42 protein-coding genes and 1 pseudogene (1 of these 43 only partly in view) are annotated in these 42,578 nt (G+C 63.4%); 17 read left to right on the top strand and 26 right to left on the bottom strand.

Going from position 1 to position 42,578, the window contains the following annotated elements; all coding sequences use genetic code 11:
* Positions 1 to 328 (bottom strand): annotated as a pseudogene (locus EOB49_RS07315) (anthranilate synthase component I); the annotation flags it as partial.
* 314 nt (positions 329 to 642) lie between these two features.
* On the opposite strand from EOB49_RS07315, the gene EOB49_RS07310 reads away from it, so the two are divergent.
* On the top strand, positions 643 to 1,413 hold the full coding sequence (locus tag EOB49_RS07310) for an isocitrate lyase/phosphoenolpyruvate mutase family protein (RefSeq protein ID WP_127380603.1): 771 nt from the start codon (positions 643 to 645) through the stop codon (positions 1,411 to 1,413).
* A 6-nt stretch (positions 1,414 to 1,419) separates the two neighbouring features.
* Here EOB49_RS07310 and EOB49_RS07305 read toward each other — a convergent pair whose 3' ends face one another.
* The 4 genes from EOB49_RS07305 to EOB49_RS07290 form a co-directional block, all read right to left on the bottom strand.
* Positions 1,420 to 2,475 (bottom strand): succinylglutamate desuccinylase/aspartoacylase family protein, encoded by a 1,056-nt coding sequence (locus EOB49_RS07305; RefSeq protein ID WP_127380602.1) that lies wholly within the window; start codon positions 2,473 to 2,475, stop codon positions 1,420 to 1,422.
* A gap of 87 nt (positions 2,476 to 2,562) precedes the next feature.
* The gene (locus EOB49_RS07300; RefSeq protein ID WP_127380601.1) at positions 2,563 to 3,735 is read right to left on the bottom strand and encodes an MFS transporter; all 1,173 of its coding nucleotides are present in this window, start codon (positions 3,733 to 3,735) and stop codon (positions 2,563 to 2,565) included.
* 125 nt (positions 3,736 to 3,860) lie between these two features.
* A complete protein-coding gene (locus tag EOB49_RS07295; protein ID WP_127380600.1) occupies positions 3,861 to 5,237 on the bottom strand; it encodes an FAD-containing oxidoreductase in 1,377 nt (458 codons plus the stop codon).
* A complete protein-coding gene (locus EOB49_RS07290) occupies positions 5,234 to 5,695 on the bottom strand; it encodes a membrane protein (protein ID WP_023809876.1) in 462 nt (153 codons plus the stop codon). Before EOB49_RS07290 ends, EOB49_RS07295 begins: the two co-directional genes overlap by 4 nt.
* Positions 5,696 to 5,836: 141 nt before the next feature.
* Here EOB49_RS07290 and EOB49_RS07285 point away from each other — a divergent pair, with 141 nt between their 5' ends.
* Positions 5,837 to 6,394, top strand: coding sequence for a sugar O-acetyltransferase (locus tag EOB49_RS07285; protein ID WP_127380599.1), 558 nt, complete (start codon positions 5,837 to 5,839; stop codon positions 6,392 to 6,394).
* Between the two features lie 5 nt (positions 6,395 to 6,399).
* On the opposite strand, the gene EOB49_RS07280 is transcribed toward EOB49_RS07285, so the two are convergent.
* Entirely contained in the window at positions 6,400 to 7,389 is a 990-nt protein-coding gene (locus EOB49_RS07280) for a helix-turn-helix domain-containing protein (protein ID WP_127380598.1), read from the bottom strand.
* Between the two features lie 127 nt (positions 7,390 to 7,516).
* Here EOB49_RS07280 and EOB49_RS07275 point away from each other — a divergent pair, with 127 nt between their 5' ends.
* Complete coding sequence (locus EOB49_RS07275; protein ID WP_127380597.1) at positions 7,517 to 8,161, top strand: cysteine hydrolase family protein; 645 nt, start codon at positions 7,517 to 7,519, stop codon at positions 8,159 to 8,161.
* A 66-nt stretch (positions 8,162 to 8,227) separates the two neighbouring features.
* On the opposite strand, the gene EOB49_RS07270 is transcribed toward EOB49_RS07275, so the two are convergent.
* The 8 genes from EOB49_RS07270 to EOB49_RS07235 all read right to left on the bottom strand — a co-directional run bounded on the left by EOB49_RS07270 (position 8,228) and on the right by EOB49_RS07235 (position 18,619).
* Positions 8,228 to 9,907, bottom strand: coding sequence for a formate--tetrahydrofolate ligase (locus tag EOB49_RS07270; RefSeq protein ID WP_127321325.1), 1,680 nt, complete (start codon positions 9,905 to 9,907; stop codon positions 8,228 to 8,230).
* 313 nt (positions 9,908 to 10,220) lie between these two features.
* On the bottom strand, positions 10,221 to 11,345 hold the full coding sequence (locus EOB49_RS07265) for a DUF2333 family protein (protein WP_127380596.1): 1,125 nt from the start codon (positions 11,343 to 11,345) through the stop codon (positions 10,221 to 10,223).
* Positions 11,346 to 11,451: 106 nt separating this feature from the next.
* Positions 11,452 to 12,756: a DUF6638 family protein gene (locus EOB49_RS07260; protein ID WP_127380595.1), complete on the bottom strand. Its 1,305-nt coding sequence runs from the start codon at positions 12,754 to 12,756 to the stop codon at positions 11,452 to 11,454.
* Positions 12,757 to 12,765: 9 nt separating this feature from the next.
* Positions 12,766 to 14,676 carry an ATP-binding protein gene (locus tag EOB49_RS07255; protein ID WP_127380594.1) on the bottom strand — a complete coding sequence of 637 codons (1,911 nt, stop codon included), beginning with the start codon at positions 14,674 to 14,676 and terminating at the stop codon, positions 12,766 to 12,768.
* Positions 14,677 to 14,700: 24 nt separating this feature from the next.
* A complete protein-coding gene (locus tag EOB49_RS07250; protein WP_127326769.1) occupies positions 14,701 to 15,846 on the bottom strand; it encodes a hypothetical protein in 1,146 nt (381 codons plus the stop codon).
* Between the two features lie 31 nt (positions 15,847 to 15,877).
* On the bottom strand, positions 15,878 to 16,966 hold the full coding sequence (locus tag EOB49_RS07245) for a hypothetical protein (protein WP_127266549.1): 1,089 nt from the start codon (positions 16,964 to 16,966) through the stop codon (positions 15,878 to 15,880).
* 311 nt (positions 16,967 to 17,277) lie between these two features.
* Positions 17,278 to 17,667: a cytochrome c family protein gene (locus EOB49_RS07240; protein WP_127320774.1), complete on the bottom strand. Its 390-nt coding sequence runs from the start codon at positions 17,665 to 17,667 to the stop codon at positions 17,278 to 17,280.
* Between the two features lie 94 nt (positions 17,668 to 17,761).
* Positions 17,762 to 18,619, bottom strand: coding sequence for a LysR substrate-binding domain-containing protein (locus EOB49_RS07235; RefSeq protein WP_127266551.1), 858 nt, complete (start codon positions 18,617 to 18,619; stop codon positions 17,762 to 17,764).
* Positions 18,620 to 18,721: 102 nt separating this feature from the next.
* Here EOB49_RS07235 and EOB49_RS07230 point away from each other — a divergent pair, with 102 nt between their 5' ends.
* Complete coding sequence (locus tag EOB49_RS07230; protein WP_127380593.1) at positions 18,722 to 19,618, top strand: DMT family transporter; 897 nt, start codon at positions 18,722 to 18,724, stop codon at positions 19,616 to 19,618.
* Positions 19,619 to 19,684: 66 nt separating this feature from the next.
* On the opposite strand, the gene EOB49_RS07225 is transcribed toward EOB49_RS07230, so the two are convergent.
* A complete protein-coding gene (locus EOB49_RS07225) occupies positions 19,685 to 20,296 on the bottom strand; it encodes a thymidine kinase (protein WP_127380592.1) in 612 nt (203 codons plus the stop codon).
* A 257-nt stretch (positions 20,297 to 20,553) separates the two neighbouring features.
* Between EOB49_RS07225 and EOB49_RS07220 the strand changes: the two genes are divergently transcribed.
* The 3 genes from EOB49_RS07220 (at position 20,554) to choV (ending at position 23,645) form a co-directional block, all read left to right on the top strand.
* Complete coding sequence (locus EOB49_RS07220; protein WP_127380591.1) at positions 20,554 to 21,489, top strand: choline ABC transporter substrate-binding protein; 936 nt, start codon at positions 20,554 to 20,556, stop codon at positions 21,487 to 21,489.
* A gap of 123 nt (positions 21,490 to 21,612) precedes the next feature.
* A complete protein-coding gene (gene choW / locus EOB49_RS07215) occupies positions 21,613 to 22,467 on the top strand; it encodes a choline ABC transporter permease subunit (protein WP_127380590.1) in 855 nt (284 codons plus the stop codon).
* Positions 22,464 to 23,645: a choline ABC transporter ATP-binding protein gene (gene choV / locus EOB49_RS07210; protein WP_024504539.1), complete on the top strand. Its 1,182-nt coding sequence runs from the start codon at positions 22,464 to 22,466 to the stop codon at positions 23,643 to 23,645. Before choW ends, choV begins: the two co-directional genes overlap by 4 nt.
* A 52-nt stretch (positions 23,646 to 23,697) precedes the next feature.
* Here choV and EOB49_RS07205 read toward each other — a convergent pair whose 3' ends face one another.
* Together EOB49_RS07205 and EOB49_RS07200 are read right to left on the bottom strand one after the other, a co-directional pair.
* Complete coding sequence (locus tag EOB49_RS07205) at positions 23,698 to 25,104, bottom strand: ATP-binding protein (protein WP_127380589.1); 1,407 nt, start codon at positions 25,102 to 25,104, stop codon at positions 23,698 to 23,700.
* A complete protein-coding gene (locus tag EOB49_RS07200) occupies positions 25,101 to 25,817 on the bottom strand; it encodes a response regulator transcription factor (protein WP_127380588.1) in 717 nt (238 codons plus the stop codon). Before EOB49_RS07200 ends, EOB49_RS07205 begins: the two co-directional genes overlap by 4 nt.
* A 252-nt stretch (positions 25,818 to 26,069) precedes the next feature.
* On the opposite strand from EOB49_RS07200, the gene EOB49_RS07195 reads away from it, so the two are divergent.
* The 4 genes from EOB49_RS07195 to clpS all read left to right on the top strand — a co-directional run bounded on the left by EOB49_RS07195 (position 26,070) and on the right by clpS (position 27,731).
* Positions 26,070 to 26,372 (top strand): hypothetical protein, encoded by a 303-nt coding sequence (locus EOB49_RS07195; protein ID WP_127266560.1) that lies wholly within the window; start codon positions 26,070 to 26,072, stop codon positions 26,370 to 26,372.
* Positions 26,373 to 26,411: 39 nt separating this feature from the next.
* Positions 26,412 to 26,645 (top strand): hypothetical protein, encoded by a 234-nt coding sequence (locus tag EOB49_RS07190; protein WP_127380587.1) that lies wholly within the window; start codon positions 26,412 to 26,414, stop codon positions 26,643 to 26,645.
* 174 nt (positions 26,646 to 26,819) lie between these two features.
* Positions 26,820 to 27,185, top strand: a complete 366-nt coding sequence (locus tag EOB49_RS07185) for a hypothetical protein (RefSeq protein WP_127266561.1) — start codon at positions 26,820 to 26,822, stop codon at positions 27,183 to 27,185.
* 240 nt (positions 27,186 to 27,425) lie between these two features.
* Positions 27,426 to 27,731: an ATP-dependent Clp protease adapter ClpS gene (gene clpS, locus EOB49_RS07180; RefSeq protein ID WP_023809857.1), complete on the top strand. Its 306-nt coding sequence runs from the start codon at positions 27,426 to 27,428 to the stop codon at positions 27,729 to 27,731.
* Positions 27,732 to 27,733: 2 nt separating this feature from the next.
* Here clpS and EOB49_RS07175 read toward each other — a convergent pair whose 3' ends face one another.
* The 4 genes from EOB49_RS07175 to EOB49_RS07160 form a co-directional block, all read right to left on the bottom strand.
* Positions 27,734 to 29,812: a hypothetical protein gene (locus tag EOB49_RS07175; RefSeq protein WP_127380586.1), complete on the bottom strand. Its 2,079-nt coding sequence runs from the start codon at positions 29,810 to 29,812 to the stop codon at positions 27,734 to 27,736.
* 63 nt (positions 29,813 to 29,875) lie between these two features.
* A complete protein-coding gene (locus tag EOB49_RS07170) occupies positions 29,876 to 32,698 on the bottom strand; it encodes a DUF4159 domain-containing protein (RefSeq protein ID WP_127380585.1) in 2,823 nt (940 codons plus the stop codon).
* Positions 32,695 to 33,714, bottom strand: coding sequence for a DUF58 domain-containing protein (locus EOB49_RS07165; RefSeq protein ID WP_127380584.1), 1,020 nt, complete (start codon positions 33,712 to 33,714; stop codon positions 32,695 to 32,697). Before EOB49_RS07165 ends, EOB49_RS07170 begins: the two co-directional genes overlap by 4 nt.
* Positions 33,714 to 34,718, bottom strand: coding sequence for a MoxR family ATPase (locus EOB49_RS07160; protein WP_127271985.1), 1,005 nt, complete (start codon positions 34,716 to 34,718; stop codon positions 33,714 to 33,716). Before EOB49_RS07160 ends, EOB49_RS07165 begins: the two co-directional genes overlap by 1 nt.
* Before the next feature lie 154 nt (positions 34,719 to 34,872).
* On the opposite strand from EOB49_RS07160, the gene EOB49_RS07155 reads away from it, so the two are divergent.
* Genes EOB49_RS07155 through EOB49_RS07145 form a run of 3 tightly spaced genes read left to right on the top strand, consistent with a single transcriptional unit; the run spans position 34,873 to position 37,396 of the window.
* On the top strand, positions 34,873 to 35,502 hold the full coding sequence (locus EOB49_RS07155) for a DUF1285 domain-containing protein (protein ID WP_127380606.1): 630 nt from the start codon (positions 34,873 to 34,875) through the stop codon (positions 35,500 to 35,502).
* A complete protein-coding gene (locus tag EOB49_RS07150) occupies positions 35,502 to 36,134 on the top strand; it encodes a CoA pyrophosphatase (RefSeq protein WP_127320584.1) in 633 nt (210 codons plus the stop codon). Before EOB49_RS07155 ends, EOB49_RS07150 begins: the two co-directional genes overlap by 1 nt.
* A complete protein-coding gene (locus EOB49_RS07145) occupies positions 36,131 to 37,396 on the top strand; it encodes a CCA tRNA nucleotidyltransferase (protein WP_127380583.1) in 1,266 nt (421 codons plus the stop codon). Before EOB49_RS07150 ends, EOB49_RS07145 begins: the two co-directional genes overlap by 4 nt.
* A 1-nt stretch (position 37,397) precedes the next feature.
* Here the strand turns inward: EOB49_RS07145 and EOB49_RS07140 are convergent, their stop codons facing one another.
* From EOB49_RS07140 to hemF, 3 genes are all read right to left on the bottom strand, one after another.
* Positions 37,398 to 37,583 carry a DUF1059 domain-containing protein gene (locus EOB49_RS07140; protein WP_127269428.1) on the bottom strand — a complete coding sequence of 62 codons (186 nt, stop codon included), beginning with the start codon at positions 37,581 to 37,583 and terminating at the stop codon, positions 37,398 to 37,400.
* A 234-nt stretch (positions 37,584 to 37,817) separates the two neighbouring features.
* On the bottom strand, positions 37,818 to 38,078 hold the full coding sequence (locus EOB49_RS07135) for a DUF1344 domain-containing protein (protein WP_127269427.1): 261 nt from the start codon (positions 38,076 to 38,078) through the stop codon (positions 37,818 to 37,820).
* A gap of 308 nt (positions 38,079 to 38,386) precedes the next feature.
* A complete protein-coding gene (gene hemF, locus EOB49_RS07130; RefSeq protein WP_127380582.1) occupies positions 38,387 to 39,301 on the bottom strand; it encodes an oxygen-dependent coproporphyrinogen oxidase in 915 nt (304 codons plus the stop codon).
* Positions 39,302 to 39,415: 114 nt separating this feature from the next.
* On the opposite strand from hemF, the gene EOB49_RS07125 reads away from it, so the two are divergent.
* A complete protein-coding gene (locus EOB49_RS07125) occupies positions 39,416 to 39,673 on the top strand; it encodes a hypothetical protein (protein WP_127269425.1) in 258 nt (85 codons plus the stop codon).
* On the opposite strand, the gene soxR is transcribed toward EOB49_RS07125, so the two are convergent.
* Positions 39,670 to 40,131, bottom strand: a complete 462-nt coding sequence (gene soxR / locus EOB49_RS07120) for a redox-sensitive transcriptional activator SoxR (RefSeq protein ID WP_127380581.1) — start codon at positions 40,129 to 40,131, stop codon at positions 39,670 to 39,672. The genes EOB49_RS07125 and soxR overlap by 4 nt on opposite strands.
* Before the next feature lie 161 nt (positions 40,132 to 40,292).
* The gene (locus EOB49_RS07115) at positions 40,293 to 40,751 is read right to left on the bottom strand and encodes a tRNA (cytidine(34)-2'-O)-methyltransferase (RefSeq protein WP_127320593.1); all 459 of its coding nucleotides are present in this window, start codon (positions 40,749 to 40,751) and stop codon (positions 40,293 to 40,295) included.
* 442 nt (positions 40,752 to 41,193) lie between these two features.
* On the opposite strand from EOB49_RS07115, the gene EOB49_RS07110 reads away from it, so the two are divergent.
* Together EOB49_RS07110 and EOB49_RS07105 are read left to right on the top strand one after the other, a co-directional pair.
* Positions 41,194 to 41,589, top strand: a complete 396-nt coding sequence (locus EOB49_RS07110; protein ID WP_127326784.1) for a hypothetical protein — start codon at positions 41,194 to 41,196, stop codon at positions 41,587 to 41,589.
* Between the two features lie 29 nt (positions 41,590 to 41,618).
* A protein-coding gene (locus EOB49_RS07105; protein ID WP_127380580.1) for an ABC transporter ATP-binding protein crosses the window boundary here: on the top strand, positions 41,619 to 42,578 show its 5' portion. Its footprint extends 927 nt past the window's final position; the window shows 960 of its 1,887 coding nt (coding positions 1-960); the start codon lies at positions 41,619 to 41,621; the stop codon falls past the right edge of the window.

The raw sequence follows: 42,578 nt of genomic DNA, 5'->3' as shown, positions 1-42,578 counted from the left end.
CGGCGATGGTGACATGCGCCTGGCTGGCGAGTGCCTTGCCGATGACCGGCAACAACACCTCGCCACGGCCGTTCAGCGCTTCGATGCGCATGGCGCGGCCGCGCGCCGAGACGACCAGCGGCGGATCGATGATGGCGGTGTCCCAGCGCGTGTAGCGGCCGGGATATTCATAATTTGAGGAAAATACCGCACCGCGGCGCGAATTCAGGCCATCGACATAGGCGTCAATCGCACCTGCATAGGGCCGATCGTGGCGCGCGCGCGTGATGGTTATGCCACCCGCGGTCACGAAACTTTCCGCGCCGTTTTCCAGAACCTTCATCGTCATTGCCGTCTCCATCAGCTTCTTGGGCAACGGACCCGGGAATGGCTTGGAAAAAACAAATGGCCGCCCGGACTTTCCGTTGCGGCCACCCTCTCTTTTCACGCGCACGTGTTCGAACAGGCCGCTGTCAGCAGGCCCACCACCAAATGGTCTTGATCGAACGCATGTTCATGGCGAAAATCCATAGCCGCGAAAAACCGGATGCGCAACTGATTTGAAAAGCCTGTCCGGTGGCCGCCGCTTCAGCGTCTCATGGCACATCGCCAGGGCGGACAGTGCCGCTTAGACTGTTCCGCAGCAGGAGACGGGAAAACACCATGACCGAGCAGATCGAGCGTGCGCGGACGTTCCATTCCCTCCACGTCAAGGGAAACCCGATCGTTCTCTACAACGTCTGGGATCCGGGTTCGGCCAAGATCGTCGAGAAAGCGGGCGCCAAGGCGATCGCCACCGGAAGCTGGCCGGTGGCTGCCGCGTTCGGCTATGCCGATGGCGAGAAAATCCCGCTGGAGCTGGCGCTCGACAACATCAAGCGCATCGTCACTGCCGTCGACCTGCCGGTGACCATCGACCTCGAGGGCGGCTACGGCGTCGATCCGGAGATTGTGGCTCGCACGGTGACGTTGGCGCTGCGGGCCGGCGCCATTGGCTTCAATTTCGAAGACCAGATTGTCGGTGGCAGCGGCCTGCATGACATTTCTGTCCAGGCAAAGCGCATCGAAGCCGCGGCGGCGGCCGTCAAGGCTTCCGGCATACCGGCGTTCATCAACGCTCGAACCGACATCTTCCTCAAGGCGAAACCGGATGCGCATGACGACGTTCTGCTCGACCAGGCCATCGAGCGCGCACAGGCCTTCGAAAAAGCCGGCGCGCATGGCTTTTTTGCGCCGGGTCTTGGCGATGAGGGCCTGATCGAGACGCTCTGCAAGGCAATTGCGTTGCCGGTCAACATCATTGCGCTGGCGCACGTACCGGCGCGCCAGCGGCTGGCGGAACTGGGTGTCGGCCGCATCAGCCACGGCCCGGTGCCTTACCGGCAGATGGCGGAATGGCTGGAGGCGAAGGCGCGGCAGGCGATTTCCGGATAGCTGGAGTTAGTCCTCCAACGTTCCCGACCTCGCGTCGGCGCTCTTCCTCTCGCCGACCAGTTTCAGAAGATCCTCGCCGGCGCGGATGATGCGGCGCGAGCGGCGGGTCAGGATGATGCCGTCCTGCGGCGCGAACACTTCGGTGCGGCCGTCGGCTTCACCCGGCGCATGGATGATGGTGGCGAGGCGCGCTCCCTTGGCAACACGGTCGCCCGGCTTCACGTCGTAGAGCACGGCACCTGCCCGTGGCGCCGGCATCATGTCGATGTTTTCCAATGGGGCTACGACGCCGGCGAAGGGACCCGGCGCGGGCAGGGTGCTATCGGCGATCACGCCGCGCGCCACCAACAGCCGGTAGAGGCCGTCGGCGTCGGCGGCGGCCAGGGCACCGTCGACATCGAGGATGCCGCGATATTCGACGGTGGTGGCGACGCGGCGGTCGAGCTTGGCTACATCAGCTGGGACATTCTGGTAGGGCATGATCGAGGCGCCCTCGAAGGTGCCGTCGGTGTCCTCGCTCCACAGCACGACCGCGTCGACGCCCATGGCCGCGGCGCAATCGGCCATGGCAGGCCACAGGCTGGTGTGGACGTAGAGATAGGCTAGGCCCTCGTCATCGCAGTGCAGGTCGAGCACGATATCATGGCCGAGCGACAGCTGCACCAGCCGCGTCTTCAGCCGCTGGTCGACGCTGCCAAGGGTGGTGTCGGGCAAGAGCGCTGTGTCGGGCGCGGCGAGCAGTGGAAAGCCGCGGTTGAAATTGGTGCGCGTGCCGAGATTGAAGCGGCCCTGATGCTCGCCGAAATGATATTGCGCCCGGCCGACAGGGTTGGCCCAGGGCACGATGGTGAGGTTGCCCTTGATGCGGCCTTCGGCCTCCGCTTTGGCAAGCATCGGCATCAGCGCGTCGATGGCGACGACGCCCGGCAACTCGCCGGCATGGAGTGCCGCCTGTAGGTATGCCGAAGGAGCAGCCTTGTCGGAACCAGTGAAGCGGAACAGCGGGAATTCGTAGGAAACCCCTTCGCTTTCGCCGGCAATGCGCTCGATCGATTTCTGCATGACTTCCTCCATCAAGGACCAGAAGACATGCGATTTGAAAGCACCGATGTCGATTGGTCCAGCCCGCCGCGCTATGGGCGCAAGAGGCTATTCAGCCGGAAGCGGGATGACCGGCGCGCGCCGGTCCAGCGCCTGCGACAGCACAGCGACGGTGACCGCCAAAAGGGCGAGTGCTGCGCCGACCAGCGGCAGATTGGCATAGGAAACATCGGCGGAAAGGGCCACGCCGCCGATCCAGGCGCCGCTGGCATTGCCGACATTGAAGGCGCCCTGGTTCAGCGTGGCGGCGAGGTTCGGTCCCTCGGAGGCCGCCTCGACGACCCGGATCTGCAGCGGCGGGACAACGACGAAGATCAGCAGACCCCACAGGAAGACGATGCCGACGGCAACGCTTGCGATTGCGCCGAACTGCCTGAAGCCAACGAAAAGCAGGGCCATCAGCAGCAGCGTGCCGATCACTGTCGGCATCAGTTTCCAGTCGGCCAGTCTGCCGCCGATAATGTTGCCGATGGTCATGCCCGCGCCGAACAGCAGCAGAACCCACGTGACTGCCGAGGTCGACAAGCCCGATACCTCGGTGAGGTAGGGTTTGATGTAGGTGAAGACGGTGAACAGGCTTGCGGAGGTCAGCGCCGCGATCAGCATGGCCAGCCAGACCTGCAGCTTGCCCAGCACGCGCAGCTCGCCGCGCAGGCCGCCACCGCTTGGCTGGGCGACATCGGACGGCACCAGCCAGGCGATCGCTGCCACCGAGATCAGGCCGATACCGACCACGGCAACGAAGGTGGAGCGCCAGCCGAACGCTTCGCCAAGTGCGGTTCCGGCGGGAACACCCAGGATGTTGGACAGCGTCAGCCCGGCGAACATCAGCGCGATGGCGCTGGCGCGTTTGTTGCGCGGCACCAGGCTGGCGGCAACGACCGAGCCGATGCCGAAGAAGGCGCCATGGCCGAAAGCGGTGAAAACGCGCGCGGCCATCAGCGTCCAGTAGTTGGGCGAGATGGCGCAAAACAGATTGCCGATGACGAACAGGACGGCCAGCCCGACCAGCACAGGCTTACGCGGCAAATGCGCGGTGGCCATCGCGACGATCGGGGCGCCGAAGACGACACCCAGCGCATATCCGGCAACCAGCAGGCCGGCAGAAGGGATCGACACGCCGAGGTCGGCTGCGACCTCGGGCAGCAGGCCCATGATGACGAATTCGGTGGTGCCGATGCAGAAGGACGCAATGGCAAGCGCAAGGATCGGCAAGGGCATGGGGCGTCCAGACTGAATCGGTTCAAATTGAGACTGCGCGAAGGACGCCACCGTGCGCAAGCTGCATTGCTGCATTGCAGCGATGCAGAAAAGGAAGAGCTTGAAATGGGGTCGCCAACAGGCTGTCAAACCAGCGGCTTCAATTCCTGGGCAATGGTTGGCAGCAGTTCCGAGACATTCGGATGGATGTGGACGGCACGCGCCAGCGTGTCGACGGGCGCCTTGGCGTACATCAGGTCGAGCACGCAATGGATAGCCTCGTCGCCGCCGGGTCCGAGTACCGAGCAGCCGAGGATCTCCCTCGTGTCTGCGTCGACCAGGATCTTCATGAAGCCCTGCGTCTCGCCCTTTTCGATAGCGCGGCCGACGCGGGTCATCGGCCGCTGGCCGACCAGCGCGCGACGGCCGGATTTCTTCACCGCGGCCTCGGTCATGCCGCAGCGGCCGAGCGGTGGGTCGATGTAGAGCGCATAGGCTTCGATGCGATCACTGACCTTGCGCGGATCGTTGTCCAGCAGGTTGGCGGCGACGATCTCGTAGTCGTTGTAGGAGGTGTGGGTGAAGGCTCCCCTGCCGTTGCAGTCGCCCATCGCCCAGATGCCGGGCACGCTGCTGCGCAACTGGTCGTCTACAGAGACGAAGCCGCGCTTGTCGACCTCCACGCCAGCCCTCTCCAGGCCGAGGTCATCGGTGTTGGGCGTCCGCCCCAGAGCCAGCAGCACGTGCGAGCCGACCGCCGGCGGTTTGCCGGCGGAGAAGGTCACGGCAATGTCCTGGCCCTGTCTGGCGAAAGCGATGTCGTCGGCGCCGACATGGACCGTGATGCCCTCGTTTTCGAGGATCGACAGGATGGCGGCGGAGACATCCTCGTCCTCGCGGCCGGTCAAGCGTGGGCTCTTCTCGATGACGGTGACTTCGCTACCGAAGCGGCGGAACATCTGTGCGAATTCGAGCGAGATGTAGCTGCCGCCGACGACGATGAGATGGCGGGGCAGCACGTCGAGATCCATCATCGAGGAATTGGTCAGATAGTCGATGTCGTGGATGCCGGGCAGGTCTGGGACCGAGGCTCGGCCGCCGGTATTGAGGAAGATCTTTTCGGCGGTCAGAAGGTCATCGCCGACGCGCACAGTGTTGGCAGATTCGAAACGCGCATGGCCGCGATAGAGGGTGCATTTGTCCATGCCGGCAATCCAGGTCTCGAGATTGGTGCGGGAGTCGATCGTCACCTTGTCCTTGCGCGCCTTGATCCTGGCATAGTCGACGCCGACGGTGCCACTGAGCGTCACGCCATAGTCGGCGGCGCGGCGCGCAAGATGCGCGGCGTAGGCGCTGGCGACCATGGTCTTGGTCGGCATGCAGCCGGTGTTGACGCAAGTGCCGCCGACCAACTTGCGCTCGATCAGCGCCACGCTCATGCCGGCGGCCGCCAGCCGGCCGGCCAGCGGAGGGCCAGCCTGTCCGGCACCGATGATGATGGCGTCGAAGGTTTTCGTCGTCATGCCACCGCCGCTACGATCAGCAGGCCGCCGATGATCGCCACCGCGTCCTCGATGAAGGCGGCGGGCGGATCCTTGCCGAAGGCGGCTGCGAGGCGGCCGCGAGCTTCAGCGCCGCCCAGCGTGCCGATGACAGCGCCGATGGCGCCGGCAATCAAGCCGCCGATGGTGGCGCCGCCTGTGGCGCCGATCACCGCGCCGGTGAAGGCGCCCATGACGATGCGGGCGCCGAATTGCTGCGGCACTTTACGGCTCGGCGTCGACGGCAACTGGTCGGTGACCAGTTCGACGATGGCCAGGATGGTGAAGATGCCGACAGCCGCCCAGTGGCTCATGAAGCTCGCCCAGGTGCCGGCAACCGGCAGCCAGCCGAGATAAGCGCCCCAGGCAACGGCAGCCGGCGCCGTCATGGCGCGAAGACCGGCAATGACGCCGATCAGAAGTGCGAGAATGTAGAGCATGGTCGATCCCCCTCGATCATCGGGCCAGGACGGCCTTGAGACGCAGGCTACCATAGGTCCAATATTTGACCAGTACTTGCATCGGCGCTTTTCTGTTGGCCGCACTTGTGCTTTTGAAGGACGTGAACTGGAGACAGCGTCATGGCCGAAAGCGAGCGCGTGAAGATGGCGGCCGGCGAATGGTACACCTGCCTCGATAACGAGCTGGAGTCCTTGCGCGTGGTAGCGCGTGACGTGGTGTTCGAGCACAATTGCCTGCCGCCGCGGCAGCTCGGCAATCTCGGGTCGGGCTTGAAAGCTTTGCTCGGCAACGCCGGCGAGGGCGCCCGCATCGAGGCGCCGTTTCACTGCGCCTATGGCTTCAACATCTTTCTCGGCGACGGCGTCTTTCTCAATACCGGCTGCACCATCCTCGACACGGCGAGCGTGCGCATCGGCAAGGCAACGCTGCTCGGCCCGAATGTGCAGATCTACTGCGCCGAGCACCACAGGGAGGCCGCTGGGCGGCAAGCGGGACTGGAGATCGCCAGGCCGGTCGAGATCGGGGCCAATGCGTGGATCGGCGGCTCAGCCGTCATCCTTGGCGGCGTCAGCATCGGTGAAGGTGCCATCGTCGGCGCCGGCGCGGTGGTGACACGCGACGTGGCTGCGAACACCACGGTGGTCGGCAATCCGGCACATCAGGTCAAGCGGGATTGAATGGATCAGTGCGACAGCGCCATTCGCTCGTCCTGACCGGCCCGCCTGGAGAATTCGCGCCGATATTGCGCCGGCGATGTCCTCAGCCTTGCGGCGAAATGCTGGCGCAGCGAGGTGGCGCTGCCGAAGCCGGCTTCGAATGCCACCATGTCCATCGATTTCTCCGTTGCCTCCAGCAGCCGTTGAGCCAGTTCTATCCGTTGGCTGGTCAGCCAATCGCCGAAACTGGTGCCGATCGATTTTTGGAAGCGGCGGGTAAAGGTGCGCCGGGTCAGGCCGGCGGCCTCGGCGACGCTGTCGAGGCTATGCGTCTCGCCAAGCGTAGCGCGAACCAAGTCGAGGGCCTGGGTGAAGCGGTCAGCATCGGCGCTTCTTGCCACCGGATGCTCGATGAATTGCGCCTGGCCGCCCTGCCGATGCGGAGACAGCACGATCTGGCGGGCGAGCCGGAGTGCCGCTTCCGCGCCATAGCGGGCGCGCACGATGTGGAGACAGCAGTCCAGACCGGCGGCGACGCCGGCCGAAGTCACGATGTCGCCATTGTCGACATAGAGCACCGAAGCGTCGACGGCGACGTCGGGATGGATTTTCTGCAACTGTTCGGAATAGGCCCAGTGCGTCGCGGCACGACGGCCCGAAAGCAGCCCGGCCGCGGCAATGGCGAAGGTTCCGAGGCACAGGCCGACGATCAAGGCGCCGCGTTGGTGCGCCCGGCGCAACGCCTCCATCAGCGGCGGCGATGCCGGCTCGCCGAGATGATGCCAGCTTGGAATGATGACGATATCGGCGCCGTCGAGCCCTTCGAGTCCATGCGGCGCGGCAATTGTCAGTCCGGCCTCGGTGTGGATCCGGCCGGGCTTGACCGCGCAGATGCGGAAGTCGAAGCGCGGCAGGCCAAGCGCCGTCCTGTCCTCTGCGAAGACCAGGCACGGTACGGAAAGGTGGAACGGGCTGATGCCGTCGAAGGCGAGTACGGCAATGATCGGGTCGGTCATGGGTGCTTCCGGCAGTTGAATGCGGATTGTCCTAATTCTTTCGAATGATGTCAATCGGGCCACTTTCGGCTGCCGGGGAGTCCGCCTATTTTCGGTCCATCGCATTCAAGCCGGAAAGGAAAACACCATGTCTGACCCAGCCCACGCCACGCCACGCCGGGCGCTGATCGTCGTCGATGTGCAGAACGACTATGATGGCGGCAGTCTTGCCATCCAGCATCCGCCGTTCCGCGACAGCGTCGTCCATGTGGCGCGGGCGATGGATGCAGCGACTGCTGCCGGCATCAAGGTGGTGGTCGTCAAGCAGATGGCGCCCGAGACATCGCCGATCTTCGCCAGGGGCAGCCATGGCGGCGAACTGCATCCCGAAATCGCCAGGCGTGAGCGCGACCATTATGTCGAAAAGAACCTGCCTTCCGCCTTCACCGGCACCGACCTCGAGGACTGGCTGCGCGCCAACGCCATAGATACGATCACGGTGGTGGGCTACATGACGCACAATTGCGACCTGTCGACCATCATCCACGCCGTGCATATGGGCTTTGCCGTCGAGTTCCTGTCGGATGCGACCGGATCGGTGCCTTACGCCAACAGCGCCGGCTACGCCTCGGCCGAGGAGATCCACCGCGTGGTCACGATCATCCTGCAGTCGCGCTTTGCCGCCGTGCTCAAGACCGCCGAATGGGTCGAGTGCCTGAAGACCGGCGCGCTGCCGGAACGCGACACCATCTTCGGCTCCAACCAGCGGGCGCTGTCACGCAGCGCCGCGTAGGGACTATCTGAAAACAGAAAGGGCGCCGCATCGCTGCGGCGCCCTTTCTGTTCGAATAGAAAGATTCTAGAACAGGCCTTCGATCTGGCCCATCTCGTTGAGGAAGATCTTTTCCGAGGACGGCGCCCTCGGTAGGCCGGGCATGGTCATGACCTCGCCGCAGATGATGACGACGAAGCCCGCACCTGCCGAAAGCCTGACCTCGCGCACCGGCACCGTGTGGCCGGTCGGCGCGCCGCGCAGGTTCGGGTCGGTCGAGAACGAGTACTGCGTCTTGGCCATGCACACCGGCAGGTGGCCGTAGCCGGCGTCTTCCCAGGCCTTGAGCTGGTCGCGCACCGACTTGTCGGCGATCGCTTCCGAGCCGCGATAGATGCGCTGGACGATGGTGTTGATCTTCTCGAACAGCGGCATCGCATCGGGATAGAGCGGCGCGAACTGCGAAGCGCCGGATTCGGCCAGTGCCACCACCTTGTTGGCGAGATCCTCGATGCCGGCCGAGCCGTGCGCCCAGTGCTTGCACAGGATCGCCTCTTCGCCCATCGAGGCGACATAGTCCTTCATCGCCTGGATTTCGGCGTCGGTGTCGGAGTAGAAGTGGTTGATCGCAACCACCGCCGGCACGCCGAACTGGCGGATATTCTCGATGTGGCGGCCGAGGTTGGCGCAGCCCTTCTTCACCGCCTCGACGTTCTCCTTGCCGAGGTCTTCCTTCTTGACGCCGCCATTCATCTTCATGGCGCGCACGGTGGCGACAATGACGGCCGCCGCCGGCTTGAGGCCTGCCTTGCGGCACTTGATGTCGAAGAACTTTTCAGCACCCAGGTCGGCGCCGAAGCCGGCTTCGGTGACGACGTAGTCGGCGAGCTTGAGCGCCGTCGTGGTGGCGACGACCGAGTTGCAGCCATGCGCGATGTTGGCGAACGGGCCGCCATGCACGAAGGCCGGGTTGTTCTCCAGCGTCTGCACCAGGTTCGGCTGCATGGCGTCCTTGAGCAACACGGCCATGGCGCCGTCGGCCTTGAGGTCGCGGGCATAGACGGCCGACTTGTCGCGGCGATAGGCGACGATGATGTCGCCGAGGCGCTTTTCCAGGTCCTTCAGATCGGTCGACAGGCACAGGATGGCCATCACTTCCGAGGCGACGGTGATGTCGAAGCCGCCCTCGCGCGGGAAACCGTTCGCGACCCCGCCGAGCGAGCAGATGATCTCGCGCAGCGCCCGGTCGTTCATGTCCATGACGCGGCGCCAGACGACGCGGCGGGTGTCGATGCCGAGCTCATTGCCCCAGTAGATGTGGTTGTCGATCAGTGCGGAAAGCAGATTGTGCGCCGTGGTGATGGCATGGAAGTCGCCGGTGAAGTGAAGGTTCATGTCCTCCATTGGCACGACCTGCGCATAGCCGCCGCCGGCGGCGCCGCCCTTGACGCCGAAATTCGGGCCGAGCGAGGCCTCGCGGATGCAGACGATCGCCTTCTTGCCGATGCGGTTCAGGCCGTCGCCGAGACCGACCGTGGTCGTGGTCTTGCCTTCGCCGGCCGGAGTCGGGTTGATGGCGGTGACGAGGATCAGCTTGCCGTCCTTGTTGCCCTTCACCGATTTGATGAATTCAGCAGATATTTTGGCCTTGTCGTGGCCATAGGGCAGCAGATGTTCGGTCGGGATGCCGATCTTCTGGCCGATCTCCTGGATCTGCTTTTTCCTGGCGCCGCGCGCGATCTCGATGTCGGACTTCACTTCGGCCATGACGGCTTTCCTCTGGATTGGACGGTGGAGGGGACGGGTTTGATCTTACTGGCAAGCAGGTTGGAACCGGGCGCGGGCATGTTCTAACCCTGTCGCAGCCGCGGCGTCAACTTGTATGCAACTATGTTTCCTCTGGAGAAAGTTCCTCTGCGGACCGGCCGACCTGTCGTCGGTTCTTCCCGGCTCCGTTGCCGCGCCGTATAGAAGCCAGAGGACGCGCCGTTCCGCCGTCTCAAAACAGCCGCACAATGCACGGAATGCGACAGAGGCGACGGCGCAAATTCGCCATCGCCTGGTCCCTGATGGAACAGCGCTACTGCGTCAGAACGTTACTGATTTCGACCATGTTGGAGCGCACCCTGAGCACATAGAAGCCCATCGTCGTCAGATGCGTCGGCAACAGCCAGCCATCCTCGCGGCCATTGGCGATGATGAAGGGCTGGATGCGCAGCGCCGAAACGAACTGCGAGTCCATCGTGTCCCACAGGTTCTGCAGATGCTTTTCCTTGATAACGTCCTCGAAGTCGGCCTGGGCTCCCTTCATCAGGCCGTAATAGCCGTAGAGCTGGCCATAGGCGAACCAGTAGCGGTCGTCCGCGCGGAAGTCGAACCAGCCATTGTTGTGGTTCTCGGCGCGTTCCTTGAGGATCGCCGATGTCGAGCCGATGTCGGACGAGATGCGGTCGATATACTGTTTCAGATTGTCGGCGCGGGCGTCGAATGTCGCCTGGCAGGTGGCAAGGCGAGCGTTGAAGGAACGCAGCATGCGCACGGCGTCGCGATAGTAGCTTGGCGTCGGCGTCTTGGGGCCGAACGGGTTCAGGCCGAAATACCAGGTCTCCTCGTCGAACTGAAGATTGCCGCGGGCATTCTGCAGATCGCTGTCGATCTGCGAGGTGGTGCGGACGCGGCCGAGATTGTCGGCGAGTTCGGTCGCGGTGCGCCGCACCGCCTGGTTGATGCCGCGCTGGAAGGAGGCCTTGTTGTCCATCCACGGCGTGTGGTCCCAGTCGATGCCGAACAGGCCCAGCTTGTAGAGGATCATCGACGAGATCCAGGCATTCTGGTTGACGTTGAAGTCGGTCAGGTCAGCGGCGATCTGGGCTATACCGGAGTTGCCGCAGGTCTTGGCGGTGTCGGTGCCAGCGCCGGCGGCGACCTGTTCGCCGGCGGAGACATTGCGCTTCTCGAACGTGTAGGTGTCGGGATAGTTCGGGTTGAAATTGTTCCACCATTGGGTGGCGTAGAAGAAATTGGCGTAGAGGCCGATCAGCACCAGCAGGGCGAGGCCGACCGCCGCCTTGAGGATCCAGCCGCGCTGCGTGTACCAGCGCCCGGCCCACAGGAACGGCCACAGGATCACGCCGATGACGAGGCCGATACCGCGGCCAATCCACTGGAAAATGCGGGTGAAGAAATTCACGATCGGATCGAGCATGGCTGTGTCACCCCCTCAAAGCATGATGCCAAAAAAGTTGCAGACTTTTTGGATAACATCATGCGCCAAAACAAGAAGTTAGAACGATATAACGGCTCATTTCGTTCTAGTCAGTCAGGCCGTAGAGGCGTGTGCGAAACGCCACCTTGTCCTTCAAATATGTGGTTTTGAGAACGTCCACAACATGCGATCGCCAGGCGTCGCTGAAGCCGTCATAGTCCTTGTAGAAGCCGTCCTTGTTGAAGATGTAGCGCGAGACGAAGTCCGACGGTACGAAATCCGAGATCAGCCGGTTGGTCAGCCAGGCGTCGGGGTGGTCTGGCTTGGCGCGGATCACCAGGAAACGCTGCTGCGGGAAGACATCCTCGATCTTCAGGTGGCCGAGCTGGGCGATCTCGCGCTTGGCGGCGTTGAGGAAAGGGAAATTGCCGTCCCTGGTGATCAGGTCGGCATGGCTCTGGATCCAGGTCTGCAGCCAGACCTTGTCGACATTGGTCAAGTTGCGGTTCGGCTCGGCGTCGCGGATCAGCGCGCGCACCACCATCTCGGCCCGGTGCTCGAGATAGCCCGAGGTCTCGACCCAGGAGGCACGCGGCAGCTCGATGCGGCCGGTGGTGGCGAGGAACTTGAACACCTTGTCGGCGTCGTTGATCGAGAGATAGCTGACCTGCCACGGCCGCGAGCGGCGAAAACCGGGGGCGGCCGGATCGCTGATCACCGTCGTCACATCCGGATCGACGAACACGTAGAGCCCGCCGAAATGGCTGGTCCAGTAGGCGTTGTGTCGGAAGATCACCTGGTCGGGTACCAGCGCGTTCTCGCGGATGTCGCCGCAGATCTTGGCGAGCTCGACCATGCGGGTCAGCATGGCGTTGTCGCGCCAGGCATCTGGCTCCTGCTTCAGCCGGTCGACGAGCTTGCCGAGTTCGGCTGCCTTGCCCAGCACATCCTCAGCCGACAGCACCTTGAATTCGACCTGGCTGATCGACAGCAAGTCCTCGATGTCGTTGACCTTGGGAATGGAATCCTCGATCTCGCCGTAGATGACGTCTTTGATCGTCAGCGCATCGATGGCGCGCCGGTTCCTGGACATGAACTCGAACATCAGTTGCGAGGTGTTGGAGAAGGCGGTGTGCACCACCGGCAGGTCGATCTGCGACGGCGTCAGGATGATGAAACGGCGGTTGACCTCATTGGGATCGAGATAGTCATAATCATCGCATTCCTCGGCCACTTCGGGCGAGAAGCCGGTGCGGTCGATCTGGAAGCTCTTCAGTTTCGTCGGCTTCAAGCCGAACGCGGCCAGCGCCTTGTTGTAGCGCTGGATGAGGTGCGGCTCGTCGACCGTCAGCAGCCGGCCATAGATCAGCTCGTTGTCGCGCAGGAGATCGGGTTTCTTGGCGGGGGTCATTGCCTACCTCTAGGCATTCCATAGCCCCTTCTTCTTCATCTCCTCCATCTCGCGCGCGGCTCGCTCGCGCAGGCGGGCGTCGCGCAGCAGCTTTTGCACGGCGGAGTCGTCGGACTTGTCGGAATAGCGGAACTCCGAGTCGGCATAGCGGTTGATCTCCTGCATGACCATGTCCATCGAGAACGGCCCGCGCAGTTCCTCGATCATCGCTTTCTTCTCGTCGTAGCCCTTGTGCATGAAGACCTCCGGCTTCTCGAACCAGTCGTCGGGAAGCTCGATGTCCATGGCGCGCATCTTGATAGCGTCGGTGACGTTCTTGATGGCGCGGCCGGTGAAGCGGGGCTCGGCATCCTTGATCAGGTGCAGATAGGTGCCGATGTCGGCCATCGATTTCGGTGCGCCGTTCTCCTTCATGTAGCGTTCGTACACCTTCACCAGCCCGTCTTCTTGCGGCTTCTCGTGCTCCTCATAGGCTTCGGTCACGGCGCGCTGGATTTCCTGTGCGGCGTAGAGATCGTGGTCGCCGAGCGGGATCTTGTGGTTTTTTCCCGCCAGCAGGACAAAAATGTCGATGTAGTCGTTGCGGCTCTGCGGCCCGTCGACCAGCCAGCGGGCGCCGGCGCGCTGGCGCAGCGCGTCGTCGACATTTTCGGGATAGTTGGAGAACATGCCGAACGAGCAGTTGCCGCGCACCACGGTCGCGGCACCGGCGAAGGCATCCATCAAGACGCCGGTGATTTCCTGCTGGCCGGCCGAGGCGCGGTCGTCTGAGCGGCGCGCCGCCACCTGGTCGATGTCGTCGATGGTGCCGAATCCGATGACGCGCGGGTTCAGCACATTGTTGATGAACTGGCGGCAGTTCTGGCCTGATTTGCCCTGATAGGACGAGATCTGGTCGACGCCGAAATTCTCGTAGGCAAAGGGATAGCCGGCGACCTGGCAATAGCCGTTGACGAGGCCGGCGATCATCTGGATCAGCGTCGTCTTGCCGGTGCCGGGGGCGCCGTCGCCAATGAAGGTGAACAGGAAGCCGCCGAGTTCGACGAACGGATTGAGTTCGCGCTCGAAGTCGTAGGCCATCAGCATCTTGGCGAGCTTGACCGACTGGTATTTGGCGATGTGGTTGCCGACGACCTCTTCCGGCTTCTTGAATGTCATCACCAGCGGTTTTGAACGCTTGCCCGGCGCGACGTCGAAACCATCGAGGGTGAAATCGTCGGCATCGATACGGATATGCGCGTTCTCGAACGGGCCGATGCCGTCGAAGCGGCCCTTGCGGGCCAGAAGCCCGTCGATGGCGACGCGGGCGAAGGCGCGCGCCCTTGTCATCAGGTCGGCGTCGTCGGACGATCCCGAGATCGCCTTGTCGAGGCCTGCCAGGATCGACTTCACCGCATCCTGCGGCGTATCGAACAGGAAGTCCGGTTCGGGACTGTCGTTGGGCGCCTCGCCGTCACTGTCGATCAGCTGGAACAGGTAGGAGGCGAGGCTGAAGGCCGAAATGTAAGCCGAGGCCGACAGAAGCTTCTTGAAGGTGGACGCCTCGTCGCCCTCGAGCGGCGCGCGGGTGTTCTTGGCCTGCAGACTTTCAAGGTCCGAGCCCTCGGCAAAGACGTCCGATATTGCCAGCGCGATCGCCGTGCCGCGCCGGGCGCGAAACAGGAGGGTGTGCTGCGGGATGGTCAGCAGCTGGTCGTCGGGATGAACGGCGCCGACGGTCTTGGCCAGCTCGACCTCGCGCGTGCGGCGCACCGAACCGGCCGAGACGGTCGAAACGAAGCGGCGGTTGGTGCCGGCAAGCGCGGTGCCGGAGGAGCTAGACGGGTCCTCCAGCACGACGACGCGGGTGATGAAGCTCTGCGCGGTGGCGCGGTGCTTCTCGATGGCGGCTTCCGGGATGGTAGTCAGGCCGGTATCCATGAAGGGTGCTCCGTGGTGTGACGGTCAGACGTCTGAGATGACCTGTCCGTTCGACAGAATGTGAACCTTGTAGCCGGCAAAGATCTTCTGCGCCTCGCCGGCGGCGTAGAGCGCCTGATAGGCCTCGTGCGGGATCAGCGCATGGTTTTCGTAGCTCGACACGCCCTGGCGCGCGGCTTCCAGATCGTCGGTGTTGATGAAGAATTCCTGCGTCGTCTTCTCGCTGGAAAACAGCCCCTTGCGGCCGGGTTTCTCGGCCTTGGAATAGACCTCCTGGATGGTCCAGGTCAGCAGCCAGGCATTTTCGGGCTTGCGCACCTTGGCCAGGACTTCGGTCACCGTCGAATTGTTGTCGGTGATGCCAGCCGAATAGAACGGGCCGAGCACGACGCGGCGCAGCTGCTTGGGGTGCAGCGGCTCGAAATCCTTGTCGAGATTGACCGCGATGGTCGCCGGCGACAGCGTGTAGGCGGAGTTCTTCTCGGTGAAATCGTCGAAACGGTGGGCAAGCTCGGGATTGAGCAGGCCATCGACCGGCAGAGGAATGTCGATTGTCTCGTTCAGCTTGCCGTTTCTGTCGACGAGCTGGCGGATCATCGTTTCGGACGAATCCTCCACCGTCACCATGTAGACGAGAGGCAGGTTGGCGCTGCCGTCGAACGTCGCCCAGTGGACGAGATAATAGGGCCGCCCCGTCTTCGGATTGACCGAGACCTTGGCCGTTTGCGCCAGGGTGAACGGGCCGAACGTGTTCTCGTTTTTCACGTCCTCGAGATAAAGCCGCTCGGCTATCGACTTCTGCAGCGCCGCGGGGAATTCCTTGTGGCGCAGGATGAAGTCGGCCATTTCCTCGCGCAACTCGCCGGCGAGCGGAATGTTGGCAAGCCGCGCGTCGGCCTGGCGTCGGTCGTTTTCCAGTTCGAGCAGGTTCTGGAACACCGGAAATCCGCTTTCGGCGCGCGAAATGCGGAATGTGTCCATGAAGCCGAGCCGGTTGCGCCAGCAGGAAAACGACTTGTCGAGCCTGGCGATGTGTTCGGCGACGATCTTGGCGACGATGCCGTGCCGGTAGAGCGGCGAGCGATCGTCGCGCATGAACACTTCAAGGCCGCTGAGCGCGGCCGTGATGGCGGAAAAATACCGTGCCGCCGCTTCGTTTTCGGGGGTCATGCCTGGTCGCTCGCGGGCAGTGCTGTCACCCTTAAGACTGCACGTAGTTAGCCGAATTGTGCTTCTTCAGCACCTCGTCGAAGCGGCGGGCGAAGGCATCGTCGGCCAGCTTCTTGCGGCGCTGGATATCGGCGGTGGCGACCATGTTCTTCTCGTGCATCTCAAGCAGGTCACCGATGTGCTTTTGCGAAGCAGCACCGATACCGGCCATGGTTTCCTCGGCGGTGTTGTCGACCTGGCTGCCCAGCGTGTTGATCTTGTGGGCGACGTCCTGCTGGGCGGCGGTCTTCAGCGAATCTTCCAGCGCCTTGTAGAGCACGATGCGCTGCTCGGTATCGATGGTCAGCTTGTTGATCAGCGTCGATTGCGCGGCGATCTGGTTGTTGAGCGAATCGACGAAGGTCTGGAACATCGAGGTGTAACGCTCGAGCGTCTGGCTCTCGGCCAGCAGTTCCTGCTCCTTGGCCTGCTTTTCGTTGTATTCCGTCGCCAGCTTGGAGCGTTCGCCTTCGAGCTGCGTGCGGTCCTTCTGGCTGGTCGAAGCGGCGATCTTGTTTTCGATGTCGAGCAGCATCGGGTTGAGCTCCTCGATGCGCTTCTGCACGGCTTCGAGGTTGGTCATGGTGGTCTTGCGGCGCTCGATCACCTGCGACAGGCTGGTTTCCGAGGTCTTGTAGCGTTGGTCGAGAACCTCTTTCTGCGCCTTCAATATGCCGACGATGGTGTCGGATTTGACCAGCAGTTCCTGCAGATTGCCGGCCAGCGACATGTTGCGAACGCGGTCGGTGCGCATGCGCTGCTTGCTCTGGCTGGAGAAGATGCCAATGAATTTTTCCCAGCCGGTGTAGTTCTTCATGCTCTCGAACTCGGCGCCGAAGACGTTGGTGGCGTCCTCCAGCCCGATGATCAGGTCGGCAATGTTGCCTTCCATCACCTTCTGCTGCTTCAGCACATCCTCGATGCGGGCGTTCTCGAGGTCGAAATTGGCGTCGCCGATCTTCTTGTCTGATGTGGCAAGCGTATCAAGCATGGTGCCGGATTGCTCGATCTTGGAGCGCATGTCCTGCACGACCTGCTTGGTCTTGGCAATTTCGGCGTCGAAATTCTGCAATGTCGCCATTGGGGCCTCCCGCTTCGGCATGACGTCGCTGGTCGCGAACAGCGGCGAATATATGTGGAGCATCAGGGGATTGAAAGACGTGAAGACAAGGGCGGCGTGAAAACAAAAAAATTCGCCAGGGTCTTGAAAGCCAGTGAAGGCTTGGGCTTAGCGTGATTAGCTTGCCGACCAGCCATAGTTCAGCTGTCATTGAACTTTCATGCGGCAAGGCGAAGGCGCACGGATGCCTTTGTATTGGGCAAACCACCGAAGCAATCGCGGCCGCGATATGCGACGAGAAAGCCGGTTTTACAGAGCTGGCGAACAGCGGATCAGGGCTTGGGATCGGCCTTCAGATAGGCGATGACATTGGCGATGTCGTCGTCCTTGGTCAGGCCGGCAAACGCCATCTTGTTGCCGGGCACTTTCAGCTTGGGTGCCCTGAGATACTCGGCGATATTGGCTTCATCCCAGACCAGGCCGGCGGCGCCGGCACTCTTCATCGCCTCGGAATAGCGGCCAAGATAACTCTCGGCGCTACCGGCGGTGCGGCCAACGACGCCCAACAGATGCGGACCGACCTTGTCGCGGTCGGTGGCTGCTTCATGGCAGGCCATGCACCGGTTGAAGGCCTTCTTGCCCAGGGTCGGGTCGCCGCCGGCATGGGCCACAAGCGAGCTGGCGAGGAGAAGGATGCTGGCGGACGAAGCGGCTCTTAACATGCTGCCCCCGGAGAGTTCTGGCTGGCGGCCTTATAGTACCGAGCCTTTAACAAACGCTGCATCGCGGCGGGATTGCGGAAGACAGGCCCGCGAGTCAGGCCTGTTGTGCCAGATCGCGGCGCAGGAAATCATTCAGCCGCTCGACCGCCTGGGTCGTCGACAGCGGGTTGCGCAGGATGCCGATTTCGAGGTCCGGCAGCACCGGCAGCCCTTCATTGCCGCCGACGATGCGCAGCGATGGCGGTACGCTGCGCATCGCAAGGCCAGCCACCGCGAGCCCGGCCTGGACGACGGCGATCAGGCCAAGCAGAGAGGCGCTTGAATAGGTACAGCGATAGGAGCGGTCGGCATCGCCAAGCGCCTGCAGGACATTCATCCTGGCGGCGCAGCCCGGTTCGAACAAGGCGACCGGAAGCGGGTCGGCCTCCCAGGCGACATGGTTGGGCGAGGCGACCCAGACGAAGCGTTCCAGCCGGATCACCTCAAGCGGCTGCTCCGGCAAGCGGGTGATGATCGCCAGATCCAGCCGCCCCTCCGCCAGCGTCTTCACCAGCGCGGTCGACTGTTCGCAGATCAACTCCACCGTCACCAGGGGATGCTCCGCCGCGAAGCGTGAGAGCACGGGCGGCAGGAGGAAGGCGGCATAATCGTCGGGCACCCCCAAGCGGACGCTGCCTGTCTCCTTGGGCCGGGTGACGCTTGCCCAGGCTTCATCCGACAGTTTCAGCAACCGGCGCGCATAGATCAGGAAATCCTCGCCGATCGCATTGGGAGTGACGGTTCTGGGACCACGCACCAGAAGCTGGTTGCCGACCATCTCCTCCAGCCGCTGCATCTGCATGCTGACCGCCGACTGGCTGCGGCCGACCCGAGGTGCTGCATTGGAAAGGCTGCCGCTCTCGACGACGGCGACGAAGGTTTTCAGCAGGTTGAGATCGAGTGGCGTGGCCATGGTGCTATCAGCATATCGAATAGATCATTCCAAATCTATTCGCTTGTTTGAAGGCCGTGCCGGTGACCAGATGGTTGGGAGTACCGGCTGGACGAAACACCCATGGCAGACGCATCGACAGCCCGCTTTCCGGCCGCCAGCCTCGCTCTGGCAATGGTGATTGCCGGCACGGTCGGCGCCTTCGCCACGGAATCGGGGCTGCATCCCGTTGCCGTCGTCTTCTGGCGATGCGTGTTCGGCGCGATCTTCCTTCTTGTGTGGTGCCTGTTGCGCGGCTACCTGCCGGATCGGACGCTGTTGCCGTCCCGGCTTGCCCTTGCAGCACTTGCCGGCGTGTGCATGGTGCTGAGCTGGACGGCCTTCTTCGCAGGCTTCGCCATGACGTCGATCGCCACGACGACGATTATCTACCATATCCAGCCGTTCTTCGTGGTCCTGATCGGCGTGGTTTTCCTAAGGGAACGCATCTCGCCCGACCAACTGCTGTGGATGCTCGGTGCGTTTCTCGGCGTCGTGCTGGCCAGCGGCCTCGTTTTCGCGCACGGTCATGCCGATGCCAACTGGGTGCCGGGCATTGCGCTGACGCTGGGCGGCGCACTGCTCTATGCCGTTACAACGATCCTAGCCAAAGGCCTGGGCCAGCAGCGCGCCGAAATCACGGTACTCTGCCAAACACTGGCGGGGGTCGTCATGCTCGCCCCGTTCGCCGGCATCGGCCAACATATTGCGCCTGCATCATGGGGCTGGCTGCTCGGCATCGGCGTGCTGCACACTGGCATCGCCTATGTGTTGATGAATTCGGCCTTCCCACGCCTGACGACACCGATGATCGGCGTCATCACCTTCATCTATCCGGTCGTCGCCATCATCGTCGACTGGGCGATCTATGGGCATCCCCTCGGACCGGCGCAGGCGGCCGGCATGGCACTGATTGCGCTGGCAACGCTTGGTGTGCGGCTTGGCTGGCGGTTTCCAAGACGGCGTGTCTCGACCGTGTGAGCCCGAGCAATTCCCGGGAAAGCACATAGCGCTTCCCCTGGAATTGCTCCTAACCAAGAGACAGAGTCAGCCTTTGATAAAGCCGATGAAATCGTCTGGCGTGGCGCGGCCCATCTCTTCCTCCCAGTGGCGGCGGCAGAGCGAGACATAGACATCCTTGCCGATTGCCACCTGCTCGCCCTGGCGCGCCACCTTGCCATCGGGGCCGAGGCGCACGACCATCGTCGCCTTGCGGCCGCATCGGCAGATGGTGCGCACTTCGCGCAAATCGTCGGCGATGGCCAGCAGCGCGCGCGAGCCGGAAAACAGCTTGCCCTGGAAATCGGTGCGCAGGCCGTAGCACATGACCGGGATGTTCAACCGATCGGCGATGCGGGCGAGCTGCCAGACCTGCTCCTCCTCGAGGAACTGCGCCTCGTCGACGAAGACGCAATGCACTGACGTATGCGCGTGATGATCGGCGACGCGGGCGAACAGATCGTCACCATCGCGGAACATCTCGGCTTCCGTCTCCAGGCCGATGCGCGACGAGATCAGGCCGGTGTCGCCGTTGCGGTAGTGGCCGGCGACGAACAGCATCGTGCCCATGCCGCGCTCGCGATAATTGTAAGAGGCCTGCAAGAGCATCGTCGTCTTGCCGGCGTTCATAGTCGCGTAGTGGAAGTAAAGCTTGGCCATGCCGCTCTTTTAAGCCGACTTGCCCTGATACGGGGAGGGGCGGTCGCCCGCATTCCCCTGAAAAAGCCGGCCCGTCTTCGAAAAAACCGTCCGGCATGGCAAAAGCGCCTGATGTGTCGCTGATTGGCCAGCCCGCGCCGTTGATCGCGATTGTCTTAATGCTTGAAACCACACCAAAATGGTGTTTGGCTGACGAAACAAGGCGGGCATAGAACCGTAGCTACGCTTCGCCAAAGAATCACAATGGGAGACTGTCTATGTCGCGTATGAACTCTTTCGTCGCCGGCCTCGGCCTGGCGGCTTTTTTGTCCACCAGCGCTGCCTACGCCGGCGATCCGGCGAGCTGCAAGGCGGTGCGCCTTTCCGATGTCGGCTGGACCGACATCCAGGCGACGACCGGCATCGCCTCCGTGCTGCTGACCGCGCTCGGCTATGAGCCGCAGACGATCCAGCTGTCGGTGCCGGTGACCATGGCGTCGCTGAAGAACAAGGATCTCGACGTGTTCCTCGGCAACTGGATGCCGTCGATGACCAACGACATCAAGGACTATACCGCCGACGGCTCGGTCGAGACGATCAGCACCAACCTGACCGGCGCCGGCTACGGCATCGTCGTGCCGACCTATGTCGCTGACGCCGGCGTGAAATCGCTGACCGATATCGGCAAGTTCAAGGACAAGTTCAACGGCAAGATCTATGGCATCGAGGCCGGCAATGACGGCAATCGCATCATCCTCGACATGATCAAGAACCCGAAAGACAACCTCGAAGGCTTCGAGCTGGTCGAATCCTCGGAGGCCGGGATGCTGACGCAGGCCGAGCAGTCGATGAAGAGCAATGAATGGATCGCCTTCCTCGGCTGGACGCCGCATCCGGTGATGGGTGCCATGAAGATCACCTATCTCGATGGCATGGGCGACAGCGGCTTCGGCGCCGCCACTGTCCATACCAATGTGCGCAAGGGTTACACCACCGAGTGCCCGAATGCCGGCAAGTTCATCGCCAACCTGAAGTTCAATCTCGATATGGAAGGCGAGATAATGGACGCGATCCTCAAGGGCGCTGACGCCAATACGGCTGCGACCGACTGGCTCAAGAAGCATCCGGACGCGGTTGCCCCGTGGATTGCCGGCGTGACCACGTTCGATGGCGGCGACGCCGCTGCAGCCGTGAAGACTGCGCTCGGAAGCTGAGCAGGTCTTGCGTTCGGCGTGACCGATCAAGAAGGGCAGTCACTGTAGAAAGGGCTGCCCTTTTTCATATCCTGTGACAAGATGACCGTCCGGCAAGGACGGCGACTGCCAAAGAGGGGCAAGATGGATCCGATTTCAAAATTCTTTGTCAGTTATAAAATCCCCATAGGCGAATGGGGCAAAGCGTTCTTCACCTTCCTTACCGACAATTTCAACACCTTCTTCCGCGGTCTCTCCGGCGGTTTGAATTTCCTGCTCGACGGAGTGGTCGACTCGCTGCTGCTGGTACCGCCCGTCCTTCTGATCGCGCTGATTGCACTGCTTGCCTATTATCTGCAGCGATCGAGAGGCTTGGCCGTGGCTGTCTTTCTCGGGTTGCTGTTCATCCTCAACCAGAACCTCTGGAAGCAGACGGTAGAGACGCTGGTGCTGGTGGTTGCCGCCGCCGCCGCCTCGATGGCCATCGGTGTGCCACTCGGTATCTGGGCGGCGCACAAGCCGAAGGTCTATCGCGTCATGCTGCCGGTGCTCGATTTGATGCAGACGCTGCCGACCTTCGTCTACCTGATCCCGGTGCTGACGCTGTTCGGCCTCGGCAATGCGCCCGGCCTCATCGTCACCATCATCTTCGTCATCCCGACCGCGGTTCGTCTGACGCATCTCGGCGTTGTCTCGGTGCCGAAGTCGATCGTCGAGGCCGGCGAGGCGTTCGGCGCCACTAAGAGCCAGTTGCTGTGGAAGGTGGAGCTGCCCTCGGCGCTGCCCACCATCATGGCCGGTCTGACGCAATCGATCATGCTGTCGCTGTCGATGGTGGTGTTTGCCGCACTGATCGGCGCCGGCGGCCTCGGCACCGAAATCAACCGGGCGCTGGGTTCGCGCAAGATCGACCTCGGGCTCGAGGCGGGCCTCGCCATCGTCGTTTTGGCCATCGTGCTCGACCGGATGACCCGCATCGCCGTTGGAGGCAAGAAATGACCGTCGCCGTCGATTTCCGGAACGTCGATATCGTCTTCGGCGCCGACCAGGCCGGATCGCTGAAAATGATCGACGCCGGAGCCAGCCGCGCCGAGATCCTCGAAAAGACCGGCAATGTACTGGGTTGCGCCGGCGCCAGCCTGACCGTGAACGAGGGCGAAATCTCCGTGCTGATGGGTCTCTCCGGTTCGGGCAAGTCGACATTGCTGCGGGCGGTCAACCGGCTCAACGTGGTGTCGCGCGGCCAGGTGCTGGTCAAGGATGGCGACAAAACCGTCGACGTCGTCACCTGCGACGAGGCGACCCTGCGGCGCCTGCGCCAGAAACAGGTGGCGATGGTGTTCCAGCAGTTCGGCCTTTTGCCCTGGCGCACGGTGGAGGAGAATGTCGGTCTCGGCCTCGAACTCGCCGGCGTACCGGAAGCCGAGCGCAAGGAGCGCGTGCAACGCCAGCTCAAGCTGGTCAATCTCGACCAGTGGTCGAAGAAATACGCGCATGAGCTGTCGGGCGGCATGCAGCAGCGCGTCGGCCTGGCGCGGGCCTTCGCCACCGAGGCGCCGATCCTGCTGATGGACGAGCCGTTCTCGGCGCTCGACCCGCTGATCCGCACCAAGCTGCAGGACGAATTGTTGCAGCTGCAGGCCGAATTGAAGAAGACCATCATCTTCGTCAGCCACGACCTCGAGGAGGCGCTGAAGATCGGTTCCCACATCACCATCATGGAGGGTGGGCGCATCGTGCAAACCGGCGCGCCGGAGGACATCGTGCTGCGGCCCGCCAACGACTATGTCCGCGACTTCATCGCCAATGTGAACCCGCTGTCGGTGCTGACCGCCTGGAACGTGATGCGCGACCGTCGCGATCTGGAGCACGGCAAGGACGGCTGGGTGTGGCTCGACCGCCGCAAGACAACGCGCTTCAAGATCGATGATCACGGGCTTGTGGCGGCGGCCGAACGCGATGGCAAGCCGGCGGTCTGGGTGTCGTGCGCCGACGTCGAAGGCCAATCCGAAGAAGCCGCGCAAGTGTTCTGGGCCAATCCGGGCACCTCGCTGAAAACCGTGATGCTGGCCATGCACCGTTCGCAGACCGCTCCCGTGGCGCTGTTCGACGATCAGTCGCGCTTCGTCGGCGCCATCGGTATCCGCGATGTGCTGAGCGCGGTGCTGCGGCGGTAGGTTCTTCGGAACCAACGGCGACGAGGCGCGGCGACCAATCGCACCTCTTTTTTTAAGCCGCCAGCGGCAGGCGCAGTTGCGTTAGCAGGCCACCGCCCGGGTTGTTGGACAGGCTGATCTCGCCGCCGGCGGCGCGCGCGATGTTGCGGGCGATGGTCAGGCCGAGGCCCAGACCGCCGGTCTGGCGGTTGCGCGATTGTTCGAGGCGCACGAACGAGCCGAACACGGCGTCGATCTGTGCCTGCGGTATCCCGGGCCCTTCATCGCGGATGGTGAGCAGGATCATGCCTTCCGACCGGCGCAGCGTAAGATGCGCCTTCTTGCCGTAGGTGACCGCGTTCTGCACCAGATTGGTGACACAGCGCTTGAGCGCGACCGGCCGCGCCATGCAGATCAGCCCGCGCGAACGGGTCTCGTCGTCGAACGATACGTCGTCATAGCCGTCGGCGATCGATTCCACGAGCGACCAGAAATCGATGCGTTCGTTCTTTTCCTCGGTCACTTCGAAGGTGGCGAAGTCGATCACCGAGCTGGCGATGCCCTCGACATCGGCGAGGTCGTGCGCCAATGCCTCGCGGACCGCCGATTTGCGCAACAGCTCCAGGCGCAGGCGCATCCTGGTCATCGGCGTGCGCAGATCATGCGCCAGTGCCGCCGCCAGATGTTCGCGGTCTTCGACATATTCGCGCAACCTTGCCTGCATGGCGTTGATCGCCTTGGCGGCGGCTCGCACTTCGCGGCTGCCGCTCTCAGCGATCGGTGGGCTCTTCAGATCCTTGCCGATCCGGTTCACGGCGGTTTCCATCATCCGGTAGGGCGCCGTCAGACGGTGCAGCGACCAGATGGACATGATCACCACCAGCCCTGCGATCAGCGAATAGAGCGGCAGGCTGTCGAAGCTCAGGATCGGGCCGACCGGCGTGATCGGCTCGGTGAAGTTCAGCCATTGGCCGTCGGCGAAGCGCAGCGACGCCGTCAGCTTGTCGCTCTGGGCGAAGTCGGCGGCCAATACCAGAAGGTCGCGTTCGACCTGGCCGATGTCGGGTCCCGGCGCCGTGCCGTCCGCGTCATCGGCCTCGCGCGTCGCCGGATCGCGGCGTACGCGTGCATCGGTGATGCCGAATTTCGACAGCCTGCCGACGAGGATGTCTTCGAGTTCGGCCAGTTCGTCGTCACCGGCGATCGACGAAGTGACCGCCGGTGTGTCCGAAATGGTGAGCGCATAGGTTGAATTGAACAGGCCGCTCGCCGTCGCCTTGCGCTCGTCCGGACTGGCGTCATGCATGAGCTGCACCAGCGAGAAGGCACGGTCGTTGAGCCGGTAGAGGTCGACGACGTCGTTGGCGGCCGCGCGGTCGCGCGATACGATGTAAAGGGTCGCGACCTGGCTGATCAGCAGGCCGGCGATGACGATCAGCAGCACCCAGACAGGCAAGGTCTGCGGCAGGAAACGCCTCATTCGGAGGTCGTCTCGGGCAGGAACTGGTTGCCGCCGCTGCGTACGGTCAGGATCAGCTTGGGCGTCTTCGGGTCGTCCTCCATCTTGCGTCGCAACCGGCTGACCAGGATGTCGATGCTGCGGTCGAAGGAATAGTCGCTGTCGCCGCCGGACAGTTCGATTAGCTGGTCGCGGGTCAGCACGCGCTGCGCGCTCTTGACGAAGGTCTGCAGCAGGTTGAATTCGGCCATGGTCAGTTCGACCCTGACATCGTCGGGTGCGATCAGCCGGCGCCGAGCACAGTCCATCGTCCAGCCGGCGAAGCGGTAGATCTGCTTGGTAGAAGCGCGCTTGGGCTCGGCGGCGCCATTGCGCCTGAGCACGGCGCGGATGCGCGCCAAAAGCTCGCGCGGGTCGAAGGGTTTGGGCACATAGTCGTCGGCGCCCATTTCCAGGCCGACGACGCGGTCGGTCGTCTCGGTGACGGCGGTCAGCATGATGATCGGCGTCGAATACTGGGCCCGCAGGTCGCGGCACAGCTCCAGCCCGCTCTTGCCGGGCAGCATCACGTCAAGGACGATGAGGTCCACCTGGACGCGCCGCAGGATGGTCCCCATCTCGACGCCGTCGGCGGCAACCGAGGTGTGCAGGCCCCGCTTCTGGAAGAATTCCTGCAGCAGGTCGCGGATACCCTTGTCGTCGTCGACGATCAGTATGTGTGCGTCGGATTTCACAGCAGCCCTGTCATTGTTGCCAAGCCCTTCTGTCTTTGATTGCCAAGCCCTTCTGTCACAACCCACACGATAGAATTCAGGCCATATGTTGGCCAGTGGCTATGATGGGCTCACACCGGCTTTCTCAGACACAATCCAGAAACAAAATTCTACAGTTCAGAAAAACTCCTGAAAAATTTCAAGGGCATAACTGGTCTCGTGGCGGTCAGGTCATCGGCTGCGACGCTAGTCTCCGGGTTTACGGATAAACCGATGCCAAGGTTGTCGATCAGTTTGTTGGGTGCGTTGCTGGGCTTCTGCCTGGTCACTGCCGCTGTCGGACAATCGGACGCAAAGGTGACGCTCACAACCCGGAGCGAACGGTGCGCCAATCTCAGCCACCAATTTGATGAAGCCCTCGAAACCCACGCCACGGCAACGCAGGTCACCGCGGCAAAGGCACTTCAGAGAAAGGGCAACCGGTACTGCGCCGCCAAGAAACAGGCGCAGGGCATCCGGATGCTCGCCAATGCTTTGAAGCTGCTTGGAGTGACGCCGAACGACCCGGTTCAGTAACACTCAGAAACTTGACCCGCATAAAAAGGAAACGAAGCCATGAAAAAGTCCATCCTCTCCGCCACCGGTCTCGCCCTCGCTCTGGCTTTCGCGATGCCGGCTCTCGGCAACGCCGCCGCCACCACGACCGCTGCTCCGGCTGCTTCGACGACCACAGCTCCGGCGACTGCCGCTCCGGCCAAGGCTGCTCCGAAGAAGGTCGTCAAGAAGACCGTCAAGAAGCACAAGAAGGCTGCCGAGAAGGCCGTCAAGAAGGACGCCCCGAAGACGTAATCAGGTCCGGCACAAAATGCCGGCCTGTTGGCTAAGGACGCTCCAGCTGGTTTCGGCTGGAGCGTCCTTCTTCCTGTCCGAGCCACTGAAGCCCTGACGAAGTCTGGCACCGGCAGCTTCCGCCTCGACTGACACTTAACCCGTTTGCAACGCCGGCCGTGTAGGACAATCCGCATGAAGAAGCGGCTTTCGTCCATTTTGCGCTCGATGGTGATCGGCGGCCTGGTTGCCACCGGCGTCGCCAGGGTGCTGATCCTGTTCACCGCCAGCCCGGTGCCCGATCCGGCCACCGGACGCACCGAGCCTTCGCTGTTCGCGCCGGCGATTTCCACCAACTGGGACTACATCACGCCGGCACAGACCTGGCTGCTGATCGTGCTGACAGGCGCGACGTTGATCTGCGTCGCCGCGTGGCCGATCACGGTCTGGCTGGAACGCCGGGCGGATGCGGGTGGAAACCGCTTTCACCCCGATATCCGGCCCGCCACGACCGCGCGGCAGATTCCCAGCCGTCGCATGTTCGGCCGCCAGGGCCGTTGAACGGCAACCGACACTTTCCCACATGATTGTGAATGGCCGCGTCGGCGGACACTGGTTTTCGTGCGTCGACCAAAACGGACGACCGCTTTCGCTGGTGCCAGAATGGCGGCAGGGTTGCTACGCCAGAGCAATTCACCGTTTCGTGGAAACGGCGAACCGTTCTGATCCTTTGTCTTGACGCAATTCCGGGCGGAAAACCGTTTTACACTTTTCCTGGAATTGCTCTAACTGTCGGTTCCAATGCCTGAAATCACCACAAAACCGCGCGTCCAGGTCAAGCCGCAGGTCGAACGGCCAAAGCTCTACAAGGTCATCCTCATCAATGACGATTTCACGCCGCGCGAATTCGTCGTGACGGTGCTGAAGGGTGAGTTCAAACTCAGCGAAGACCAGGCGCATCGGGTGATGATCACCGCGCATCGTCGCGGCGTCTGCGTCGTCGCCGTGTTCACCAGGGATGTCGCCGAGACCAAGGCGACGCGCGCCACCGATGCCGGCAAGGCCAAGGGCTATCCGCTGATGTTCACGACGGAGCCGGAAGAGTAGCTCTACCGTCCTTCGCGGTACCACATCGAACCCATTGCCAGAAGCAGCAGGCCGAGGCCGAGGAAGCCGCCGAACAGCGGCACGCGCGAGACGGCCTTGAGCACGCTGTCGTCCGTGGTGCGCAGTCCGATCCAGTCGTTGCCGGACGCGGCACCAGCCGAGCGCACAGGCACGATGGAAGGCAGCGTCACGTCGCTGCCAAGGGCTGTGGACGACGCCAGCCGGCGCACGCTGCCGCCGGTGGCTTCAGCCGGCGCCTTCAGCCGGCTTTCGGTGGAAATGACGTCGGCGAATTCCGGGGCGTTGACCGGCCCGACATGGGCGAGCGCGGTGAGGTCGCCATTGGCGACCTGATAGAGGCCGATCTCGCTGGTCTCGACGCTGCCGAGGAAGACGCCGGGCTCGGATTTCTCGAGCTTGACGGTCAAGGTCTTGCCGGATGGGGTGATGATCTGCGCGGGGCCGGGATCGTCGGCCATCGTCTGGCGGCGGATTTCCAGCACCATGCCGCGGCCGTCGGCGGTCAGCCGCTCTTCCTCGAGCTCAGGCTCCTTCATCAGCCAGTGGGCGATGCGCCGGTAGAGCTGGACATGCGGGCCGCCGCCCTCGAAGCCGCGCGCCCACAGCCAGCCCTGATCGGACAGCAGCATGCCGACGCGGCCTTCGCCCTTACGGTCGAGCAACAGCAGCGGCCGGTTGTCGGCGCCCTTCATCACCACTGCGCCTTCGGGATTCTGCACGCCGATGGTGCGGAACCAGCGGCTCCAGTGCGGCGGCTCGGTGGCAGAGCCATCCAGCCCACGCGTCACCGGGTGGCGCTGGCCGAGTTCGGTGAGGCGCGGATAGAAGGCCTTGTCGACCACCTCGCCGGTCGGCATCGCCGGCAGGGCGGACATCAGCGGCGTACGCGCGATCGAGCTTTCGCCGGCATATTCGGGGCCGGCCGCGATCAGCAGCGCGCCGCCCTTTTCGACATATTCGGAGATGTAGTCGTAATAGAGGATCGGCAGCACGTCGCGGTGCTGGTAGCGGTCGAAAATGATGAGGTCGAAATCCTTGATCTTCTCGACGAACAGTTCGCGGGTCGGGAAGGCGATCAGCGACAATTCGTTGATCGGCGTGCCGTCCTGCTTTTCCGGCGGCCGCAGGATGGTGAAATGGACGAGATCGACCGAGGCGTCGGATTTCAGCAGGTTGCGCCAGGTGCGTTCGCCGGCATGCGGCTCGCCGGAGACGAGCAGCACGCGCAAGTTCTCGCGAATGCCGTCGATGAGCGCGATGGCGCGGTTGTTGGTGTCGGTCAGTTCGCCCGGTTCGCGATCGATGGCGAGTTCGACGATGTTGCGCCCGGCACCCGGAATGGTCACCTGCAGCGGCATCGCCTGGCCAACGGTGGCGTGCTCGACCGCGACCTGTTCGCCATTGACCGAAACGCGCACATCGACCGGGCCGGTCTCGTTTTCGGTCGAGATGACACGGTAGGTCATGTCGAGGGGCTTGCCGACGAGGCCGAAGCGCGGCGCGTTCTCGAAGCGGATGCGGCGGTCCTTTTCGTGGTCGTTGCCGGTGATCAAAGCATGCAGCGGGGCGTTGAAATCGGGCGCACCGGGGGGCGCGTCATGGACCTCGCCATCGGTGATCATGATGGCGCCGCCGATGCGTGACGGCGGCACGTCGCGGAAGGCGCCTTCAAGCGCGCCGAACAGCCGTGTCTCGGTGCGCTCCTCGGCGGCCTCGGATTTGCCGGCTTCGACGACGCGCACGTCGAACTGCTTGAAGCGGCCAAGCCGCTGCTGCAGCCCGGCCAACGCCTCGTCGGTCTGCTTGGTGCGGTCGCCGATATCCTGGCTCTGGCTGCGGTCGACGACGAGGGCGACAACGCTTTTCAGTGGCTCACGCTCCTCGTTGAGGAACACCGGGTTGAACAAAGCGGCGGCGAGCGCCACAAGGGCGATGAAGCGGAAGACCGAACCGCGCTGGCGAAACCACAAGCCGACCAGCGCAAGCAGCGCCAGCGGCACCAGCGCCAAGGCCAGCAGTGGCCAGGAGATCAGCGGTTCGAAGGAGATCGACCAATTCATTCCTTACCCTCCTCTTTTTGGGGAGGGTTTATCCGCGACCGGAGGGCACCAAACAAACTCATTCTACTGCCCCAGCCGTTCGAGCAGTATGGGCACGTGCACCTGGTCGGATTTGTAGTTGCCGGTCAGCATGTACATCATGATGTTGACGCCGGCGCGCAGCGCGTAGATGCGCTGCATCGGGTCTGCCGGCACAGTCGGCAGCAGCGCATCGCCGTTCTCGTCGACCGCCCAGGCGCCAGCGAAATCATTGGCGGTGATCATGATCGGCGAGACGCCATCGCCGGTACGCACCGGCCGGTTCTCGGCGTTGCTGGCGTCGAGCGAGGCCTCGACCCAGAGCGGGCTGCCGGCGAAGCGGCCGGGGAATTCGGGTAGGATGAAGAAGGATTTGGTCAGCACGTGGTCGGACGGTACCGGTTCCAGCGGCGGCACGTTGAGGTTGCCGAGGATGTCGCGCAGCCGCTCCGTCGCCGGGCTGGTCGAATCGGCGCCGATGCCGTTGGCGAATTGGTCGCGGGTGTCGAACAGCACCGTGCCGCCTTGCTGCATATAGGCGTCGACGCGGGCGATCGCTGCCTGGCTGGGCATCGGTGCGGCCGGATCGATCGGCCAGTAGATCAGCGGATAGAACGACAACTCGTCCCTCGAAATGTCGACGCCAGCCGGCTCGCCCGGTTCCAGCGCCGTCTTCTCGACCAGAAAGCGCGTCAGGCCCTCGAGCCCGGCGCGGCTGATCGAATCGTCGCCCGGCACGCCGGTCAGCACATAGGCGATGCGGGTCTTCGAAATCGCCTCGATGGCAATTTCGTCACCCGGCTTGGCGTCGTCGGCGCGGGCAAGGTCGGCATGACCGAACAAGCTACCCAGCGCAATCAGGATGGCGGCGGTGGTTGCCACCGCACCGGCGCGGCGCGGCCGGCGTGAAAACAGGCCGCCCATCCAGAATACCGCCAGCGTGTCGAGTAGCATCAGCACCAGGGCGGCCGCCACCAGCGCGCCCTTCAAATTGCGCGATTCGTCAAAGGCATACTGGATCGAGGTGATGGGAACAGTGATTTGCGGGCGCGCCAGCGGGGCCAGCGTGCTGTCGGCTTCAAGCAAATTATGGGCAAATACACCCGTCTCGGAACCATAGAGACCGGGCGGGTTTTCAAAAGTCACCGGCAGCGCGCCGGCGCCCGGCACCAGCGGCCGTGCATCCGGCGTCGGCGGCACCAGCGAGCCGTCGGCTGCAATCATGCGATAGGGCGCCAGCGATGCCGCGGCGGCTTCGGCATTGGCGATGGCCGCGCCCTGGTTGCGCGACAGCTGCACGATGCGGCGCAGCATCTCGACGAAGCTGCCAGAGATCGGCAGGTTCGACCAGGTTGCCTCAGGGGTGACGTGGAACAGCACCAGCGTGCCCTTGCCTTTCTTCAGTCCGGTGACCAGCGGCGTGCCGTCGGCAAGGGCCGCCCAGGTGCGCTCGACGATATCGGGTGTCGGCTCGGCCAGCACCTGCCTGCTGACGGTGACCTCGGTCGGCGGCGCCAGATCGGCGAACGGGCCGGCCTTAGGGAATTCGGTGACAGGCTGCGGCGACGTCCATGACAGCGCGCCGCCGAGCGAACGCTCGCCGGTGCGCAGGCGGACCGGCAGCAAATCGTCGTCATCGCCCGCCGTGGCCAGCCGCGAACCGGCGAAACGCACCAGCGTGCCGCCATTGTCGACCCAATCGACAAGTCTCTGCCGGACCTGTCCGGGAATGGTGCCGATATCGGCCATGACGATCATCGCGGGCTTCTGGTCGAGAATCTGCGGGATGGCGTCGGCAAGATCGGCGCTGGAGGGTTCGACCAGATCGGCGAAGGGCTGAAGCGCCCGCCTGATGTAGTAGAGCGGCGACAAAAGCGGCTGTGCCTGGTCGGCCTCGGCCTGCGACAATAGACCGACGCGCCGCCGCTTGGAGCTTTCGTCGAGGACGCGGACCGCACCAGCCTGCCGCTCGCCGTCGAGCGCGATGGAAGCGAAGTCGTTGCGCAGCTCGAACGGCACCGCCATGGTGCCGGTGGCGGTGGTTTCGCCAGGCGAAAAGGTCAGCGTCGCATCGGCGATGCGGCGGCCCTTGTCATCGAAGGCGCCGGCGGTGACCTGAGCAGGGGCAGGGTCGCCCGGCGCGCGGATGGCGGTCAGTGCAAAGCCGTCGACCTGGTTGTCGGCGGCGGTCAGGCCGGTCAGCGACAGCCTGTCTGCGGTTGCCCAGACGACACGCGCGGCATTTTTCGACAAAAGCGTGTTGAACGCGGCTTCATCGCCCTTTGCCGCCAGGCCGTCGGCAAGCACGGCGACGCTGGCCCCGGGCAAGGTCTCCAGCACGCCGGCGACGCGGGCATAGATGGCGGGCCGGTCGGTCGGGATCGGCCGCGGCTTGGCGGCGCGCAGCCGGTCAAGCGCGGTGGCGGCATCGAACGGGCCGATCTCGGCATTGGCCTTTTCGGCAGTGAAGGCGATGACGATCGGCACGCCGTTGGAGCCGGCATCGTTGATCAGCCGCTCGGCGGTGGCGACGCGTTTGCCCCAGTCTGCGGCACTTGCCCAGTCATTGTCGATGACCAGGGCAAGGGCGGCTCCCTCGGCCGGCAGCTTTTCGCGCGGGTTGAAGACCGGGTCGGCCAATGCCGCGACGATGAGGGCCGCCATCAAGAGCCTGAGCAGCGTCAGCCACCACGGGCTCTGCTGCGGCGTCTCCTCGCGCTTCAGCACGCGCGCCAGGATCTTCAGCGGCGGGAAGATTTCGGTCTGCGGCTTGGGCGGCGTCAGCCTGAGCAGCCACCAGATCACCGGCAGTGCCAGCAGGCCCCACAGCACCATGGGGGCGCCAAAGGAAAGCGGCAGCCAACTCATGCGCCAGCCTTTCCTGGCCGATCGCCACCGGCGATCGTGCCGGCACGACTGCCAAAGTCGGTCGGCCCTGGCTGATCGCCGCTGGCGATCATGCCTGCATGACCGCCGGCGGTCGGCCTGGCCGAGGGGCCGTCAGCAGTCATCGCCATGTGCAGCCGCACCAGTGCGTCGGAAGCGAGCCGATCGGTGTGGTTGACGGTAAAGCTCCAGCCAAGCCGTTTGCACCAGGCCGTCAGTTCATGGCGGCGGGCGGCGTAGAGCAGGCGATACTCATCACCCAGCATTTCGGCGCGGCCGGCGGTCAGCTTGTCGCCGGTCTCGGGATCGGTGAACTCGGTTCGGCCGGCATAGGGGAAGGTCTCCTCGGCCGGGTCCGCGACCTCGATCAGGTGCGCGCGCACGCCGTGGCGGGCCAGCACGTCGAGCCAGGCCATCGTCTCTTCGACCGGATCGAGGAAGTCGCTGACGATGACGATGTCGCAGAAGCGCCTGATGTCGGACAGGTCGGGTTTTGCCGGCAAATCGCCGGCATGCATCAACTGGGCGGCGATGCGTTCGGCGCCGTTGCGGGCGGTGAACGGGTCGGTGAGGCCCGGCCAGGCGATGCGCTCGCCGCTGCGCGACAACAGTTCGGCCATGGCCAGCGCCAGCACCAGTGCGCGCGATTGCTTGGAAACGCTGGCGCCGGTCGATTTGTAGAGCATCGACGGCGAGGGGTCGGCCCACAGCCAGACCGTATGGGCGGCTTCCCATTCGCGGTCGCGCACATAGGTGTGGTCGTCGCGGGCCGAGCGGCGCCAGTCGATGCGCGAGGAATCTCCCTCGACATAGGGCCGGAACTGCCAGAAATTTTCACCGATGCCGCGCTTGCGGCGGCCATGCCAGCCGGCGATCACGGTGTTGACGATGCGGCGCGCCTCGACCAGCAGGTCTGGCACAAGCGAGGCTCGCAACCGGCCACGGGCGAGCGCGTCGCGCGTCGCTGCCGGAGCCTGGACCTCGCCGATGCGCGGCATCAAATTCCTTTCACGAGTTTCGCCACCACGTCACGCACGCCGGTGCCTTCGGCGCGGGCGGCGAAGGTCAGCGCCATACGATGCTGCAGCACCGGCTCGGCCAGCGCACGGACGTCGTCAACCGAGGGCGCCAGCCGTCCGTCGTAAAGCGCGCGCGCCCTTGTGCACAGCATCAGCGCCTGGCTGGCGCGCGGGCCGGGACCCCAGGCGACGTTCTTGTCGGTCTCGGCATTGCCTTGGCCGGGACGCGCCGAGCGCACCAGCGTCAGGATCGCCTCGACGACGCTTTCAGGCACCGGCATGCGGCGGATCAGCGTCTGGATCTCCTTCAGCCGCACCGGCTGCAGCACGTTTTGCGCTTTCGCGTCCTCGATGCCGGTGGTTTCCAGAAGGATGCGGCGCTCTGCCTCGATCTCGGGATAGAGGATATCCACCTGCATCAGGAAGCGGTCAAGCTGGGCCTCGGGCAACGGATAGGTGCCTTCCTGCTCCAGCGGGTTTTGGGTTGCCAGCACGTGGAAGGGCGCCGGCAGGTCATGGCGGGCGCCGGCAATGGTGACGTGGTATTCCTGCATGGCCTGCAGCAGCGCCGACTGGGTACGCGGCGACGCGCGGTTGATCTCGTCGGCCATCAGCAACTGGGCGAAGATCGGCCCGGAGATGAAGCGGAAGGAGCGTTTGCCGGTTTCGTCCTGCTCCATCACTTCGGAGCCGAGGATATCGGACGGCATCAGGTCCGGCGTGAACTGGATGCGACGCGAATCGAGGCCGAGCACGATGCCAAGTGTTTCGACCAGCTTGGTCTTGGCGAGGCCCGGCACGCCGACCAAAAGCGCATGGCCACCGGCCAGCAGCGCCACCAGAGTACGCTCGACGACGCTTTCCTGTCCGAAGATGACCCGGCCGACCCCGTCGCGGATCCGGGAGATGTCGGCAAGCGCCTTTTCGGCCTCGGCGATCATGTCCTTTTCGCTGATAGGGCTTTCCTTGACCATCACGCTCATGCCGCATCGATCCTTGTGGTTGGAATACCATGGCTGGAACAACGGCTGCACCATACCATAAGTTGCCGCGATTCGGCCTCGCGTGGCGCCTATGTCGAAACTTAAATCACAGACTTAGGCTGACAAGCGCAACAACAGTGACTATTTCGTGACCATGACGGGACCCTTGGGACATCGTGAAGAAAGCCTGACGGATGCCACCGAGGCGCGTGGCCTCGAGGCGCTCATCTCGCGCGCCGCCCGTGCCGGCAAGGGCGCGGCACCCGTCGAACGCTGGAATCCCGACTTCTGCGGCGATCTGGACATGGAGATCAAGTCCGACGGCACCTGGTTCTATCTGGGCACGCCGATCGGGCGCATGCCGCTGGTGCAGCTTTTCTCCTCGGTGCTGCGCAAGGACGCCGATGGCAGGACCTATCTGGTGACACCGGTGGAAAAGGTCGGCATCCGCGTTGCCGATGCGCCGTTCATCGCCGTCGAAATGGACGTTTCGGGTAGCGGCGAAGCGCAGACCATCACCTTCCGCACCAATGTCGGCGATGTCGTCGAGGCCGGGCCGGAACGGCCGCTGCGCTTTGTCGACGAGAACGAGACCGGCGGATTGAAGCCCTATGTGCTGGTGCGGGGCCGTCTGGAGGCGCTGGTGGCGCGGCCGGTTATGTATGAGCTGGTCGGGCATGGCGAGGAGGTCGAGATCGGCGGCGAGACGATGTTCGCGGTGCGCTCCAAGGGCGCCGTGTTCCCGATCATGCCGGCGGCCCAGTTGAAGCGGCTGAGCGCATGATGGACCAGGTGACGCCGGCGCCGTTTTCATCCGTGGATTTTCGCGCGCGTTTTGCCGTGCAGCCGGATGCGCATGCCGGCGACGATTATGGCGATCATCGCTTCAACCCCGGCCATCCGCGCCTCGACCAGGGCAAGGCGCTGCGCAATGCCGCGGTGCTGATCCCGGTGGTCGATCATGAGGGCGATGCGACGGTTCTCCTGACCAAACGGGCCGAAAAGCTGCGCAGCCATTCGGGGCAGGTGGCATTTCCCGGCGGCACCATCGATCCGACCGATCCGAGCCCTGAGGCGGCGGCGCTGCGCGAGACTTTCGAGGAGATCGGGCTTGGCCGAGACCGCATCGAGATCATTGGCCGCATGCCCGACTATGTGGCCGGCAGCGGCTACCGCATCGCGCCGGTGCTGGGCATCGTGCGGCCCGGTTTCCAACTGACGCTCAACGCCGACGAGGTCGACGCCGCTTTCGAAGTGCCGCTGCGCTTCTTGATGGACCCGGCCAACCACAAGCGCGACAGCCGCATGTGGAACGATCTCGAATGGTTCTTCTACGACATGCCTTACGGCGACCGGCGCATCTGGGGCGTCACCGCCGGCATCATCCGTACCCTTTATGAAAGGCTTTATGCGTGAGTGTCTCGATCGCGGACAGGGCCGATTGGCTCGGCGACAAGCATCTGCAGCGCTTGCTGTTCGCACTGGCCGAAGGCGGTGAAGAGGCGCGAGTCGCCGGCGGCGCGGTGCGCAACACGCTGATGGGCCAGCCCGTCGCCGACATCGACATCGCCACCACCTGCCTGCCGCAGCAAACCCTCCGCCGCGCCGAAGCGGAAGGGTTCAAGGCGGTGCCAACCGGCATCGAACATGGGACAATCACCGTGGTTGCCGGCGGAAAACCTTATGAAATCACCACCTTGCGCGCCGATATCGAGACCGACGGGCGACGCGCGAAAGTGTCGTTCGGGCGCGACTGGAAGCTTGACGCCGAGCGGCGCGACTTCACCATCAATGCGCTCTATGCCGAGGCCGACGGCAGGGTTGTCGACCTGGTCGGCGGCATTGCCGACATCGAGGCACGCCGGCTGCGCTTCATCGGCGACCCGGAAGCGCGTATCCGCGAGGATTATCTGCGCATCCTGCGCTTCTTCCGCTTCTTCGCCTGGTACGGCGATGGACGGCCGGACGCCGAAGGGCTGAAAGCCTGCGCCCGGCTTAAGGAAGGGCTGGCCCAGCTTTCGGCCGAGCGCATCTGGTCGGAACTGAAGAAGCTCTTGTCGGCGCCCGATCCGTCACGGGCGCTGCTCTGGATGCGGCAGGCAGGCGTCTTGACCGCAGCGCTGCCGGAAAGCGAGAAATGGGGCATCGATGCCATCCATGGGTTGGCCAAGGCCGGGAAGGATCTGGGCTGGGCACCCGACCCGCTGCTCAGACTGGAAGCGATCGTGCCGCCCGATGCCGATCGCATGAAGACGCTCGCCGAGCGGCTCAAATTCTCGACAGCCGAAGCGGATCGCCTGCGCCACTGGGCGCTTGCCACCGCCGTCGAACCGAAGACGACCGAGGGCGAACTGGCGAAAAGGCTCTATCGCGGCGACCGGCAGGGGTTTGTCGACCGGCTGCGGCTGTCGCTTGCGGCAACCAGGGTGCGCGCCGTCGAGGACAATGAGGCGCTGCTCGAAGCCGGTGGCTTTTCGCGCCTGCTAGCCTTCGCCGTCAAATGGGAAAAGCCGTTGTTTCCGCTGAAAGGTGCCGATCTCACGGCGCTCGGCGCAACTCCAGGACCGAAACTCGGCGAAATCCTCAGGAATCTCGAGGCGGAATGGGTCGAAGCCGGGTTTACCCCTGATCGCGACGCGCTCCTCAAGCGCGCCGCCGAAGCTTTGAACGCCGGGTAGATCAGGCCGCGTCGCGGCTCTTTTCGATGCGCGAGCGGATCGCCTCGATCATCGTCTCGCGGATGACCGTCTCACCATGCGTCTCGCGCATGTGCTCGACGGCACGGCGCATGACCTCGGCCTCCTCGTCGGCACGCGTGTGCCAGTCACAGCCGGGCACGAGCGACCCGCAGTGAAATTCCTTCATGAGATTTCTCCTTTTCCTCCGTGAAGCCTGGTCGAGGCTCCGGTACTTTTTTTGGCTCATGGTCCAGTTCCAGGGTTTAATCCGCGGACCGCGAGCGGGTGAGAAGCATAACACAGATGGGGCGGCATTGGTTGCGGTCAACGGCAAAAAGGCGGAGCAGCGCTGCTCCGCCCTCTTAACACTACCCCGAAACAGGACCGGACATCGTCTCATCCTGCTCTGGCGGGCAAGCCATCATTTTGCGGCCTTGACGGCCTCGGCGACCTTGTTCTTGCCCTTCATATCCCATGAGACACGGACTTTTTCACCGACCTGCAGGCCAGGATCCTTGAAGGTCTTGGGAAGCGTAAAAGACGATCCATCGTCGAGGACCAGACTCATGGCCGTTGCGTCAAAGGTCTTGATCGTTCCGGTGGTGTGCTTGACGGCGGCGAATGCCACCGAACCGGAAGCGAGAAGGGCAGCGGCGGCGGCCGAAACAATGATCTTGCGCATTGCGAAGTACTCCTGGAAGTGGGGCATCCCTCTCAATGAGGTGCCCCGCGTCGTCTGGGCCGTCCGGTCGCGTCGGGTCGCGGCTCGCTTTGTCTGACGCAATTCCGGTCGGAAAGCCGTTTCGCACTTTCCTGGAATTGCGCGCAGGCGAACCGCCGGCGCTTCCCGACCCGGCCCCACAAATAGGCCAGTCTTTTCAACGGCCTATTAGACGAAAAAGAAATTTTGCGCCGCACCGTGTGCCACATTCCATGCCCATTTCGAGCGAATGGGACATCAATGCGACTCACGCCGCGCTCACCATTTTGTTACGGCCAGCGAACCTCGGGCGGCAGGCTGGAGAGAATGGACGCGACATTGCCGCCGGTCTTCAGTCCGAAGATGGTGCCGCGATCGTGAAGCAGATTGAATTCGACATAGCGGCCGCGGCGGATGAGCTGTTCGTCACGGTCGCCATCGGTCCAGTTCTCGTTGAAGTTGGCGCGCACGAGGTGACCGTAGACGACGAGAAAGGAGCGGCCGACATCCTGGACAAAGTTGAAATCGGCATTCCAGCCGCCTTTGTCCTCGCCCGAATGCAGCCAGTCGAAGAAGATGCCGCCGGTGCCGCGCGGCTCGTTGCGGTGCGACAGATAGAAGTACTCGTCGCACCAGGCCTTGAATTTCGGGTAATCGGCGACCGCGGCATTCTTCTCGCAAGCGAATTGCATGGCGCGGTGGAAGGCGAGGGTATCAGGGTCGTCCTGGGTGCGGCGGCGATCGAGCACCGGTGTCAGATCGGCGCCGCCGCCGAACCATTGGCGCGATGTTACCACCATGCGCGTGTTCATGTGCACGGCCGGAACGTTGGGATTCCACGGGTGCGCGATCAGCGAAATGCCGGATGCCCAGAAGCGCGGGTCTTCCTCGGCGCCGGGCATCTGCTTCCTGAATTCGGGCGAGAACTCGCCATGGACGGTCGAAGTGTGGACGCCGACCTTTTCGAAGACGCGGCCGTGCATCATCGACATGGTACCGCCGCCGCCACGGCCCTCGTCGCGTTCCCACGGCGTCTTTTCGAAACGGCCCGGCGACCACGAGGCCAGCGGCCCGCCAAGGTCCTGCTCGATCTGCTCGAAAGTGGCGCAGATGCGTTCGCGCAGGGCCTCGAACCAGAGGCGCGCCTTCATCTTCTTTTGTTCGATGTCGGCGGGCAGCCCCGCCGGTATTTCAGGTCGTTCCAAGTGCCGTCTCCGGTTGCGGGGCGTGAGTCGACAAAAGACTCGTCTTTTCCGGGCGCGATCCCTAATCTCTTAGGGGACAGGGTCAAGTGTCATAACGGTGCAAGGAGTTGTTTCGTGCGCACCCCGGCAAGACCGCCGCTGGATGGCCTGAAGAGAAGGCTCGACCAAAGCCGTGCCGAGCGCGTGCGTATGCCGCGTGACGGTTTCCTGCGCGAGACCTTCGTGCTGCCGCGCTCCGATGCGCGGCTCAAGGCCAAGGAATGGTTCGAGCGCTTTCCCAAGCAGGCCTACTGGACCGAGATCGAAAGCTGGTTCGAGCGGCCGGGCGACCTCATCGAGTTCACCATCAGGCGGTTGCCAGCGGCTGACTAGGATCTCCTCGAGAGAGGCGGAGCAACCAGCCTCCTTGCCCCTGTCCCCTCGCGCGCCAGCCGGTCGCCCTTGTTGCGCAGCGGGCATTTGTCGATCGACATGCAGCCGCAGCCGATGCAGTCGGTCAGCCCGTCGCGCAGTTTCTTCAACTGGGCGATCTTGTGATCGAGCCCGTCGCGCCAGGCGGTCGACAAAACGTTCCAGTCATCGCGCGTTGGCGTGCGACCCTCGGGCAGTGACGCCAGGGCCGTGCCGATCTCGGCCAGCGAGATGCCGACCTCCTGCGCGACCTTGATGATCGCCACGCGCCGCAGCACGTCGCGGCCGTAGCGGCGCTGGTTTCCCGCCGTACGGTGGCTGCGGATCAGGCCGCGGGCCTCATAGAAATGCAATGCCGACACCGCCACACCGCTGCGCATGGCGACCTGGCCGACCGTTAATTCCGTGACAGCAGCCATTTCGCACTTTCCGCTTGACCTCAAGTTAAGTTGAGCTTGTAGCGAAGAAAATATCGTTTGGGCAAATGCAGGAGAAGGCGATGTGCGCCTGGATGAGAATAAGTGGAGAAACCCCTGTCGTCGTCGACGATAGGGGTGATGTTGTCGATGGGGTGTGGATTCTATCCGAGTTGCCGGACGGCTTCGCCCGCCACCATGGCGACGGAAAGCGCGACGTTGATGCTGCGCGCCGTACCCTGCATCGGGATGGTCAGCCGCGTATCCGCCGCCTGATGGACAGGATCCGGCACGCCTGCGGATTCCCGGCCGAACAGGAGTATGTCGCCTTCGGCGAAGATGAAGCTGGTGTAGGCCGTCGTGGCTTTGGTCGACAGCAGCACCAGCCGGCGCGAACCAGCCTTGCGCCATTCCTCGAAGGCGTGCCAGTCGACATGCCGGGTCAGGGCAGCCATTTCGAGGTAGTCCATGCCGGCTCGCTTGAGCGCTTTGTCGGAGAGCGGAAATCCGGCCGGTTCGATGATGTCGACGCCAAGTCCGAGGCACGCGGCGAAGCGTAGGATTGTTCCGGTGTTGCCGGCAATGTCAGGCTGGTAGAGCGCGATGCGGAGACGACAGTTCATTTCCGCGTCCTTCTAATAAGTGGCGGATCGGCCACAGCGGCTTGGCGGTTTTGGAAATTGCTGGACCTGCGGGTGGCCATTTTCTGCGAAGTCGGTTATACGGCCAGCATTGTCAACCCGAAACGATGGAGGGGTAATTCATGATGACCATGCACATCCAGCGCCCCTCTCGTGGGCTTACCTGCCTGCCGGCGGTTTCGGTACGACGATTCTCCTGACTCTCTAAGACTTGATCGCACCGATTCACGCCGAAACGATTTTTCGGCTCTCGAAGGAATCCTGCGATGTTTTTCAAAAAGTCAAAAGGGCTGAACGCCCCAGCTGAGCCTGTCCGGACCGATGCTTGTCATGTCCAGACCGACGCAATGCGTGCCTCCGGCCGAATGCCGGCGGACGATATTGCTTCGCCTTTTTATCTGATTTTCACACGGAGGACGGACCGATGTTCGATCCCTACAGAATACCTGGCTCGAGGAGCCTGCATATCCACCGACTGCCGACCTGGGCGCTGCTGATCGGCGACACCTATTCGTCGGCGGTTCACGCCGAGGTTCGCCGCCGGCCGCATCGCGGCATGCTGCCGGATGTCGATTTTTCGCGCGCGGTTCCCGATCTGAGCCGGCCTTCGCTGGTGCGCCGGATCATCCGGCTGATCCGGCCGGGCGCGAAAAACCGGGCTGGCGGCACCGTGTCGTCAGGATCGTCTGGCGCAGCTGTCGGCGAAAAGCCCGCGAGCCCCTATATTGCGCGAAGCAGGGCCGACGGTCCGGGTGATTCCAGACCGTCGGCCCTTGACGCCATGGGTTCCGGGGATTTCGTACGCTCACGTGCCGCGTAAGCGGCAAACACATTTCACAGGCATAACCTATGTTGTTGTTTAGCTGGTTTGAAAAAAGGCTCGATCCGTTCCCCGCAGCGGAACCGGTCGAGCCGCCCAAGACGCTGGTTGCCTTCTGCCTGCATTATACGCGCGGCGCATGGCCCTATATCCTTTTCGACGCGGTGCTGGTGACGGCCATCGCGATCGCCGAAGTATGGATGTTCGGCTTCCTCGGCCGCATCGTCGACTGGCTGTCGGGGCAGAATCGCGAAACCTTCCTGCAGACGGAAGCCTGGAAGCTCGCCGGCATGGCCTTCATCGTGCTGTTCGCGCTGCCGGGCACGGTATGGCTGCATTCGTTTCTCAACCAGCAGACGCTGATGGGCAATTATCCCATGCGCATCCGCTGGCAGGTGCACCGCTATCTGCTCAAGCAGTCGATGAGTTTCTACCAGGACGAGTTCGCCGGCCGCATCGCGACAAAGCTGATGCAGACGGCTCTCGCCGTGCGCGAATGCGTCATCAAGGTGATCGACGTCCTGAACTACGTTATCGTCTATTTCCTCGGCATGCTGCTCATCGTCGGCTCGGCCGACTGGCGGCTGGCCGCGCCGCTCGGCTTCTGGCTGGTCGGCTATATCCTTTTGCTGCGATTTTTCATTCCCCGGCTGGGCAAGGTTGGCGAGGAACAGGCCAATGCGCGCTCGATCATGACGGGCCGGGTCGTCGACAGCTACTCCAACATCCAGACGGTCAAGCTGTTCAGCCATGCACGCCGCGAAGCGTCATTCGCCAAAGACGGCATGTCCGGCTTTCTCGAAACGGTCTACCGGTCGATGCGGCTGGTGACAGTGCTTTTTGGCTCGCTTTACATCCTGAATGCGTTGCTCTTGTTCTCTGTCACCGCGATGGCGTTGTGGCTGTGGCTGGGGCAAGCAGTGACGATCGGCGCGGTCGCCGTGGTCATCGGCCTTGTGCTCAGGATGTGGGGCATGTCGCAATGGATC

The sequence above is a fragment of the Mesorhizobium sp. M7A.F.Ca.MR.148.00.0.0 genome (genome assembly GCF_003997735.1).
Lineage (GTDB): Bacteria > Pseudomonadota > Alphaproteobacteria > Rhizobiales > Rhizobiaceae > Mesorhizobium.
This window is presented reverse-complemented; position numbering and strand designations above follow the sequence as displayed.

Coding starts and splice junctions, on each gene's coding strand:
- EOB49_RS07310 (WP_127380603.1), top strand. CDS start 643: ATGACCGAGCAGATCGAGCGTGCGCGGACGTTCCATTCCCTCCACGTC.
- EOB49_RS07305 (WP_127380602.1), bottom strand. CDS start 2,475: ATGCAGAAATCGATCGAGCGCATTGCCGGCGAAAGCGAAGGGGTTTCC.
- EOB49_RS07300 (WP_127380601.1), bottom strand. CDS start 3,735: ATGCCCTTGCCGATCCTTGCGCTTGCCATTGCGTCCTTCTGCATCGGC.
- EOB49_RS07295 (WP_127380600.1), bottom strand. CDS start 5,237: ATGACGACGAAAACCTTCGACGCCATCATCATCGGTGCCGGACAGGCT.
- EOB49_RS07290 (WP_023809876.1), bottom strand. CDS start 5,695: ATGCTCTACATTCTCGCACTTCTGATCGGCGTCATTGCCGGTCTTCGC.
- EOB49_RS07285 (WP_127380599.1), top strand. CDS start 5,837: ATGGCCGAAAGCGAGCGCGTGAAGATGGCGGCCGGCGAATGGTACACC.
- EOB49_RS07280 (WP_127380598.1), bottom strand. CDS start 7,389: ATGACCGACCCGATCATTGCCGTACTCGCCTTCGACGGCATCAGCCCG.
- EOB49_RS07275 (WP_127380597.1), top strand. CDS start 7,517: ATGTCTGACCCAGCCCACGCCACGCCACGCCGGGCGCTGATCGTCGTC.
- EOB49_RS07270 (WP_127321325.1), bottom strand. CDS start 9,907: ATGGCCGAAGTGAAGTCCGACATCGAGATCGCGCGCGGCGCCAGGAAA.
- EOB49_RS07265 (WP_127380596.1), bottom strand. CDS start 11,345: ATGCTCGATCCGATCGTGAATTTCTTCACCCGCATTTTCCAGTGGATT.
- EOB49_RS07260 (WP_127380595.1), bottom strand. CDS start 12,756: ATGACCCCCGCCAAGAAACCCGATCTCCTGCGCGACAACGAGCTGATC.
- EOB49_RS07255 (WP_127380594.1), bottom strand. CDS start 14,676: ATGGATACCGGCCTGACTACCATCCCGGAAGCCGCCATCGAGAAGCAC.
- EOB49_RS07250 (WP_127326769.1), bottom strand. CDS start 15,846: ATGACCCCCGAAAACGAAGCGGCGGCACGGTATTTTTCCGCCATCACG.
- EOB49_RS07245 (WP_127266549.1), bottom strand. CDS start 16,966: ATGGCGACATTGCAGAATTTCGACGCCGAAATTGCCAAGACCAAGCAG.
- EOB49_RS07240 (WP_127320774.1), bottom strand. CDS start 17,667: ATGTTAAGAGCCGCTTCGTCCGCCAGCATCCTTCTCCTCGCCAGCTCG.
- EOB49_RS07235 (WP_127266551.1), bottom strand. CDS start 18,619: ATGGCCACGCCACTCGATCTCAACCTGCTGAAAACCTTCGTCGCCGTC.
- EOB49_RS07230 (WP_127380593.1), top strand. CDS start 18,722: ATGGCAGACGCATCGACAGCCCGCTTTCCGGCCGCCAGCCTCGCTCTG.
- EOB49_RS07225 (WP_127380592.1), bottom strand. CDS start 20,296: ATGGCCAAGCTTTACTTCCACTACGCGACTATGAACGCCGGCAAGACG.
- EOB49_RS07220 (WP_127380591.1), top strand. CDS start 20,554: ATGTCGCGTATGAACTCTTTCGTCGCCGGCCTCGGCCTGGCGGCTTTT.
- choW (WP_127380590.1), top strand. CDS start 21,613: ATGGATCCGATTTCAAAATTCTTTGTCAGTTATAAAATCCCCATAGGC.
- choV (WP_024504539.1), top strand. CDS start 22,464: ATGACCGTCGCCGTCGATTTCCGGAACGTCGATATCGTCTTCGGCGCC.
- EOB49_RS07205 (WP_127380589.1), bottom strand. CDS start 25,104: ATGAGGCGTTTCCTGCCGCAGACCTTGCCTGTCTGGGTGCTGCTGATC.
- EOB49_RS07195 (WP_127266560.1), top strand. CDS start 26,070: ATGCCAAGGTTGTCGATCAGTTTGTTGGGTGCGTTGCTGGGCTTCTGC.
- EOB49_RS07190 (WP_127380587.1), top strand. CDS start 26,412: ATGAAAAAGTCCATCCTCTCCGCCACCGGTCTCGCCCTCGCTCTGGCT.
- EOB49_RS07185 (WP_127266561.1), top strand. CDS start 26,820: ATGAAGAAGCGGCTTTCGTCCATTTTGCGCTCGATGGTGATCGGCGGC.
- clpS (WP_023809857.1), top strand. CDS start 27,426: ATGCCTGAAATCACCACAAAACCGCGCGTCCAGGTCAAGCCGCAGGTC.
- EOB49_RS07175 (WP_127380586.1), bottom strand. CDS start 29,812: ATGAATTGGTCGATCTCCTTCGAACCGCTGATCTCCTGGCCACTGCTG.
- EOB49_RS07170 (WP_127380585.1), bottom strand. CDS start 32,698: ATGAGTTGGCTGCCGCTTTCCTTTGGCGCCCCCATGGTGCTGTGGGGC.
- EOB49_RS07165 (WP_127380584.1), bottom strand. CDS start 33,714: ATGCCGCGCATCGGCGAGGTCCAGGCTCCGGCAGCGACGCGCGACGCG.
- EOB49_RS07160 (WP_127271985.1), bottom strand. CDS start 34,718: ATGAGCGTGATGGTCAAGGAAAGCCCTATCAGCGAAAAGGACATGATC.
- EOB49_RS07155 (WP_127380606.1), top strand. CDS start 34,873: ATGACGGGACCCTTGGGACATCGTGAAGAAAGCCTGACGGATGCCACC.
- EOB49_RS07150 (WP_127320584.1), top strand. CDS start 35,502: ATGGACCAGGTGACGCCGGCGCCGTTTTCATCCGTGGATTTTCGCGCG.
- EOB49_RS07140 (WP_127269428.1), bottom strand. CDS start 37,583: ATGAAGGAATTTCACTGCGGGTCGCTCGTGCCCGGCTGTGACTGGCAC.
- EOB49_RS07135 (WP_127269427.1), bottom strand. CDS start 38,078: ATGCGCAAGATCATTGTTTCGGCCGCCGCCGCTGCCCTTCTCGCTTCC.
- soxR (WP_127380581.1), bottom strand. CDS start 40,131: ATGGCTGCTGTCACGGAATTAACGGTCGGCCAGGTCGCCATGCGCAGC.
- EOB49_RS07115 (WP_127320593.1), bottom strand. CDS start 40,751: ATGAACTGTCGTCTCCGCATCGCGCTCTACCAGCCTGACATTGCCGGC.
- EOB49_RS07110 (WP_127326784.1), top strand. CDS start 41,194: ATGTTCGATCCCTACAGAATACCTGGCTCGAGGAGCCTGCATATCCAC.